The sequence below is a fragment of the Paenibacillus sp. UNC499MF genome, from assembly GCF_900107975.1.
Taxonomy (GTDB): Bacteria; Bacillota; Bacilli; order Paenibacillales; family NBRC-103111; genus Paenibacillus_F.
Genome location: NZ_FNVF01000020.1, coordinates 1 through 57,479 on the forward strand (window position 1 = coordinate 1; position 57,479 = coordinate 57,479).

Genomic DNA, 57,479 nt, shown 5'->3' on the forward strand with positions numbered 1-57,479 from the left:
AGCGCCGATGGTACTTGGACCGAAGGGTCCTGGGAGAGTAGGACGTTGCCAAGCACGAATAAAACCTTTTCGAACTCCAATTCGAAAAGGTTTTTTGCTGTTTAAAGATAAATTCAAGATGGTATGAAAAAAGACCGGTCAAGGATAGAACCTCGGATCCGATCTTTATGTGCCGCGCAGTCCCCCAAACGGGTGGGGCGTCGCATGACGTTAGCCGCCCATCACGATATATTTTCCATTTCTGAAATTGATAATTTCCATTTTTGAGATGCATTTTTACCAATTTTGTTTCCAGAGAGATACTAGGCAGTCAGGTACGAAACTTACTGCTTGTAGCATGATGTTTCATTAGCACGGAGACGCAGCCAGCCGACCTGGTATTGTTTCCGGAACATCAGAAACATATAAAACCGTCCTCCTAAAATCCACAGGTGCACAAACAAGATATTGGACAAGGCCGGAGCGGTGAGCCAAGGATACAGAAGCAGTATACCGGCGAAGCCCGAGATCAGAAGATGCAGGTGAAGACGGACGAAAGACCGCAGCATCACGTACTGATCAGGAATATAGCCCGTCCAAAAATGAGCAAACCGGAAAGACCAGCCTTGAGGCTCCGCTTTTCTCACAAAATGCAGATACCCGCGTATTGCCAGCATATGAAGAAGTTGAACGAAAATATAGCCGAGACATAAAGAAAGCAAGCTGTTTGTCAGCAGGGCTTTAACCGTCCATACCGCGGCAAACGCGTAATAAACGCCGAGCAGCAGGAGATGATGCGGTATTCGCCGAAGAAGGGTGTAGGTGTAGATAATCGCATCGCTGGAAGTGTTGTTTTTCAAATTGGAAAGCCTCCGTATAAACCGTCTGTTGTCCTAGTCAGTATCTCATAAGTAGGGTACTCTATCTATATCGGATTTAAAGCTGCGGTTTTTAAAGATTAAAGGGGAGAAAGCTTGCTGTAATGGAAGCTTTGCGCGCAGGCAAAACCGCCGAACCCCGCATTTCGTGGAGCGAAGGCACCGTAGCGTGCTTGCAACCTTTCTTTTGCGTCTAAAAGAATCGTAAACCGGACATACTGCTAATAGGAAAAAAAGTAGAGGTGATCCGTATGGAAGACCCGGTTCTGGTGAAATGTATCGTGTGCGGAGAAGAAAAGCAGGAAGGCATTCAGATCGCTTCGGAATTTATCTGTGATGCTTGCGAGGCTGAAATTGTGCGCACCGATGTGATGGATGTTAAATATTCTTTTTTTATCCGCCAGTTAAAGCAGATTTTTTATAAGCAAAACGCCTGAGTTCGGGCGCAGTAAGAATGATGCGTTAAATATGCCTTGATTTTCTGGACGGCTGACAGGTATGCTTAATTTACTTCATGAATATAGGATTTCAAAGGATGCTTGGATATGCCAAATCGCGAAAACGCGCCCCTTTTTGAAAAAATGAGGGAGCATTATGAACGAAGACCGGCCAGTTTCCACGTACCCGGTCATAAATCAGGCAGGGGAGCGGACCGAGAGGCCGCTCCTTTTTTTGGGCCGCTGATGGCGCTCGACTATACCGAGATCAGCGGCCTGGACGATCTCCACCAACCCGAAGAGGCGATCCGCGAGGCACAGGCGCTCGCGGCGGATTGTTTCGGGGCGGAGGAGACGTTTTTTCTCGTTGGCGGCAGTACGGCCGGCAACCTGGCCATGATCATGTCGCTGTGCGGGCCCGGCGACATTCTTCTCGTGCAGCGCAACGCCCACAAATCCGTGCTTCACGGATTAATGCTGGCCGGCGCGCACGCGGTTTTTATTTCCCCGCGGACCGACGGGGAAAGCGGTATACCCGCCTCCGTCAGGCTGAGCGACGTCGAAGACGCGCTCTCCCGGTATCCGGAGGCGAAGGGGCTGCTGCTGACCAATCCGAACTATTTCGGAATGGGAGTGAATTTGCGCCCCTATGCCGATCTGATGCACCGGCACGGCCTGCCGCTGCTGGTGGATGAGGCGCATGGGGCGCATTACGGCTTTCACCCGGCGCTGCCGGAGAACGCGCTTGCCTGCGGCGCCGATGCCGTGGTCCAGTCCACCCACAAAATGCTCACGGCGATGACGATGGGGGCGATGCTTCATCTCCGGCATGACCGGCTGGACCGGGAAAGAATACGCATGCTGCTTTCGATGCTCCAAAGTTCGAGCCCGTCCTACCCGATCATGGCTTCTCTGGATTTGGCGAGGAGACAGATGCATCTCAACGGGAAGAAGCTCGTCGAAAGAGGATTAAAAGCCGTTCAGAGTCTTCGTGAAGGGCTGGAGGATCTGTACGGTTTCCGGCAGTTGAAACATCAGTCAGGACAAGCCGCCTATGAGCACCTGGATCCTTTCAAAGTAACGATCTATGACGGGACAGGAACGCTGAGCGGCTCAGAGCTGCAGGGACTTTTGGAAGAAGCCGGATGTTTTGTGGAGCTCGCCGCGGATAAAGCCGTTCTGCTTCTGCTGACGCCTGTCTCGACAATAGAAGATGCGGAGAGAGCTTTGAAAGCTTGCGCAGTCATTTCCGAGGAATACTTGACAAATAAGCAGGAACTTCCGGGCACCAGCCCGAATAGTATGTATGAGCCTCTTCTTAACTCCGTTTCCAAACCCGTTCCCATGAACATACCCGTTACCCGAGACAGGAAGGACCGTGTACAGGAGTCTGTATGCATCATGCCGATTAAGAATTCCGCCGGTAAAAGATCCGCTGAAATGGTGATCCCCTATCCGCCCGGAATTCCTTTGCTGTATCCTGGAGAGCTTATTCAAGAGGATACGGCGGCCGAGCTTAAGCGGCTGGCCGATTCGGGAGCGAGATTTCATGGAAGCCGTGAGGCGGCGAAGGGCTGTCTGAAGGTACTGACGGATACTCCGGAAGATACCCGTGAAAGCAACATAGAATAACTTCCGGCCTGAAGGTTGGTTTCGTTTTCATTTTTAGGAGGGTAATGTGAAAGAACTATTTCTTACATTCGAGGGTCCTGACGGCTCGGGCAAAACGACGCAGCTGCGTAGATTGGCCGAATCGCTGCAGGCGCTCGGATATGATACAGTCGTAACCCGGGAGCCGGGAGGCACACCGATCAGCGACCACATACGCAGTCTTGTTCTTACGCCGGACTACAAGGAGATGGCGGACCATACGGAAGTTCTGCTCTATGCCGCATCTCGTGCCCAGCACGTCCGGGAATTGATTCTACCGGCGCTGAAGGCGAACCGGATCGTGCTTTGCGACCGTTTTGTCGACGCGAGTCTGGCCTACCAGTCTTACGGACTCGGAATCGGCCTGGAAGAGGTAGCGGCGATTAACCGTTTCGCGACCGGGGGCCTGGAGCCCACGCGTACGTACTTGCTGGATGTTCCGGTTGAAACGAGCCGCCGCAGGCTGTTGGCAAGGACTCAGTCAGCCGGCGGAGAAGGCCTTGACCGGATCGAACAGAAGGGCGAAGCGTATCATACCCGCGTCCGGGAAGGGTTTATGAAGATCCTGGAACAAAATCCGCAGCGGATTTGTCTGATTAATGCGGACCGCACGCAGGACGAAATCGCCCGTGATATTTTGCAGGATTGTAAACAACTGTTAGATCGTGTCTTTTTTCCAAAGCCTGAGGTATAATGAAAGAGGGGGATCTGCGATGAAACTCGTAATCGCCGTTGTTCAAGACAAAGACAGCAATCGTCTTTCCAATGCTTTGATCAAGGAAGGGTTCCGTGCAACCAAGTTGGCCAGTACCGGCGGTTTTCTGCGTGCGGGCAACACGACGTTCATGATCGGTATCGAGGATGAGCGGGTTCCGGAAGTTTTCAAAGTGATCAAGGCTAACTGCAAAGTCCGTGATCAGCTTGTGACGCCGGTATCGCCGATGGGCGGTACGACAGATTCATATATTCCGTTCCCGGTTGAAGTACAGGTCGGCGGTGCCGCCGTATTCCTGCTTCCGGTCGAACGTTTTGAGCACTTCTAAACCGGCAGGAACCGACCGACGGTACCCGCCAATACGCAACAAAAGGGGAGCATGAAGCTTGAAAATCAACCCGGGGTGGCAGCCGATCGGTAAGAACGTAAAAGTCCCTGAAACGGCGCCTACTCTTCAAACGCCTCCCAAAGACTTTTCCGCCTTTATGCTCAAGCATGACGAGAAGGTCACCATGGAGCAGCTTAACCGGATGCTTCAGCAGATCGGGCTCCAGGGTGACCGTCTTTCCAGATCCATGACGCTGCGGGAGCTCCGGCAGTACAAGCTGCTGATCAAGCAGTTTCTGGAGGAAACGGCCCGTCAGGGCGTCGGCTTGCGTGAAACTCGCGGATGGGACCGGAGAGGCCGGACGAAGAGGTATAAGCTGCTGGAGGAAGTAGACGGCGCACTGCTCGGCATGGCGGACGATCTGCTTGAAACGGAGCAGGGACGGCTGGAAATTTTGCAGCGGATAGGCGAAATACGAGGCATGCTGATCCACTTTTTATTTTAAAGGCAGTGGAGAATATACAAATGTCTTTTCAAACGATCCCAGGCCAGGAAACGGCCAAGCGCATATTGCAAAGCGGCTTGCGGCAGGATAGAATATCGCACGCTTATATATTCAGCGGTCCGGTAGGTACGGGGAGGAAGCAGACGGCCCTTATGCTGGCGAAAGCGATCTACTGCACGAACCTGAAGGATGACGCCTGCGGGGAATGTCTGGAGTGCAGGAAGGTCGAGCATGGCAACCATCCGGATCTATACAGAATCGAGCCCGATGGGGCTTCCATCAAGATTGACCAGATTCGCGAGCTGCAGAAGCAGTTTGCCTATCGTTCCGCCGGTTCGGGCACGAAGATTTATATTCTGAACCAGGCGGAGAAAATGACCGTTCAGGCTGCCAACAGCCTGCTTAAGTTTTTGGAAGAACCGAATTCGAAAGTGGTTGCGGTACTCATTACCGAGAATGGACATGCTCTGCTGCCGACCATCCAGTCCCGTTCCCAATGGATTTCATTTACACCTATGCCCCGGGGCGAGATGGCGAGAGTTCTGCTGGAAGAAGGTCACCCTGCTGCCCTGGTGCAGCCTGCCATTCATCTGACGGCCGGCATCCAAGCGGCCAAAGAAATGATTCAGACAAATGGGTTTGCCGAAATCCGCGGCACAATGATACAATTGTTGAGGGAAACGCTGACACGCTATCCGTCTTCCTTTGTTACGCTGCAGCAGAAGTGGATCAAAGCCGGGCTGGCCGATCATACGGCTCTGCTTTTCGATCTCATGATTTTATGGTTGAAAGACATGGTTTCCCTGCGAATCGGTCGCAAGGAAAATTTCGTATATATCGACCAGATGGACTGGATGGGGCCGCTGTCGTTCAAGAGGGAAACCGGGGATTGGGTGCGTTTGCTGGCCCGTGCGGTTGAACTTCAAAAACGGCTCCGGTTCAATGCCAATCCGCAGCTGGTTGTCGAGAAAATGCTAGTGGACATACAGGGGGTGTAACATGTATTCCGTCGTAGGTGTCCGCTTCAAAAAGGCGGGCAAGGTGTATTATTTTGATCCCATTGACCTTCCTGTGGAACAAGAGAACGCCGTAATCGTTGAGACCGCCAGAGGCATCGAATATGGTAGAGTGGTCATCGGAAAGAAAACCGTTCAAGAGAACGACGTTGTCCTTCCGCTCAAGAAAGTCATCCGGATTGCGAATCCGACTGATGCCCAGCTTGTTGAAGAGAACAAGAAGGCGGCCAAAGATGCTTTCGGGATTTGTTTGAATAAAATCAAGGATCATCAGCTAAAAATGAAGCTGGTGGACGTGGAATATACATTTGACCGGAATAAAATTATTTTTTATTTTACGGCTGAGGGAAGGGTGGACTTCCGGGAGCTGGTTAAGGACTTGGCGAGCATTTTCAGAACGCGTATCGAACTCCGTCAAATCGGGGTGCGGGACGAGGCCAAAATGCTGGGCGGAATCGGACCGTGCGGCCGAATCTTGTGCTGTTCTTCTTTCCTGGGAGATTTCGAGCCGGTGTCGATCAAGATGGCCAAGGACCAGAACCTGTCCCTGAATCCGACCAAAATTTCCGGATTGTGCGGCCGGCTTATGTGCTGCCTGAAGTTCGAGCATGACAACTACGAGAGCGCCAAAGACAGCGTGCCTTCCGTAGGAACTTATGTGATTACTTCACTTGGCAACGGCAAGGTGCTTTCACTGAACATGAACGAAAAAACTTGCAAGGTTCAGCTGTACGATATCGGCAAAATAATGGATCTTCCTTTTGACGATGTAGCGGAGCAAGATTAGTTAACGGATGCGGGAAGCGTTACTTGAGGTGAGACAGTGGAGAAACATGAAATGTTTGCGCAAATCGACGGTTTGGAAGAGCAGATCGGAAAAGCATACGCAGAGCTTGGCGATTTGAAGAAAACCATCATTTCTTTGCTTGAGGATAACCAAAGGCTGATGATGGAAAATCAACAGCTTCGCAAATTGCTGAAGCAGGGGGATGCCGAGGAGACGGACTCCGAACCCGAGAAAGGCATTGAGCCTGTAATCGGCGAAGGATACGACAACCTGGCCCGTCTGTATTATGAAGGCTTCCATATCTGCAATGTCTATTACGGACACTTGCGGACGGAAGGAGACTGTTTGTTCTGCCTGTCTTTCTTAAATAAATAACGTAAGCCGTAGGGAATTTTTCTCTACGGTTTTTTCCATATGAGAATTCCGGTTAAAATAAAGGAGGAGTCCGCTTGCAGGTTGCACTGCATGAAACGGAGCGGATCGATGATCTGCTGACACATGATTTGAAAATCATCCAAAGCGAAGAAGTATTTGCTTTTTCTTTGGATGCGGTTTTATTGGCAAGGTTCTGCACGGTACCCCCACGGGGCAAAATTGTGGATCTGTGCTCCGGCAACGGAGTCATCCCCCTTCTGTTATCTACAAGAACAGCCGCGGGCGAGATCTGGGGCGTGGAAATCCAGGAGCGCTTGGCAGGTATGGGGAAGCGCAATATTGAGCTGAACGGTTTACAGGAAAGGCTTCACATGGTACATGCCGATCTCAAGCAGATTCACCGGACGCTGGGAGCTTCGCAGTATGATCTGGTGACGGTCAACCCGCCCTATTTGCCGGTCCCGGCGGGCGAACAAAACCGTAACGAGCACGTAGCTGCCGCAAGGCACGAGCTTTTCTGTACCCTGGAGGACGTGGTGGCCTCTTCGGCTAAACTGCTCAAAGCCGGAGGCAAGATGGCCATGGTACACCGGCCGAACCGGCTGGTCGATATTTGCACATGGATGAGACAGTATCGTGTCGAGCCCAAAAGAGTACGTTTCGTTCATCCGAGGCAGGGAGAAGAAGCGATGATGGTACTGATCGAAGGCATCCGTGACGGCAAAGCGGATATGCGGACTCTTCCGCCGCTCTTCGTTCACGAGGAAGGCGGACGATACTGCGGCGAACTCCATGCCGTATTTTACGGGGAGAAGAGTGAGCTGGAACCAGGCGGGCAAAAAGCCCCGGAAAACGACGAAAGAAACAGAGGATAACCGGCATGAATTTTAACATACAGCGAAGCTATATAATGAAGAAAGACGATCAGCGCCAAATCGGGAAGGAGGGAGATGCGGCCGCTGCGGTCGCGGTTGGTACAGAGTACGGGGCAGATAAAATAAAGGAACAAGCACCGTCGGAACCGAAAGATTCACTGAACCTGGAAAAGCAGGCCGATGCCGAAGCAACCGGCAAAGATAAGGACCGAGATGCCAGCTTATCTCCGCCGGAACAGGTTAAGGGAAGGGGCCGCAGCCGGGAACCGGAGAAGACGGCCGGGGCCGGGATGCTCTATCTGGTCGGTACTCCGATCGGCAATCTCGAAGACATGACCTTCCGGGCCGTCCGCATCCTCAAGGAAGCGGACCTAATCGCCGCGGAGGATACGCGCCAGACCCGCAAGCTGCTGACTCACTTCGACATTTCCGGGAGGCTCGTCAGCTATCACGAGCACAACAAGCAGGCGAGCGGCCCGGAGCTGGTCCGGCTCATGAGCGAGGGGCAGACCGTCGCGCTCGTCAGCGATGCGGGGCTGCCGGCGATCTCCGATCCGGGGCACGATTTGGTCCGGCTCGCAATTGAAGCCGGAGTCAGGGTCGTGCCGGTCCCCGGAGCGAACGCGGCCTTGTCGGCCCTTATCGCTTCAGGGCTCCCTACCGATGAATTTACTTTCATCGGATTCCTGCCGCGCGATAAGAAAGATCAGCAGCGGGAGCTGGCGCGGCTGGCGCCTGCGCAGGGCACGCTGCTGTTCTACGAATCCCCCCATCGGGTTGTCCGTACGCTCGAGCAAATGCTCGAATCATGGGGGGATCGGGAGATCTGCCTGGCGCGCGAATTGACGAAGCGCTACGAGGAGTTCGGACGCGGCCGGATCAGCGGCGCGCTGGCCCATCTCGGCGAGCATCCGCCTCAAGGCGAGTACGTCGTCCTCGTGGAGGGACGCAGCGCGGCCGAAACGGCGGAAGCGGAAGCCGCATGGTGGAAGGAGCTTTCGCTGGAGGCGCATGCCGCCCATTACATGGAGCAGGGGCTTAACAAGAAGGAAGCGATCAAAAAGACCGCTTCCGACAGGGGGCTTCCGAAGCGGGACGTCTACAACGAACTGCTTCAGAATTGAGTCTCACGCGGCGAGGGAAATCATGCTGAGATCGGGGTAAAGATGATTAGCCATCGTTCTGTGATTTTGCACGGGGGTGCGGGAAGCACGCGGTGCGTAATCTGGGCTATTGTCGCCTAAGCTATCAGAAACGCGGATAGGCTTATGCCGATCAAAGATTTTTCGCTTCCACCACCGCCTCAAATAAAGCATAGGTATTAAGTGGCAGCTGCTCCGTCCGGGGCACTTCGTCCGTATCAGGGACACCTGACATCCGGCGGGGTTTTATACGAGGAAGCTCTTCAAGGCTTCTTGCTGCTGCTCAATATCCGGGCGTTCGTGCAGCTCGTATCTGAAAAGCTTTTTCATTCCTCCAGACAAAAAAATGTCCCTAATCCGTGACGGTGGTCCGCCGGGATCAGAGACGTAGAGGAGATATGAAAAAGGTTAGAATTACCAATGGGAACTTTGCTAGTTCTTATTATATACTATTTTTCTTATTTTGTCACAGGTATTGGCATTTCATTTAAACATTCGTGACAAACAATTTTTCCTTTGAAATAAGTCACATTTTCAGCGTTGCCGCAGAAAATACAAGCAGGCTCATACTTCTTGAGCATGATGCGCTCGCCGTCTACATAAATCTCAAGCGCGTCTTTTTCACCGATACCAAGTGTGCGGCGAAGTTCGATTGGAATAACGACACGCCCCAATTCGTCGACTTTTCTTACAATACCTGTGGATTTCATCATATATAAAAGCTCCTTCCAATCTACTGAAATAATTAATCGTCATTATTCGACATAGTTTTCGATATTCATGATACCAAGCATTCCCAAAATAGTCAACCCAAAATTGGTCTCTAATTGCAGTTTTTATATTTAATGAATTCTTTGTGAAGTGCCGAATTCCTCCTAACCCTTAAAAATAAGTGGATCTTATGCGGTTAAACGCTTTCTTCTAAAGTGACAATTGTTTTATTTATGTGACAAGTAACGCTTAGTTTGGAAAATAACCTGTAACATTATTCGACAAAATACTTGCTTAAATGAGCAAATAGTCGGCTTTTATGTCGAAAAGGAGGCGGAAAAATGATAGAAGAAAAAGTTTTTAAAGACCCTGTCCATAAATATATTTATGTGCAGGACCGTACGGTTTGGGACCTCATCAACACCAAGGAATTTCAGCGGTTGCGGCGTATCCGCCAGCTGGGCACTTCATTCCTGACTTTTCACGGTGCGGAGCACAGCCGTTTTTCCCACTCTCTTGGCGTTTACGAGATTACGAGAAAAATTATTTCCCAGTTTGAAAGAAACTCGTATGCGGACTGGCCGGAAGAGGAAAGGCTGCTTTGCTTATGCGCCGCCCTGCTGCATGATGTCGGTCACGGACCGTTTTCCCACTCTATAGAAAAAGTATTCGGAACGAATCACGAAAATTGGTCCTGCCGGATCATTTTAGGTGACAGCGAAGTGAATCAGGTGCTTTCGAGGGTCTCGCCGACATTTGCTCATGATGTTGCCGGTGTCATTTGCAAAACGTATCGCAAGGAGATTGTAACGAGTCTTGTTTCGTCCCAGCTCGATGCCGACCGGATGGATTATTTGCTGCGGGACGCGTATTTTACCGGGGTTAATTACGGAACTTTCGATCTGGAGCGTATTTTGAGGGTAGTCCGGCCTTATAAAGGGAAAATTGTCGTAAAAGAGAGCGGGATGCATGCCGTCGAAGATTATTTGATGTCCCGTTACCAGATGTACTGGCAGGTTTATTTTCATCCGGTTACCCGGAGTGCGGAAATTTTGCTTGGGAAAGTTCTGGAGTGCGCCAAAGCGCTGTTCGAAGACGGTTACTCGTTTACATTTATGCCGGAGCCCATCCTTCATCTTTTCCAAGGGAAGCTGTCACTGGGGGATTATTTCCTCCTCGACGAATCTTTGATGCAGACGGTGCTGATGTATTGGAGTATGGAAAAAGACCCGGTGCTGGCTGATTTGTCGGGCCGTTTTCTGCACCGCCGCTTGTTCAAATTCACAGCCGTGGAAGAGTGGGACAAAGAGCTGCTGACGGAATTCCGGGACGCTCTGGAGGAAGCCGGTTTTGATGCCGATTATTACCTGGAACTGGATTTTCCGTCGGACCAGTCATATGACGTGTACCGGCCCGATACCGGCAAGGAAGACAAACAGCCTATTTTACTGCTTGACGCCCAGGATAAACTGACGGAAATTTCGGCACGCTCCGAAATCGTCAAATCGATCTCGGGTATCCATATGGGACAGCACCGCATCTATTATCCCGCCGAGTTGTTTGAAAAAGAGGGCGGCAGGGCCGCGGCCCTCCGCAAGAAGCTGTTCGACGCCTAATTCAAAAAACAGACGAAACAAAAGGAGTTCCCGTTATGCTGACCGATACTCATACTCATATGAACAATGAAGCTTTCAACGAAGACCGTGATGAAGCTATTCAAAGGGCTTGGGACAACGGTGTGACCCGGATCGTTAACGTAGGGTTTAACCGCGAAACCATTCCTTCTTCCATCGAGCTTGCCGAGAAGTACGACTTCATATGGTCGACAGTGGGCTGGCATCCTACCGATGCCGTGGATATGCGGCCGGGAGATCTTGAATGGATCGAAGAGCTGTGCAAGCATGAGAAAGTAGTGGCGATCGGGGAGATCGGGCTGGATTATCACTGGGATACGTCTCCGAAAGATGTGCAGGCGAAAGTATTCCGCGAGCAGATCCGCCTTGCACGCAAGGTCGGGCTTCCCATCGTGATCCATAACCGCGAGGCTCATCAAGATATCGTCCATATCCTGAGAGAAGAAAAAGCCGCCGAAGTCGGCGGCATTATGCACTGCTATTCCGGAAGCTGGGAAACGGCGAAGATGTGCCTGGATATGAATTTTCATATTTCCTTCGGCGGGCCCATTACGTTCAAAAATGCCAAGCAGCCCAAGGAAGTTCTGAAGCAGGTACCGCTTGACCGCCTGCTCATCGAAACGGACGCGCCTTATTTGACGCCGCATCCGTTCCGGGGCAAGCGCAACGAGACGTCCTACGTGCGTCTCGTTGCCGAGGCGGCCGCCGAGCTGCGCGGCATGAGCCTCGAGGAACTCGCCAAGGTGACGACGGACAATGCCGTGCGCCTACTCGGCCTCAAATGAAGCGGTAAATTTCCGCTTCATGACCGTGGCGCAAAGCACGAGGCCGAGCGCGAGGCCCGCGAGCGGAGCGGCTGCATAGACGCCCGATCCGCTTAACAGCATCAGCAGGGTAAAGATGATTCCCTGCAGAGCGAAGGCGGCGCTGATGATCCGCACCACGGCGTCCACTTTCCGGCGCGGATCTACCGGATAGGTCTGCAGCCAGAACGTGTAGCGGTGCGACTGCTCCAGCGAGGTAAGCTGAATCAGCGAAATGAACATGGCCACGAGGCAGACGGCGGCGGCCACCGGCACGGATCGAACGGCCGCGGCCGCCAGACCTGCCACAAGCGTGATCCGAACGATGATGCCGAGCAGCTCCGAGCGGACGAACGTCTTCGTGAAGAGATACAGATAAAGCGAGGAAGACCGGAACGAATACCGGTTCGTAATGCCCGCCAGCCATCGTCTTTGCTTCACCCGTACCGGGAGCTGCGGCACATCGGCGAAGCCGCTGAAAAACAAGTACAATCGGTACTGCTGCTTGCGGTCGTTGTCGATGAGATAATCCCAGGCGACGCCCATTACCCGTTGTCCGGGCCCGAGCCTGTACACGACCGCCCAGACGGCAAGTCCTGCCAGGAGAACGATCCCGCCCGGAAGCGGACCCGTACCGAACAAGGCGAATACGACGGCCGCGGTTACGACCCAACGGTACCCCGCCGAGACCTGACGCCAGACTGGTGATGAAAAACGGCCTTCCTGCCACGATCCGAGCAGGTTGGCTGTTTTTATTAGAAGAACAAAAACAGCCATCAGCCATAAAGGCTGTCCTTCCGTACCCGTGCAGTGTTTGTACAGAGGCCATGCAATCAGCATCAGAATGATGGATCGTGCGGCCTGGATACCCAAACTGTAGCGGAAAGCCGACCGGAAGAACACGTTCATAACGGGTTCCAGCGGAAGCAGAAACACCCGGTCCGCATTCTTTAGAAGGGTTCGCACCGAGCCGGCCGCAAGAGCCGGAACGAGGAGGAGCAGAACGATCCAAATGTAGGGAAAAGATGTCGGAAGCTGCTGAAGGATTTTTGCATAATAATAGGAAGAAACGATAAAAATCAGGAAAAGAAAACCGAAAAACTGGCTTCTTGCGACATAAGCCCAGTAGCGGGACGTTTCCTGCCGGTAATGGTCGAATCTGCGCTTCCAGAGCTGCCGGACAGCCCCGGCCGTGCCCTCTTTGTGAACGGCTGCTTGCTGGTTCATGCCGGATTCCTCCGCACCAGCTCATAGAACAGCTCGTCCAGCGTCGCGTCGGACAGCCCAGTCTGTTGTCTCAATTCTTCCAGCGTGCCTTGGGCAAGAATTTTCCCCTGATGGAGAACGACGAACCGGTCGCAGTATCTTTCGATCGTGGCCAGGATGTGGGAACAGATCAGGAAGCTTGCGCCTTTTTTCTTGAAATCCGCCATAATGTCGAGAAGAGAGCGCATCGCCAGCGGATCAAGGCCGAGGAACGGTTCGTCAATGACATAAAGCGCGGGCTCGACAAGAAACGCATTCATGATCATGACCTTCTGTTTCATCCCTTTGGAAAGCTGGCCGGGGAAGCTTTTGCGCTTGGGCTCCATCTGGAACTCGCTCATCAGGCGGCCGGCGCGTTCCTTGAACGCTTCCTTCGGAATATCGTAAGCCATCGCCGTCAGTTCCAAATGCTCTTCAATCGTCAGATCATCGTACAATTCGGGAGACTCCGGGACGAAAGAATACGAGGACCGGTAGCCGAGCGGATCTTCCTCCAAGGTCCGGTTACGGATGCGGACGCTGCCTTCCTGCGGCTTCAGAAGTCCCAGGATGTGTTTGATGGTCGTGCTTTTTCCCGCTCCGTTGAGTCCGATCAGACCGACCATTTCACCTTGTCCGACTGTAATATCGAGATCGCGTAGAATCGGTTTTCCGGGCAGATAGCCTCCGCTGAGACGGGAAATGTGAAGAATTGGATTCATGCCTTCACCTGCTTTTCTTCAATCGGTTATTGCGGCTTTGGGCCTTTTCGGGCGGTTTGCCGTATCTTTTATTATAGTCAAAAAATGCCTGGAAGCCCAATCCCCAAGCGGAACGGCGGAAATGGGGAAAACTAGGAGCGAGATAACGGGAGAAAAAAGGAGAACGACTGCAAGATAATTAGATAAATGCCGTTGGTTTGGTTAAATTTGCTTATTTTTAAGGAATATGACCCCTTTACAGGTTGGATATTTGAGCGTAATATACTTTCATGATAACTTAATAAACGCCAAGTTTTAACGCTGAGTTTCCGTAAAAGGAAAACGGGGGAACCGCTGTCAAGGTCGGCACAGCTTTTGAGCCGATACAACAGGAAACAATTTGGGGTGAATCTCAATGGCAGGTGCAGGCAGCACCGCCGGCGAGTAGGGCAGCTCTCACGGCCCGAATCCGTCAGCTAACCTCGTAAGCGTACCGGGAGAGATAACCAACTGTCGTGTCATTCTGTTTAGTCGCGCTCACACACAGGCCACCGGGAAGCTTTCTATTTCCGATGGCCTTTTTTGTTCCATATCGGACGGGTATTCGACCCGCATACAGGTAAACATCAAGCGGAGGTGATGCCGACCCCGTAGAGACTGAGAGCAACCAGTCAGCCGGCGGGAAAGAAGCCAATTGCAAGGGTTCCGTTAGGAACCGCCAAATAAACCTAAGTCGCGTCCAATCATCATGCGTATCACAGAGGCGAGGCTTTGAAGGAGGACCGAAGAAGTGGGCAATATCTCGCAACCAGAGACCCATGTTAAGCGATCATCCAGCATGTCCTTCGCATTGCGATGGAAGCATGAAAACTTGCGTATGATCATCCTTGCAGCTATCATTTCATTCGCTTTGACTTTCATGTTTTTGGTGTTGTTATACGGTACGGCTGGTAAAAGCGTATCATTGGTGGTAAACGGACGAGAAACCGTTGTGGAAACAAGACAATGGGTCCTGCAGCGCCTACTGGATGAACAAGCCATTACAATCGGTGAGCACGATCAGATATCTATGCCGCTGGACGGCAAGATTCAAGACGGTCAGAAGATTGTCATCGATCATGCATCACCCGTGCAGCTAACTGCCGACGGGCAGACACAAACGGTGCACACCACTGCGAAAACGGTAGATAAAGTTCTGCAAGATTTAAATATTTCGCTGGGTGAGCACGACAAAGTGACTCCGGCCAAAGACACGGAGCTTTCAGCCAATGCGGCTATCGAAGTTGTCCGGGTGAAGAAAGAAACGGAAGAAATTTCGGAGCCGATCGCTTTCAGTGTGGTCCAGAAATCCGATGAAGATCTGCTGAAAGGCAAGGAGCAGGTCGTACGGGAAGGCCAGGAAGGCGTATTGGTCAAAAAGAAAGAGAAGATTTTCGAAAACGGAAAACTCGTATCCGAGCAGGTTATCGATCAAGCAGTCAAAAACGCCAGTGTGGATAAGATTGTGGCTGTAGGCACAAAAAATCCGGTCGTTACGGTGGCAGCCGCATCCGAACCGGTTAAGCCTAAGCAGGTAACTAAAGCAGGTACCAACATAGACGCGAAGAAAATATTAAAGAACGTTACCTTGACCGCTTACTCTTCCCAAGAGCCGGGCGTCGGTAACCGGACGGCCAGCGGAACGAAACCCGTGCAGGGCCAAACGATTGCGGTAGATCCATCCGTTGTGCCGTTAGGCTGGTGGGTATACATTGAAGGAATCGGATACCGCCGCGCAGAAGATACGGGCGGTGCCATTAAAAACCAGAAAATGGACGTTTATTTCGACAGCATGAGTTATGCCAAGACTTTCGGTGTGAAACGGGGATATACCGTTTATGTCATCGGCCCGAATAAACCGACACAAGATTAGGATAACATGTTACCTGTAACGAAGATTTACAAACCGGTAACAAACCGTATGCAAAAAGAAGAGGGATGCCCTCTTCTTTTTGTGCGCTTAAGAGAGGGTAAAGAACATGATCAAAGAAATCATTGTTGTCGAAGGAAAAGACGATACAACCGCCATCAAACGGGCGGTCGAAGCGGATACGATCGAAACCGGGGGATCGGCAATCAACCGGGCGATTCTGGATCGCATCCGGCTTGCCCAGGAACGAAGAGGGGTTATTGTCTTTACGGATCCGGATCATGCGGGTGAACGCATCCGTAAAATCATTTCGGGCAAGGTTCCCGGCTGCAAGCACGCTTTTCTCCCCCAGGAACTTGCGGAGAAGCGCGGCGACATCGGGGTGGAGAACGCGACGCCGGAGGCCATAAGATCGGCTCTCGCCAACGTCAAGACAGAGTATGAAGGCGCCGTATCGTTGTTAACCTGGGAAGATTTGATCGCCGCGGGACTTGTTGTTCATCCCGATGCCGCGGCCAGAAGGCTCGAAGTAGGAAAAAAGCTCGGAATCGGGTATTGTAATGGTAAGCAGTTTTACAAGCGCTGCGCCGCTTTTCAAATTTCCCGGGAAGAGTTCGAGGCTGCCGTTGAGCAGCTGGACCTTCCGGAGCAATAATTACGCACAGGCAGCTTCCGTAAGGAAAGCTTGGAGGATGACTATGAACTCAAATGGACAAGGCGGCGGCCCGTTCTTTGCTTCTGAAGATGTGGCAACGCCCAAACGCACCAAAGATATTCTAAACCGGCACAATCTCGTGCTCAAAAAAAGTCTGGGACAGAACTTTCTCACCGACGGGAATGTTCTGCGCAACATCATCTCCGCGGCTGAACTCTCCCCCGAGAAGGGAGCGCTGGAGATCGGGCCCGGCATCGGCGCGTTAACCCAGCAGCTGGCGAAGGAAGCCGGGCGTGTCGTCGCGGTGGAGATCGATCAGCGTCTGCTCCCCATCCTGCGGGAGACGCTGTCGCCCTACCCGTCGGCCGAGGTCGTTCACGGCGACGTATTGAAGCTCGATCTGAGACAGCTGATCGAGGAGAAATTCTCCGGCTTGTCCGGAATCAGCGTCGTCGCCAACCTTCCTTATTACATCACGACGCCAATCATCATGAAGCTGCTCGAAGAGAAGCTTCCGCTCGAAAACATCGTCGTGATGATCCAGAAGGAAGTGGCGGACCGGATGGCGGCCAAGCCGGGCGGCAAGGAGTACGGCAGCCTCAGCATCGCCGTACAATTCTACTGCGAAGCGGAACTGGTCACCATCGTTCCGCGCACCGTTTTCGTGCCCCAGCCGAACGTGGACTCGGCTGTGATCCGCCTGCGTCTGCGCAAAGGACCTCCCGTTGAAGTAGCGGACGAAGACTTCTTCTTCGAGGTGGTACAAGCCAGCTTTGCGCAGCGGCGCAAAACGATCTATAACAACCTCGGAGCCCGGTTCTTCTCCAAAGAGAACAAACGCGATTTGGAGGCTCTTCTGCTGGAGGCGGGCATTGAGCCCAGCCGCCGCGGCGAAACGCTCAGCATGGAAGAATACGGCCGTGTGACGGAAGCTCTGCGGAACTGCCCGACCTGCAGCAAATAGAGAAGCGGGCTAATCACCAATTGCCCACCCCTGCCATACGATAGGCTTAGGAGGGGATGGCTTCATGAGGCAAGGCGATCTGGCGACCCGCAAATCCTACGGCAACGATATCATTTTTCGAATCCAGGAGATCGATACGACATGGGCGATTCTTCGGGGCGTCGATTTTCGCCTGCTGGCGGACGCTCCCATTACCGATTTAACCCGCGTAACGGCTGTCCGCGATTCGGACTTTCCGAGAGTAAATCTGCCCAGGGTAGGCGAGACAATCCGCAGCATCCGCCAGTTTCGTCAGGAGCTGTATCAGCTCAACGATAATCTGGTGCGTAACAAGCTGCCCGAGAATACGCAATATTTCGAGATGCCGGGTAAAATCCTGCATCTGGACGGCGACCCGAACTATCTGCGCAAAAGCATGAATTTGTACGGAGAGCTCCGCATTCCTGCGGAGGGCTTCTATGTGAGCGAATCTCAGATGGCTGTCACCCTGCAGCGGCTTCTGCCGCAGGTGAAGCCCGATATCGTCGTTGTCACGGGACATGACGGCCTGCTGAAAAACAGAAAGAAGCTGGACGTACACCAGCTCGACAGCTATAAAAACTCGCTTCATTTCGTCAGAGCCGTCCAAGTCGCGCGGCAGTACCAGAGCAACCGGGACGCCCTGACGATCGTGGCGGGTGCCTGCCAGTCACACTTTGAGGCGCTGCTGCAGGCGGGAGCGAATTTCGCCAGCTCCCCCGCCCGTGTGCTCATACATGCGCTGGACCCTCTGTGTATAGCCGCCAAAGCGTCCTACACATCGATTCGCGACACCGTATCCATGGCCGATCTTGCCGGAGTTACGGTGACGGGCCTTGACGGAGTCGGCGGCATTGAAACCAGGGGCAGTTACCGGATGGGTGTGCCCCGGCTCGTGAATCTGACTGCGGAAGCCACTGTTTAAGCTTCTGACGGGTGCCTGGCGAGGCGATAACGGGAAGCATTGCTTGCAAGCTTGGGAATAGAGGGTGCGGCTTCAGCAGCACCTGTCCGGCGTTTAAAATAAGCGTACAGAACCATGTATCTTGGATACAAGGGGCTGTACGCTTTTTTATATAGATGAGTTTCATAGCGGGGGACGCCGGGCTTCTAAGGGCTGACGGAGCTTCGGAAAAGGCAGCGATGCATAATTCTTCAGGTTTTGACAAAAGCTACGCCCAGGTAAAGATTTAAAAATAGGATTTTATACCGTTGACAACGTATTTGTCCGGCTGATATAATATTTGGCTTGTTTGACAAACGCACTGTTTTAAGGTATAATAAACAGAGAAAGAGGTGGTAGATCACAATGGCTAAAAATGCGCTGTTGGAAATCAAACGCAGTCTTGAGCCTCATGTTGGACAGAAAATCATGTTGAAAGCAAATGGCGGCCGTCGGAAAACCATTGAGCGTTTCGGTGTTTTGGAAGAAACCTACCCTTCTGTTTTTATCGTAAAGCTAGACCAGGAACAACAAACATTTAAGCGGGTCTCGTACAGCTACGCGGATATTTTGACCGAATCCGTTGAAGTTACGGTTTGTGACGATGACGCAGCAGAAGAACTCCGCATCACGTATATACAGCATTAAGAACAGCGGCACTCCTTTGGGAGCTGCCGTTTTTGCTTTTTCGGGAGCTTTTGTGCAGCGGAATGGAACAAGCGGCGCTTTCCGGTCCGTACTCAGGACCGCATGTATGACATTCCGTTCCCGACGCATACTACTGGGGAGCCCTACGGCAACCGCACCTTATTGGTGCACCCCTACCGCAACCCTACTCTAAAGGAGGAACTAAGATGAGCAGAAGAAGAAGAGGCGTCATGTCGGATGAGTTTAAATATGAGCTCGCAAAGGACCTTGGTTTCTATGAGACCGTTGAGCGTGAAGGCTGGGGCGGGATACGTAGTAAAGATGCGGGGAATATGGTGAAAAGAGCTCTCCAGATCGCTGAGCAGGCTGTAAAACGCCGTCCATAAGACTGGATGTCAGCAGCAGCACGGAGCTTAAAACCCGGAAGAAGCGAAAATAGGGCTTTCATCAAATAGGCGACTGTTTTGTTAACGTTCTGTCCGGTCACCCGAGGCTATACGAAAAGGACCAGTGAGAAATAGTGCTGCCTTGAATTCGGACGGTAATCGGCTGGATGTTTAATAAGGAATACAATTGTTAATAAATAAGTAAACAAATGGGAAATGCCCGGCCCGCCTGTATTTAAGCTGTGTCGGAAGCTTTAGCTTTTCTTAGAGGCATTTGCTATAATATGTGAAGCTATTATCGGCAAAGCGCCCAAAAGAAGGTGACCGTTGTGAAAATATACGAAAGAGCTTCGGCCAAAATCAACCTGTCCCTGGACGTATTACGGAAACGGGAAGACGGCTACCACGAAGTGGAAATGGTTATGACGATGGTCGACCTGGCCGACCGGATCGAAATGCAGGAACTTCCGCGGGATACGATCATCATTTCGAGTCAGGCCGGCTATATCCCGCTTGATGAGAAGAACCTCGCCTTCCAGGCCGCGAGGCTCATAAAAGATCGGTACGACGTCCGCAAGGGCGTCTATATACATTTGGACAAAAAAATTCCGGTGGCCGCAGGACTCGCCGGAGGAAGCAGTGACGCCGCGGCTACGCTGCGGGGGCTGAACCGTCTGTGGGGACTCGGTATCCCCACGGAGGAGCTGCAGAAGCTGGGCGGCGAGCTGGGCTCGGACGTACCCTTCTGCGTGACGGGCGGAACCGCGCTCGCTACAGGACGCGGTGAGATTCTGCACCCGGTGGACAACCCTCTCCAGTGCTGGGTCGTTCTCGCCAAACCGCCTATCAATGTGTCCACTTCGGAGGTTTACGGCAAATTGAATGCCGCGGGAATCAACCATCATCCGGACACCAAACAGGTTCTTGAGGCCATCCGGCACAAGCGTTTCGACGAGTTGTGCGGAAGCCTCGGCAACGTGCTCGAAGAGGTGACGCTCCAGCTCTATCCTCAAGTCCGGCAGATGAAAGAAGTGATGGAGAGGCTGGGCGCCGACGGCGTGCTCATGTCGGGCAGCGGTCCAACCGTATTCGGGCTCGTGTCGAAGGAAGCGAAGGTGGCCCGGATCTATAACGGGCTGAGAGGATTCTGCAAGGACGTATACGCTGTGCGGATGCTTCCGTAAGGCATCGGACATTTCGAGATCCGCTGCGATAGCTCCCCGTGAGGAGCTTTTTTTCTGTCCCGGTGGGGGCTGTCATGTCCCGAATGTGACGTTTTCCTTGTATAGGTTGTACAAAGACGGACAAAAATGGTATATTCTCTTTATAATATTCGGTTTTTATTAGGGGTGCGTCATGAAAAAATTGAAGCGAAGCGCTCGGTTGGTTGAGATGACGCAGTATTTGTTGTTTCGGCCGCACACGCTCATACCGCTGACTACATTCGCGGAACGTTACAGTTCGGCCAAATCTTCGATCAGTGAGGATCTGGCGATTATTAAAGAGGTATTCGAGGACGAAGGACTCGGAGAACTCCATACACTTGCCGGTGCTGCCGGAGGCGTGAAATTCATTCCGAAGGTCGCCAAGGAAGCGTCGCTTTCATTCGTGCAGGATTTGTGCAATCAGCTTGAGCAGCCGGAACGCGTGCTGCCGGGCGGATTTTTGTATATGGCCGATATTATGGGACGGCCTCAAGTATTGAACGAAATCGGCAAAACGTTCGCTACCGCTTTCGCGGGCAGAGAGCTGGACGTCGTAATGACGGTGGAGACCAAAGGCATCCCGCTTGCTTACGCGACGGCTTCCTTTATGAACCTGCCCGTCGTGACGGTGCGCCGAGACAGCAACGCTACGGAAGGGTCCGCCGTAAGCATTAATTATGTTTCGGGATCCAGCAAACGCATACAAACGATGTCACTGGCCAGACGGACGCTCCAGGAAGGAGCGCGGGTCTTGATCATTGACGATTTTAAAAGAGCGGGCGGCACCATTCAGGGAATGGTGGACCTGCTGGGCGAATTCAAAGCGACGGTAGGCGGTGTCGGCGTGTTCATCGAATCGAACGAGGTCGAGGAAGAGCTGGTGAAGGATTATATCTCTCTGGCCAAGCTGACCGGCGTCGATTCCAAAACGAAACAGGTAACCGTCATTCCTGGAAATTATTTTGATTCCGAATAAAGGAGAGATCCAAGTTATGCGTATCCTTTCAACGAATGAAGCACCGGCCGCCATCGGGCCGTATTCCCAAGCGGTACAGGTGGGCAATCTCGTTTTCACATCGGGACAAATTCCATTAAATGCCGAAGGCCAGCTCGTAGAGGGCGGCGTGACGGAGCAGACGCATCAGGTGTTCAGAAATCTCCAGGCGGTACTTAAAGAAGCGGGAGCGACTCTTCAGAACGTGGTCAAAGCGACCGTCTTTATTAAAGATATGAACCAGTTCGGAGCCATTAACGAAGTGTACGCTTCTTACTTCGGCGAACATAAGCCGGCGCGCTCTACCGTAGAAGTGGCAAGGCTTCCGAAAGATGTGCTTGTCGAAATCGAACTGATTGCGGCGATAGCTGTCGAAAACGTTTAAGAGCACATTTAATTTCAGGAAAATCTAAATTTTTCCTCTTTATCCAGAAGGAATTTGCACGAAAATGTGGAAGTATACACCAAGTCCTGCGAATGGAAAAAGGTGGTGAACACAGTGCAAATTACAGATGTCAGACTTCGCCGGGTGAATTCCGAAGGAAGAATGAAGGCGATTGCTTCCATTACGATCGATAACGAATTCGTCGTACACGATATTCGCGTCATTGACGGCAATAATGGAATGTTTGTTGCAATGCCTAGCAAACGGACTCCGGACGGGGAGTTCCGTGATATTGCCCATCCGATTTCATCCACAACCCGCGAGAAGATTCAAGCGGCGGTTTTGTCTGAGTACGACCGTGCGGCTGCGGAAGAGGAAGTTATTGAAGAAGGCGCATAATCAACGCCGGTTTTGGCAGAAGGAGTCCTGTACCTGCAGGGCTCTCTTTTCTTTTTCCGGCAGATAAGATATAGTCATGGGTGAAACCCAGAGGAGAAGAAGGAGTGGATTGAAGTTGAAGCTGATGGCGATTGTACTGGCCGCAGGACAAGGAAAACGAATGAAATCCAAGCTGTACAAAGTGCTGCATTCCGTCTGCGGAAAACCGATGGTGGGACACGTACTGGATACACTTGAACATATACAAACGGAGAAAACGATCGTAATTGTAGGCCACGGGGCCGAAGCCGTTAAAGGCTATTTGGGAGACCGGGCGGAGTATGCTTTACAGGCTCAGCAGCTCGGTACGGGACATGCCGTCCTTATGGCGAAGGACGTTATCGGAGCGGAAGACGGCGTGACCTTCGTCGTATGCGGAGATACGCCGCTTGTCCGTCCGGAGACGCTGGAGAAAATGCTCGAGCTGCATAAGGAAAAAGGCGCCGCGGGTACTATTCTGACGGCGGAAATGACGGATGCCACGGGCTACGGACGCATTATCCGCGGCGAAGGCGGCCGGGTTGACCGGATCGTCGAGCAGAAGGACTGCAGCCCGGAAGAGGCGGCTGTGCGCGAGATCAACACGGGCACCTACTGCTTCGATAACCGCAAGCTGTTTGAAGCGCTGGAGAACGTGAAGAACGAGAACGCCCAGGGCGAGTATTACTTGACGGACGTAGTCGGAATTCTGAAGAATGCCGGCGAGATCGTCGAAGCGTACTGCACGCCGGACGAGGCAGAAGCGATTGGAGTTAACGACCGGATCGCCCTTTCGGAAGCGGAGATGCTGATGCGTCAGCGCATCAATCGCGGCCACATGGTGGGCGGGGTAACGTTCATCGACCCTTCTCAAACGTATATCGAGAAAGACGTCGTGATCGGGCCGGATACGGTCCTGTATCCGGGAACTACGCTGCGGGGCAAAACCGTCATCGGATCGGAATGCGTGATCGGGCCGAACACCGAGATTTGCGACAGCACGCTGGGCGACGAAGTAACCGTCAAGCAATCGGTGCTTCAGGAAGCCAAAGTCGGCAGCCACGCGAATGTGGGGCCGTTCGCTTATCTGCGTCCGGGAGCGGATCTGGGCGATCATGTCAAAATCGGCGATTTCGTTGAAATCAAAAACGCCAAGCTCGGCGAGGGATCGAAAGTGTCTCACCTTAGTTACGTGGGAGACGCCGTTATCGGCAAGAACGTTAATTTCGGCTGCGGCGCCATCACGGTCAATTACGACGGCTTCAACAAAAGCCTGACGGAAGTCGGCGACGATGCCTTTATCGGAAGCAACGTAAACCTGATCGCTCCCGTTAAAATCGGCGACGGAGCTTATGTTGTAGCGGGGTCGACGATTACGCACAATGTGGAAGAGAACGACCTGGCGATCGCCCGTGAGCGTCAGACAAATAAAAAAGGTTATGCGGACCGCATTCGCAGCAAGATGAAGGCGAAGAAAGAAAACAAGCACTCCTGAACTTTTTTGTGAATAATTGATTTAAACCTCCCCGAGATGGGTAATTTATCTTTAGCCATCTAAAAGGGAGGTTCTTTTTGTATGGGAGTAGCTCTTAAAGGAAATACCAGAACCAATGCCACCAAGTCGGAGGCGAAGCAGCTGCGCAGACAAGGCAAAGTGCCTGGCGTAGTTTACGGGAAAACCACGGACAGCCTGACGGTTGTTCTGGAGCGGAAGGAACTCGTGCCGCTGCTGAGAAGCCACCCGAATGCGGTGATTGATCTTAATATCGAAGGCGTGGGCAAGCGCCCCGTACTTATCAGTGGAGTTCAGAGAGACAGCCTGAGTCAGGATGTCATCCACATCGATTTCCATCAAATCAACATGAACGAGCCGGTTAAAGCTACGGTTGCCATTGAGGTCGTGGGCGAAGCGGCAGGCGTGAAGGAAGGCGGCATTCTCCAGGTGGAGACGGCGCAGCTGGATGTCCGCTGTCTGCCTGACGATCTGCCCGACTCCGTTCAGGTGGATATCAGCAGCCTCGGGATCGGGGAGAATATTCTCGTATCCGATCTGAAGCTGCCTGAGAACGTCGAAGTGAAGACCGAAGCGCAGGACGTTGTTGTAACCGTGCTTCAGCCGCAGAAGGAAGTTGAAGAAACGACTGCGGACGAGCCGGCTGCCGAAGCCGAGCCTGCGGGTGAAGAAGCTGCGGAACCGAAAGAATAACATGGCCTTCGGGCAAAAAGAAAGGCTGCTGCCGGCTTTCCGGCAGCAGTCTTTTTTATCTTTTACCAATGGAGCAAAGAAAACGGACAAGCTATGTAAGCGCTTGCCAAAAAGCGCCTAATAACCGGGTCTCGATACGAATGTGAACATGCCGCGGTTGTAAAACGTGTTGTTGATCTTGATGAAGTGGGAAGAATAGTGATAGACGAAGCCTATATCTTTGTGGGCGTTAAGATAGTATACTTGGACAGGAACCTCCGCTTCCAAATGATCTTGAAAATGATCGTCCTGGTAAAGCTGCTGGCCGTTGTCGTACATAAGATTCATCACCTGCTACCCGTATTTTTGTGAAGCGTAAATCATGATGATTTGCGCCAATTTATGACTTTATATTTGCGGCTGGGACCGGCAAATGAGCCGAGCGGCCGAAAATCCGCAGACCTATGCCCGGTCCGCGCAAGGTACCACTATATAGTAGACAAGTTTCGGCAGGCAATCGTTACGGCGTCTAGTTAAAAAAAGTAAAAAAATTTTGGGAGTGAATGAAACGTGAAATGTTTTGTCGGTTTAGGCAATCCAGGGAAACAGTACGAACATACACGGCATAATATCGGGTTCATGGCGATCGACCGTTTTGCCGAGAAATGGGGCGTCTCTTCGTTCCAGAATAAGTGCAAAGGCCATCTGGCCGAAGTGCGCGTGAACGGTACAAAGGCCTACTTGCTGAAACCTATGACCTATATGAATTTGTCGGGAGAATCGATCCGGGCCTTCATGGACTTTTATAAAGTCGACGTGTCGGATCTCGTCATTTTGTACGATGACATGGATACGCCGTTCGGGAACATCAGATTGCGTTACCAGGGCAGCGCAGGCGGCCATAACGGGATCAAATCCATCATCGCCCACACGGGCACGTCTACGTTCAACCGCATCCGCATGGGGATCAATCGCCCGAATCCGGGTTATCCGATTGTCGACTATGTCTTGTCGAATTTCAGCAAAACGGAGACGGGGGCGCTTCCGTCCGTTCTGGATAAAACATGCGAAGCGATGGAGCACTGTCTGAGCGAGCCTTTCGAGAAAACGATGGCGGTTTTCAACGGAAACGGAAATTAGCCGGGCGGCCCGGGTGCGATAAAATGAGTATGCCGGGCTGATACAAAATGGGGCGCGTCCTCCCTGTGCCTGGGCTTCAGGGATGCTAATCCGGGACGGGGGCATCGGCTTCTCCAAGACACATTGTATGCCACACACGGGCACGTAAATTACTTCCAATGCCGGCTAGGATTTTAAAGTTCGGGCCATACTAAGGAGTAATCGAAACCTGCGAGGAGGCATACATTGATGTCAGTAAAATATATTTGCCGTCACTGCCAATCGTCTATCGGAGAAATCAGCCGGGATCAAGTAAGTGAATACCAGCTCGGTTTCCATTTCTTGACCCCCGAAGAGCGGAGCGATATAATAGCGTATAACATGGACGGGGGCGTTACGGTCAAGGTGGTTTGCGATTACTGCAAGCAGGCACTGGACGCCAATCCGGAGCTTAACCTGATCGGCAGCCCGCTGCAGTGACCGAATCCGGCCGCTGCCTGCGTGCTGCTTAGGGCGCTTATCCCGTACTCCGGACATGTGCCAAAAATTGTGTCATGACAGCCTAGGCAAGCGCCGAGGCTTCTTTTTGTGAGAGGAGTGTACTTGATTTGCAAGCTTTAATACAAGCTTTTTCAGCGGACCGCGATTTTCAAAGTGTGATTTCGGGTATTCGTTCCGGCATGAAAGAGCAGTTGATCGCCGGATTAACCGGCTCCTCTCGTCAGGTGATGCTTGCCGCACTGATGCAGCAGCTCCAGCGTCCGCTTCTCATCGTTACGCATAATATGTTCTCCGCCCAGAAGATTTTCGAGGATCTAAGCGAATGTCTTCCGGAAGACGGGGTACTCTTATATCCTGCACAAGAGCTGCTTGCCGCCGAAGCGGCTATTGCCAGTCCCGAAATGCTGGCGCAGCGGATCGATGTGCTGACGAAACTGGCCGGCGGATACCGGGGAGCGGTCATTGTGCCGTATGCCGGGTTCCGCCGTCTGCTTCCGACCAAAGAAACTTTCGAGGAAGCCCAGCTCACCGTGCGTTTGGGGGATACAATTGACCTGGAGGAATTTCTGACCCGTTTGACCGAACTCGGTTACGAGCGTGTGGAACGGGTGGAAGCGAAAGGGGAAATGAGCGTCCGCGGGGGAATCGTGGATTTATTTCCGCTGACTTCTTCCACTGCCGTCCGGATCGAACTGTTTGATGTGGATGTGGATTCCATCCGTACGTTCGACGTATCGGACCAGCGTTCCATCGACAAGCTGGATTCGTTCGTAATCCAGCCGTGCCGGGAAGTTCTCTTAAATAGAAAGCGTTTCCAAAGCGCTGCCCAGCATGCTTATGAACTGCTCCAGGCCCAGCTTGCCAAAATGACGGACCGTCAGGCCAAGGACAGGCTGCTGGAGGGAATCGGACATGACATTGAGCTGCTCCGTGAAGGGAACACCTTCCAGGGGCTGTTCAAGTATGTCTCCCTGCTCTATCCGGAACGGCAGACCTTATCCGATTACATGCCGGAAGATACCGTGATGCTCGTAGACGAGCCGGCCCGGCTTGTGGAAACGTCCAAGCAGCTGGAGCGCGAGGAAGTGGAGTGGGTCACCAGCTCTCTTCAGGACGGGAAGGCACTCCCGGCTCTTACGCTTTCGAAGCAGCTGGAGACCCTTATGCAGCGCCGCACCTATCCGACGCTTTATATGTCGCTTTTCCTGCGCCAAGTTCCGCAGACCCAGCCGCAGAATATCGTTAATTTCATGTCACGGGTCATGCAGAATTTCCACGGGCAGATGAATCTTCTGAAAGCGGAAATGGAACGGTGGAAAAAGACGGGAAGCCGCGTAATCATCCTGGCCAACGGCGAAGAGCGGATGGAGCGTGTCCGCCGGGTGCTCGGGGACTATCAAATCGAGGAACCCGAGATTATGAACGGGAACCTGCAGACCGGTTTCGAGCTGCCGTCCATTCATCTCGTCGTGATAACGGAAGGCGAGATGTTTACGCAGAAGCAGCGCAAAGCGCGCAAAGTAGACAAGAAGATCGAGAATGCCGAGCGCATCAAAAGCTACCAGGAGCTTAAAGTCGGCGACTACGTCGTCCATGTTAATCATGGGATCGGGAAGTATGTCGGGATCGGCACTCTTGAGGTTGGCGGCATTCATAAAGATTATTTGCATATTGTTTATGCGGGCGGCGATAAGCTGTCCGTCCCGATCGACCAGATCGATCTCATTCAGAAATATGTCGGCTCCGAAGAGAAAGAGCCGAAAATATATAAGCTTGGCGGGGCCGACTGGAACCGGGTAAAGAACAAAGTGCGGACTTCCGTCAAGGATATCGCCGACGATCTCATCAAGCTTTACGCGGACCGTCAAGCGACAACGGGATACGGCTTCAGCTCCGATTCCGCCTATCAGCAGGAATTCGAAAGCATGTTTCCGTATGACGAAACGACGGATCAACTCCGGGCAATTGGGGAAATTAAGAAAGATATGGAAAAACCGCGTCCGATGGACCGGCTGCTTTGCGGAGACGTCGGCTACGGCAAGACGGAAGTGGCTATCCGCGCCGCCTTCAAAGCGGCTATCGACGGCAAGCAGGTAGCCGTCCTGGTGCCGACGACCATTTTGGCGCAGCAGCATTACGAGACGTTCCGCGAGCGGTTCTCGGGGTATCCGTTCAACATTCAGGTGCTGAGCCGCTTCCGTTCGAAGAAAGAGCAGAATGAAACGACCAAGGGCGTTAAGGCCGGCACCGTCGATATCGTAATCGGAACGCACCGTCTGCTGTCCCAGGATCTGAAGTTCAAAGATTTGGGGCTGCTCATCGTCGATGAGGAGCAGCGTTTCGGCGTCTCGCACAAAGAGAAGCTGAAGCGGCTGAAAACGAATGTCGACGTACTGACGCTGACCGCAACGCCGATCCCGCGCACGCTTCACATGTCGATGCTGGGCGTCCGCGATCTGTCCGTTATCGAGACGCCGCCGGAGAACCGCTTCCCTGTACAGACCTACGTGCTGGAATACAGCACGACGCTCGTCCGGGAAGCGATTGAACGCGAGCTGGCGCGCGAAGGACAGGTGTATTTCCTGTTCAACCGCGTCCAGGGGATCAACCAGATGGCCGAGCAGATTTCCATGCTCGTGCCGGAAGCCCGCGTGACCGTGGCGCACGGGCAAATGTCGGAGCAGGAGCTTGAGAAGACCATTCTCGATTTCCTGGACGGCGAGTTCGACGTGCTCGTAAGCACAAGCATTATCGAGACCGGCGTCGACATCCCGAACGTGAATACGCTGATCGTCCATGACGCCGACAAGATGGGCTTATCCCAGCTGTACCAGCTGCGGGGCCGGGTCGGCCGTTCCAACCGGATCGCCTACGCGTATTTTACGTATCAGCGCGACAAAGTACTGAACGAAGTGGCGGAGAAGCGCCTCCAGGCAATTAAAGAATTTACAGAACTTGGATCCGGGTTTAAAATTGCCATGAGGGACTTGTCCATCCGCGGAGCCGGCAATCTGCTCGGAGCCGAGCAGCACGGGTTTATCGCTTCCGTCGGATTCGACCTGTATTCTCAGATGCTAAGCGAAGAAATCGCCAAGCGTAAGCTGGAGCTGGACGGAGAGCAGGCGGAGCCGGAGAAGGAATGGATCACGCAGCTTGACCTTCATCTGGATGCTTACCTCCCTTCGGATTACATTTACGACAGCATGCAGAAGATCGAGATTTACAAGAAAGTGGCGAATATCCGCTCCTTCGCGGAAGCGGAAGACCTTGACGAGGAATTGGTGGACCGGTTCGGCGATCTTCCGCCTGCCGTTTCCAATCTTTTGGCCGTAGCCAGATTAAAGGTGTATGGAGCCGAATATAAAATCGAATCCATCTCCCAGAAGGGCGACGATTATCAGATTAAGATTTCTCCCGATGAGACGGAAAGACTGGACGGACAGAAGCTGTTTACGATTTCGAACGGCTTCGACGGGCGGGTCAAGCTGATTGCCGGACCTCAGATTCATGTTCATATCCGCGGCAAAGGGCTGTCCCCCGAGGACACAATCGCATTGGTGGAGCGTTTTCTGTTACAATACAGGGAAGCCTTGAAAACGAAGGGAGAATTGCAGAATGCAACACAATAAATCAGGTTGGGCCAAAAGCAAGTGGCTGCTGCTTGCCGTATTAGTCCTTGTTTTGGCCGTGGCCAGCGGATGCGGCAAGAAGGACGAAGGAAAAGCCGGCACGCCGGAAGAAGTTATCGCCACTTACAAAGACGGGGGCAAAGTGACCCGCGGAGAGTTTGACAAGCTGCTTTCCTTCAACCGTCTTCTGTATCCGGAATACGCCCAGTTCGAAACCGATCCGGCTTATCAGCAAAGCATGCTGGAGCAGTATATCATGCTGAAGGTCCTTTCCGGACGTGCAAGCGATGATGTGAAGAAAGAAGCGGACAAGCAGGTAACCGAACAGGTGACGCAGCTGAAAACTTACCTGGGCGCGCAGGAAGGCGGCCTGGAGAAGAAGCTAAAGGATGCTAAGCTCGAAGAGAAGGACGTTGAGGACCTCATGAGACTCAGCGTGTATTCCACGAGTCACTTGGAGAAGCAAGTTACAGACGACGAAATCAAAGCCGAGTACGAAAAGGCCAAAAAAGCGGACCCGAACGCCTACGATGTAGCGACTGTCCGTCACATTCTGATCGGTCTTAACGATCCGGCTACGAATAAAGAACTCCGCACGAAAGAAGAAGCTCTGAAGCGTGCGAAAGAAGTGCAGCAGAAGCTGAAAAACGGCGGAGACTTCGATGCTCTTGCCAAAGAATACTCGGATGATCCGGGTTCGAAAGATAAAGGCGGCAAGTATGAGAACGCCAAAGTCAGCCAGTGGGTGGCCGGCTTCAAAAAGGCTGCTATCGAACTGCCTCTGAACACGATCAGCGATCCGGTTGAGACCGACTACGGATACCACGTCATGAAAGTGGAATCCCGTAAAACCGAAACCGTCGAAGACGCCAAGAAAGAGCTGGCCTCCGACCTGGCGCAAGTGAAAATGAAGGAGTTCGTGGAGAAAGAGCTTCCCGGCTTGATCGAAACGAACAAGCTTCCTAAGCCGACCCCGACTCCGGCCGCATCGACCAATCCGAGCCCGGCACCTGGCGGCAGCACGGCACCGTCTGGCAGCACGGCGCCGGAAAGCACACCGGCTCCGACAGGAAGCCCGGCTCCGCAGACGACGCCGAGCGCGGCGCCGACTGACGTGCCAGGAGCGACGCCTCCGGCCGCTAGTCCTTCGCCGGCGGCGAAGTAAGCTCATCCGCGAAGCCGCGCGGAACATTCTTTATACCACGAAAGCCATCTCGTCCACCGGACGGGATGGCTTTTTATTTTGCGTGGATGGAAAGAGGGAAATGTATAAGAATATGGGGGCGGATGAATACTATGGTCAGAATCGAATCGCTACACCCTTCTCTTTTAAATACACGCAGATCGGCGTCCAGTCGTATCCAAAACTTCAAGTGAAAGTGGGGCAACAAGAGTCATGAAAGCAACTGGAATCGTTCGTCGCATTGATGACCTGGGCAGGGTTGTCATTCCGAAGGAAATACGGCGCACACTGCGCATCCGGGAAGGCGACCCGCTCGAGATATTCGTCGACCGCGACGGTGAAGTTATCTTGAAGAAATATTCCCCGATCGGCGAATTAGGGGATTTTGCCAAAGAATATGCCGAGTCTCTCTATGAGAGCACCAATCATATCACACTGATTACGGACCGGGATACGGTTATCGCCGTAGCGGGCGGTTCGAAGAAAGAGTATATGGACAAGCAGATCGGGCAGATCGTGGAGACTACCATGGAAAACCGTAAACCGACGATCGAGAGCGGTTCGGGTACATACGAAATCTCCAAGGACAATCCCGAAACTTACAGCTCTTTCGTCATCGCTCCAATTGTTGCGGGCGGAGATCCGATCGGTTCGGTTATTCTGATGAGCAAGGACGAAGAAGTCACGATGGGCAACATGGAATCGAAAATGGTGGAGACTGCAGCCGGTTTTTTGGCGAAACAAATGGAGCAGTAACCGAAAGCTTCCCTTACTTGGAAACCAATTCCGGATGTAAGGGGGCTTTTTTTGTTTTATGAGGAAATTTATATATAATGGGAAGAGTCCTCTTTAATCCGTATTTTTCAAACATCCTAGTGTAAACCCCCAGAAGGAAAGCGAGGCTTTAAGCAGTATGAAAGCGACAGGTATAGTTAGACGCATAGACGATTTAGGACGGGTAGTCATTCCGAAAGAGATCCGGCGCACCATGCGCATCCGGGAAGGCGATCCCATGGAAATATTCGTGAATCCCGACGGTGAAGTCATTTTGCAGAAGTATTCACCGATCGGAGAGCTTGGAGATTTTGCGCTGGAATACGCGGAATCGTTAAATGAGAGCACGGGGTACCAGGCCGTCATAGCGGACCGGGAAACCTTCATCGCAGCCGCGGGCCGCGGACGTAAAGACTATGACGGCAAACGGGTGGGCGAGCTTGTAGAGCGCGTCTTGAACGGAAGACAAACCTTGGTTGAAGAAGCGGCCGGAAGCTACGAGCTGGTTAAGGATGCGGCAGACGCTTACGGCTCGTTCGTGATCGCACCGATCCTTCACGACGGGGATACGATCGGCGCCGTTCTGCTGGTCAGCAAGGAAAACGATGTGGTCATGGGCAAAACCGAGCGGATCATGGCCGAAACGGCAGCTTCCTTCTTGTCCAAGCAAATGGAAGTGTAGCTACAAAGGCAGACTTATTTAATCAATTATCGCAGGAGAGACGTCCATGTCCATGGAAAAGAGAATGCGGAAACAGCCCGTGACGGTGAAAAGCTCCCTGTTCCTTAAAGGCGCAGCGGTATTGGCCGCCGCGGCGGTATTCTCCAAACTGCTCGGCACCCTTCAAAAAATTCCGCTGCAGAATATAGCCGGAGACGGGGCTTTCGGCATCTACAACGCCGTTTATCCGCTGTACCTTCTGATTCTTTTCCTGGCGACGGCAGGTTTTCCGATTGCGGTCGCAAAATTCGTCGGGGACCGGGCGGCCGTAGGCGATCATGAAGGGGCGAGACGGGTGGCCGCCGCCGCAGCACTGCTTCTGACAGGGACCGGACTGATTTGCTTTCTCCTGCTGTATTTCGGAGCGGATTCCCTTGCTGGCTGGATAGGCACCGCGGATGCGGCTGCTGCCATCCGGAGCATTTCGTACGCGCTTCTGCTGGTTCCTGTCCTGTCGGTTCTCCGGGGCTATTTTCAGGGCTATCAGAATATGGTTCCCACCGCAGTATCGCAGGTAGTCGAGCAGACGGTTCGTGTACTTACGATGGTTCTACTTCTGCTGTACTTGACGAAGCAAGGCGCGGGAGACGGCGATATCTCCGCCGGAGCCACATTCGGTTCCGTAACCGGGGGCGCGGGGGCCATGCTGCTGCTTCTGTTTTATTGGCAGAGAAGCAAAGAGAGGAGAGCCGGAAGCCGGGCCGCTTCAAAGGCGGCGGAAATCCCGGATCGTCCAGACTCCGGTGATGCCCCGCATAGTGCTGTGAACAGTCTTGGACGATCGACCGCCGATAAACCGGCCGCTCCGGGAGAGGCTGTCCAGGCTGAAGCCGCCGTCTCCGCGGGGGCCAAAGAGCCGTTCGGGCGGCTCATGCTCTCTATCGGCGCTTACGCTCTGCCGATCTGCCTCGGCTCCATCATGACGCCGATTCTCAATCTCATCGACGCCTTCACCATCCCCCGCCTGCTCCTCGGCGGGGGAGCGGACCCGGCCGAGGCGATGCGCCAGTTCGGCCTGTATAACCACGGCCTGCCCTTGGTTCAGGCCGTGACGATGGTCGCGTCCTCGCTGACGGCCGTGCTGGTGCCGGCAATCGCCGCGGCTAAGGCGGCGGACCCGGCGCAGCTGCAAATCCGCACGGAGCGGACCGTGCGGATGACGGGCCTGCTCGGTCTGGCCGCGGCCGCCGGCCTGGCCTCTCTCACCGTGCCGGTGAACGTGATGCTCTATCAGAGCGAAGAAGCGTCCGGCACGATGGCCCTGCTCGCGCTCACGGCGCTGTTCGGCACACTCAACATCGTGCTTGCCGGAGTGCTGCAGGGCCTTGGCGCCGTGAACGCCCCCGCGCTGCACCTGCTTGCTGCGGCTGCCGTCAAGATCGGCGGCAGCCTGCTGCTCGTGCCGCGCTGGGGGATCGCCGGCGCAGCCGTGTCGGCGGTGCTCGCGTTCGCTGCCGCGTCTGCCCTGGGCCTCGCCGAGGTGCGGCGGCTGACCGGCGCACCGGAGCGGAGGCGCGCCTCCGCCCTGGCGCCTCTTGCCGCCGCGGCGCTCATGTGCGCCGCCCTGGGCGCGCTCCAGTTCGCGGGAGGGCCGCTGCTTGGCGCAGCCACCCCGGGCCTCGGCCCGCGCGGACAGGCCAGCGTGTTGGCGCTGGCCGGGGTAGCGCTCGGCGCAGCCGTATACGCGCTCGCGCTGCTGCGCCTCGGCGCCGTGAACCGCGCGGAGCTGGAGCAGCTCCCCGCCGGCGGCAAGCTGGCTTCGGCGCTGACGAAGCTGCGCCTGCTTCCGCAGGGGGAGCGGCCCTAGAAGCGAGCCGCGAGCGGCGCCCCGCCCCGCCCGCTTCGTGATAGACCGCGCCGTTTCGGCGTAAAATAGCAGCGAAAATACCCGGCTCCGCTGACGCGGGAACCGGTAAACGCATGGGAGGCAAGGACTATGACGCAAGGAATTACGGTTCTCGGACTCGGTTCCGGGGACGAAAACCAGCTCACGCTCGGCGTGCTGCGCCGGCTGCGGCAGGCTCCGAAGCTGATTCTCCGCACCGATCATCATCCGGTTGCCGCTTATCTCCGGGCGGAGGGAATCCGGTATGAAACTTTTGACGCGATATATGAAGCGAAGGACCGCTTTGACGACACGTATGAGGCGATAGCGGCTTCGCTGCTGGAGTCGGCCCGAACGCAGGCGGTCGTGTACGCCGTTCCCGGACATCCTATGGTGGCCGAATACACGGTACAGCTGCTGAGGGCCAAATGCCCGGACGCGGGCATTCCGCTGGAAATTGTGGGGGGAGAGAGCTTCCTCGATCAGGCGTTTCTTCGGTTCGGCTTCGATCCCATCGAAGGGATGCAGCTTCTGGATGCGACGGACCTGCGGCCCGGCATGCTGAACCCCCGCTTGCATACGGTGATCGGACAAGTGTACGATACATTTACGGCATCGGATGTGAAGCTTACGCTGATGGAGCTTTACCCGGACGATTATACCGTCTATGCGGGCCACTCCCTTGGCGTGGCGGGAGAGGAGACGGTCGTCCGGATTCCTCTCTACGAGCTTGACCGGATCGAGGGCTACGGCAACCTTTCTCTTGTATGGGTGCCGCGCAGCGACCGGGACGAGCTCCGCAACCGTACGCTGGATCGGCTGCATGAAATTGTGGCGATTTTACGAAGCCCTGAGGGCTGCCCCTGGGATCGCGAACAGACGCATGCCAGCCTCCGCAAAAATCTCATCGAAGAAGCGTACGAGGTTCTGGAGACGATCGATGAAGACGATCCCGACCATATGTGCGAGGAGCTCGGCGACCTGCTGCTGCAGGTGATGCTCCATTCCCAGATGGAAGAGGAGACCGGCGCTTTTACCGTCTATGACGTAATCGCGGGGCTCAACGAGAAGCTGATCCGGCGTCATCCCCACGTGTTCGGCACGGAAGGTGCGGAGAATGCAGAGGAGGCTCTGGCCAACTGGCAGCAGATGAAGGACGAGGAGAAGCGCCGCAAAGGGATTGATCCGTCGAAGCAGTCGGCTCTGGCGGGCGTGCCCAAGGATTTGCCTGCTTTGATGAAAGCCCTGAAGCTGCAGAAAAAAGCCGCAGGCGTCGGTTTCGACTGGTCCGAAGTCGGGGAAGTGATCGGTAAAATCACCGAGGAACTTGGCGAAGTGCAGGAAGCGATGGAAAACGGAGCGGCAGCGGAACGCCTGGACGAACTTGGAGATCTTCTTTTTGCCGTCGTCAATCTGTCACGTTTCCTCAAAGTCGATCCGGAAGAGGCGCTGGCTTCGACCAACCGCAAATTCGTACGCCGGTTCCAGTATATTGAAGAGCGTCTGGAAGCCCGGGGCAAGTCCCTGACAGAGGCGGATTTGGCAGAGATGGAAGAATTGTGGCAGGAAGCAAAAAAACTTCAATCCACGCAGGGTTTTCAGCAGGATTTTCCAAGCTGAGCAAGAATACTTAGTTTCGGAAGCGGCTTTCCTGTGAGATTCAAAACCAGCTACATATTGTCATTCACTTTAGGAGGTATTCGAATCATGAACAAAACAGATCTGATCAACAACATTTCCACAAAGAGCGGACTCACCAAGAAAGACGTGGAAACCGTCCTTAACTCTTTCCTCGGTGAAATTACGGACGCCCTGTCCACAGGAGATAAAGTTCAGCTGATCGGCTTCGGTACATTCGAAACCCGCAAACGTTCCGGACGTACGGGCCGCAACCCGCAAACCGGTCAAGAAATTTCTATTCCGGAATCGAATGTTCCTGCTTTCAAAGCGGGCAACAAGCTTAAAGAAGCCGTAAAATAATGAGACTCGACAAGTTTTTAAAAGTATCCCGGCTGATCAAACGCCGTACGGTGGCCAAAGACGTCTCCGATCAGGGACGTGTCTGGATCAACGGGCGGGATGCGAAACCGAGCTCGACGGTGAAGGCGGGCGATGAGCTTACCATTCAATTCGGGCAGAAGAAAGTGACCGTTCGCGTGGAACAGCTGACGGAGTCGACTCGTAAAGAGGACGCGGCTCACATGTACACGCTTCTGCGGGAAGAAGCGAATAACGGATAACCAAGAGGCTGAAAGGCGGCTTACGCCGACTAGGCCTCTTTTTTACATGCTTCCGGATGATTCCGGGTGTTCTAAAAACGGACATCCCCCCATATCGTAGTGGTAGGAAAAGCTGTAGGGGGGACTCGCCATGATGGAGGCCGGAAAGACCAAACGGCAGGAAGTGAAAATGCTCAACCGCAAGCTGCTCGAGATCTCCGGTGTGAAGAATGTGGAGAGCTTTGACAGCGAGGAATTTTTGCTGGAGACGGACTGCGGGTTTCTGCTTATTAAGGGACAGAATCTGCATATCAAGAATTTGAGTCTGGAGCAAGGGCTGGTGGCGATAGAAGGATACGTCAATGCCTTGTCTTACGTGGACGCGAATTCCCCGGAGAAAAACAAGGGATTTCTGGGTAAGCTGTTCAAGTGACACTGAACGTCCAGTTTTTAACCTTGTGGTTAATGTTCGTCAGCGGGATGGGGCTGGGGATGCTCTACGACGCCTTCCGGGTGGTGTTCGTGCAGCTGCGGCTGCCGCGCTGGACTTTCCCGCTTGCGGATGTGGTTTACTGGATTACGGCGACCGTCTGCGTGTTCGGGACGCTCGTACGCAGCAATCAGGGACAAGTCCGGTTCTTCGTCTTTGTCGGCTTGATTATCGGCCTGCTTGTTTACATGATGACGATGAGCCGCACTGTCCGTAAGCTTATCGGGGTCCTGATCCGGGCCGTTAAATGGCTCCTCGGGTTCATGAGGCGAATGTTTACGCTGCTCTTTATCAAGCCTGCGGTCGGGTTATACAAGCTGGCCTGGGTACTGCTGGGCTTTTTGGCGGCGCTGGCTATGTTCCTGTTCCGAGTTGTGGTACAATTGTTTTACCCTGTGTGGAAACTGCTGCTTTGGCTAACGCGTCCCCTGTACAAGCATTTACGGGTACCTGCCCGCGTGCTCCGGTGGATACAATTTCTGAAGCACCTGTTTCAGAAGTGGTTTCGCAAGGGTAAGTAACCGGGTATGGGTCGGTTTTTCTATGACCCTGCACGATCAGGAGGCTCAGAGATTAATGCCTGTTTCACCCAAATCAACGCAGACGCAACCTAAATCGAATAGCAAAGGCACGCGCCGCAGATTCCGTATTGCCGCCGTCATTCTGCTCGGTTTCTTGACGTGGGCGGGAGTCACATTCTGGGGACAGCATGGCAAGATCAGCGAGAAGCGTGCAGAAATGCAGCAGATCAAACAGCAGTTAACCGGTGAACAGAAGCGTAAAGCGGACCTTCAGCAGGAAATTGCCCGTTTGCACGACCCTGAGTATTTGGAGCAAGTAATCCGCAGCGAGTTGAATTATGCCCGCGCCGGAGAAACGCGTTTTTTTATTCCGACGTCCAAATCACAAAATCCGTAAAACCGGATTATTTGGGCTTTTCTCCATGTTGACCGTCTATTCAGCAATGGGGTATAATCGGCATAGCCATTCTTTTGAACAATCTAAGGGAGGAACATTGTATTTTATGGCAATAGAAGTGGGCAGCAAATTAGAAGGAAGAGTGACCGGGATCACTCACTTTGGGGCATTTGTCGAGCTTGAACAAGGTGTCACCGGACTGGTGCATATCTCGGAGATTGCCGACAACTACGTAAAGGATGTCAACGACCATCTCAAGCTGGAAGACAAGGTTCTGGTCAAGGTCATCAACGTGGACAAGGACGGGAAAATCGGCTTATCCATCAAGCAAACGATTGAAAAGCCCGCTGAACCTGCTCGCCCTGAAAGACAAGGCAATGGCAAGTTCGACTCCCCTCGTTCCGGAGATCGTGGCGGATTCGGTAACCGCGGAGATCGCGGCGGTCGCGGTGGCGGCTTCCGTAACGCCCCCGGCAAATTGTCTTTCGAAGACAAGATGAACCGTTTCCTCAAGGACAGTGAAGAGCGTATTTCTTCGCTGAAGAAGCAAGACTCCAAGCGTGGTGGACGTGGCGGACGCCGCGACTAATTGTTCCTCGCTCTACTATTTACACAAATCTACAACCACATTCCGTTTCGGCGGATGTGGTTTTTTTGCGTCGATTAACATGCGGTTATTCGGGGAATCGACACGAGCTTACCGCATACGCATCCCTTTTACGGGCGATAGGCCGGCTCCGCTTCGGAACGGCTGTTCGGAAGGGGGGGAGAAGCGCCCATGGAGTAGGCGTTAGCGCGACCTGACAGGCCCCCCTTTTTTGTCGGAAATTTCTTAAACCCTAGTAACTCATTGTGACAAAATTTATGATAGAAGCCCCCTATAATAAACACCACTAAGAGAAATGGTGGTGTCTGAACATGGAAAAACGAAATGGTGCACTTTCCATCGGTCTGCAGTGGGCAGGCGCGGTGCAGCGGACGAAATCGGCAGCTCAGGGCAGAGTGGCGGAAAACAGACTGATTCAATCGTTTGTAGCCAAGAAATGGTCTATCCTGCTCTTGCTGATGGCCTTTCTGCTGGGGAGAGCCATGATCCTTGAGGAGCTTGCTCCGTTTTCGATAGCTTTCTTTGCCGTGATGTATTTCCAGCGTCGTGATTTGCTCTTATGGACAGGCGTCTTTCTATTCGCGGGAAGCTTGCTTGCCGTACAGCCCCAGAGCGGGTTTATCCTGACGGAAATGATCGTGTTCCTTCTCATCCAGAAAGGACTGGAGAAATACGAGCGCTCGGATATCTCACTGGCGCCGGTACTGGTCTTCATCACGACGCTGCTCGTGCAGATGTTCGCCCATCTGGTCAGCTCGGACCTATCCTGGTACTCCTTGACGATGACGGGTGTGGAATCGGTACTGAGTCTGGTGCTTACGCTTATTTTTGTACAAGCCGTTCCCGTCTTCACCCTGACCCGCAAAAATTATCAGCTCAAGCATGAGGAGATCATCTGTCTCATCATTCTGCTGGCGTCCATGATGACCGGCACGGTGGGCTGGACGCTCGGACCGGTTACGGTTGAGCACGTTGTGTCCCGTTACCTGATTCTATTATTCGCACTGGTGGGCGGAGCGCCGTTCGGAGCCTCGGTCGGTGTGGTGACGGGACTTATTTTAAGCCTCGCCAATACAAATGCGATTTATCAGATGAGTCTGCTGGCCTTTTCGGGCATGCTGGCCGGCCTGCTCAAGGAAGGCAAAAGGATGGCGGTAGCGTTCGGTATGCTGCTCGGCTCTTCGATCCTCTCCATTTATATCGGAACGCAGGGGGAAGTCATGAACTCCACCTGGGAATCGGTTGCGGCGGTCGCGCTTTTCCTGCTCACACCCAAAAGCGTTCTGCAGACGCTGGCCAAATACGTGCCGGGCACCCAGGAAAACCTCAAATCCCAGCAGGATTACGCCAAACGCGTCAGAGATATTACGGCCGGCCGGGTCGAGCAGTTTTCGCAGGTGTTTATGCAGCTGGCCCGGAGCTTCAAGCAGCTTACGGTCGAGAGTCAGCCGGTTCCGAAAGAAGAGGAGATCAGCCATTTCATGGAGGCTGTGTCCTGCCAGACCTGCCAAATGTGCCCGAAGCGGGTCCGGTGCTGGGATCAGCGCTTTTATCAGACGTATGAGTTTATGACAAGCATGATGACGGAAATCGAGCTTAATCCGAATTTCTCACGGAAGCAGATTCCGATAGACTGGAAGCAGGCCTGTACAAAGCCGGATCAGGTGCTGGATGTTATGAAAAACCAGTATGCGAAATATCAGAATGATATGCACTGGAAAAAGCAGATTTCGGACAGCCGCCAGATTGTGGCGGATCAATTGAGCGGTGTGTCCCAGGTTATGGAGGATTTGGCGAAGGAGATCAAGCGGGAGGGCCAAGAGCTGTTTCTGCAGGAAGAGCAGATTCGTCAGGCTCTGGAGGATCTCGGACTGTCCATACACAGCATTGACGTTATTTCGCTGGACGAAGGCAACGTGGAGATCGAAATCATCCACCAGTATACAAAAGGCTTCGATGAATGCCGCAAAATCATAGCGCCTCTGTTAAGCGAAATTCTCGGAGAACATATTGCGGTGAAAAACGAGGAAATGCTCCCGCGGGGAGAAGGCTACAGCACGGTATCGTTCGGCTCGGCCAAAGAATTCGAAGTGGAGACGGGAATCGCGGGAGCAGCCAAAGGCGGAGAGCTGCTTTCCGGGGACAGCTTCTCTGTGGCGGAACTCGGCAACGGTAAATTCGTCGTGGCGCTGAGCGACGGGATGGGTAACGGCGAGAGGGCCAGGGCGGAAAGCTCGGCTGCGCTGACTATCCTGCAGCAGCTTCTTCAATCGGGCATGGACGAGAAAATTGCGATCAAATCGGTCAACTCCGTTCTGCTGCTTCGTTCTTCCGACGAAGTGTACGCCACCGTGGATATGGCCCTGATCGATTTGTACAGTGCGGAGACGACGTTTATGAAAATCGGCTCTACGCCGAGCTTCATTAAAAGAGGCAGCGAAGTTATTCCGGTGATGGCCAACAACCTGCCGGTCGGAATCCTGCAGGACATTGAAGTGGACCTGCTCTCGCGTTCCCTTCAGCACGGCGATCTGCTGATCATGATGACCGACGGCATTTATGACGCACCCGGACACGCGGTCAACAAGGAGATGTGGATGAAGCGGGTGATCCAGGAAATCGACACGGATATTCCCCAGGATTTTGCCGATAGTCTGCTTGAACGTGTTCTGCGCTGTCATCACGGAGAGATTATCGATGATATGACCGTAGTCGCGGCACGTGTCGAAAAGCATCAGCCGGAATGGGCGACATTCCGCTGGCCCGGCGTTAACCGGATCGAGCGGCCAAAGGTGGTGAGCTGAAAAGGGGAGTGAAAACGTTTGACCTGCCAGTTTATGAGCAGAAAGGAGGCCGAATGCTGAATTTTCGGATGTGTTGACGTGCAGCGGAGTATCCTAGCGGGTGCCTCGCTGCTTTTTCTTGAAAAAGTTCCGCGCTAAGCCCGTCAGCGTCAGGCGGTCCTAGGGCCCGGCGGGCTTGTGGTTGACTACCGTCATGTGACGCCGAGCACCACGCGCTGGGAGTTTCGCGCTGACCGGCGCCCGATTTCTTCCGCCCCTGTGATTAGAATCTCGCAGACTTGGCGAAACTAGTAAGAACATTCATAGGTTGGAGGCGGAAGAGATGAAACAGATCCTACTAATCACCGACGGCTGTTCGAACGTCGGAATCAGCCCGGCGGCCGCTGCCGCGGAAGCACGCTCGGAAGGCATTACCGTCAACGTAATCGGTGTCGTTGACCAGGGAGAGCTCGGTCTGCTCGGCGCCGAGGAAATCCGCGAGATTGCGAAGGCCGGAGGCGGCATGAGCCGGATCGCAACCCCGCAGCAGTTGTCGCAGACCGTGCAGATGATGACGCGCAAGACCGTGACGCAGACGGTGCAGCAGGCGGTCAGCCGGGAGCTGCAGAGCATACTCGGCAGCGGGGACATGACCGAGCTTCCTCCTGCGCAGCGCTCCGAGGTCGTGCGCGTCATAGACGAGCTCGCGGAGAGCGGCTCCCTCCGCGTCGCGCTGCTGGTGGATGCCAGCGCCAGCATGAAGCCGAAGATGGCGGCGGTGCGCGAGGCCATCTCCGATCTGCTGCTGAGTCTCAAGGCGCGAAGCGGAACAAGCGAGCTGGCGGTTTTTCATTTTCCGGGCCGGCATGACGGCGATCCCGATGTGGTAATGGATTCGGGCTGGACGTCAAATCTTGCAAATCTGGATAAGATGTTCTATAAATTAAACATGAAGGGCACCACCCCTACCGGACCCGCCATGCTCAAAGTGGCGCAGTACGTATCGGGTAAACCTATCTATTCAGACGATGAGGACGGGATGCTGCGTGACTACGTCGTATGAGCCCGCCCTGCCGCTCGGTACGACCCTCAAAGGGATCTGGAACGGCAGAACTTATACGGTTGTGCGCGGGCTGGGTTCGGGAGCGAACGGTCAAGTCCTGCTTGTACGCAGAGGCGAGCGCCGGTATGCGATGAAGATCGGATACGACCCTCTCGACCATCAGTTCGAAGTAAACGCCCTGCAGTCCCTTTCCAAAACGGATACGTCGTTCAGCCGGTTTCTGCTGGATGCCGACGATGCGGAATTCGAGGGACGCCGCTTGTCGTTTTTTATCATGCCTTACATACAAGGCCTTTCTTTATCGAAATACATACGCACCTACGGCAAAGACTGGATTTACGTGATCGGATCGAATTTGCTCAAAAAGCTTACGGAGCTGCACCGGAGCGGCTTTATCTACGGAGATTTGAAATCCGATAATCTCGTTCTTACGGAGCACGGAAGCGTGGAGCTGATAGATTTTGGCGGGATGACGGTCAAGGGACGTGCGGTTAAGCAGTTTACGGAGATTTTTGACCGCGGCTACTGGTGTGCGGGAGAACGGGTTGCGGAGGAGAGCTACGATTTGTTCTCGTTCGCCGTTCTGATCATCAAAACGCTGGATGACAGTGACTCCTTCCGCCCTGCCCTGCAGGCGCTTCCCCAGAACCGGAGTATCTCCATGCTGGAGGATATCGTCAAAAGCAGCGAACGGATGAGAGGTTTGGCTCCCTTTTTGCTGAAGGCTCTGAATAACCGGTTCGCTTCTTCGGAAGAAGCGCTTGCCGTATGGAGGGAACAGGCGAAGAAGGCGCGGGGCATCAAGGTCCCGTCCGGACGAAAAGAGGCTCCCGGCATCGTCCTGTTTTTGACGATATCCTTGATTATCTTACTCGGGACGATCGTTTATTTTTATCTGGAATGAAAAAAGGATCGGTTCCTGCCCTTTTGAAAACAAGGGCCGAATAACAGGTGCTGCAGCGCTGGCGGAAAGCGGGGAAGGAATCATGGAAGGAAAGCGGCAGCCCGGGGAGGCTAACCACATAGAGCCCGGCAGCAGGGGGCTGGATCCGGCATTCCGGGTGCGTGCGGCCGTCGAGAAACGGATTGCCGAGGAGGGGCTGCTGGAGGCCGGCGATATTATCGTTGTCGCCGTTTCGGGAGGGCCGGATTCGGTGGCGCTTCTTCATCTGCTGTACGGCCTGTCGGGTCCGAGAAATTGGCGCCTCGTCGTAGCGCATGTGAATCACCGGTTCCGGGGTGAGGAATCCGACAGAGAAGCGGCGTTCGTCGCTTCCTATGCGGAGCGTCTCGGATTGCCCTGCGAGTCGGCTTTTATCGATGTGCCTGCTTATATAGAAGAAACGGCTTTGAACTCGCAGGTCGCCGCACGGCGGAAGCGGTACGAGTTCCTCTATGAAACGGCTCGTAAGTACGATGCGAATAAAATCGCGCTGGCTCATCACGCCGACGATCAGGCCGAAACGATTCTGATGCGGATTTTACGTGGTACCGGGCCCGGCGGGTTGACGGGAATACCCGAGCGGAGAAGCGAAAAAAAAGTGGAACTCGTCCGGCCTATGCTTCGTATATACAAGAAAGAGGTAATTAGTTATTGTGAATTCCTGGGGCTTGCCTTCTGCCGGGACAGCAGCAACGATTCGCGGAAGTATTTCCGGAACCGGATACGGCTGGACGCGATGCCCTATTTGCGCCAATATAACGATCAGCTTCCGGAGTCCTTGAACCGGCTGGGTGAAATCATGACGGCCGAGAACGACTATATGGAACGCGAAGCTGAACGCGTATATGCTTCCGCCGTCAGGGCCGAAGCGGGTGCGGCGAGCTTGGATCGGGGTGATTTTGTTCACTTGCACGTCGCTTTACAAAGGCGTGTGATTAAACTAATATTAAATTATCTCGCTTTTCAAGAGGAAAACGTCGATTATGCAAGATTAGAGGCGATTCGTACGGCAATCGTGCAGGACAATCCCTCCAATCTCACATGGCCAATCGACGGACAAATTGCCTTGATTCGTGAGTACGAACGTATCTGCTTTCGATCCGAGACATCAGCCAGGTCGGGGGATGCGGCTTTTTTGCATCAAGTGGACTTGCAGCAGCCGTTTCTGCCTATTCCGGAAGCCGGAATGACCTTTGTTTTCACGGCCGCGGAGCGGGATGAAGTCGGCGGTGCCGATATTCACGGAACCTGCCCCGACGAGGCTTGGTTTGACCTTGATGCCCTTCGGATGCCGTTGTCGGCGAGAAACCGGCAAGCCGGGGACCGTTTGGACGTGTTTGGTTTAAACGGCACCAAAAAAGTAAAAGATATTCTCATGGATGCCAAAATACCGCCCAGCCGCAGAGACCGGCTTCCGCTGCTTATGGATGCAGAAGGAAGGGTTCTGTGGATACCGGGCGTTCGTCGTTCCCGCCACGCGCTGGTCGGACCGGGAACCGTACGTTGTTTGCACATCCGGATTGAGCCCCCGGTGACTGAGGGAAACGGCCTTGGAGAATGATTTGTCACAGTTTTCATATTATTAAGTAGGGGGAGCATCCTTGTTTAACGACATTCAAGAAGTTTTTTACTCGGAGGAACAAATTCAAGCTAAGGTACAGGAGCTTGGAGCGCAAATATCCAAAGACTTCGAAGGCCGCAATCCGCTTGTGATTTGTGTGCTTAAAGGAGCTTTTATTTTCATGGCGGACCTCGTGAAACAAGTTACGATTCCGCTTGAGCTTGACTTTATGGCGGTATCCAGCTACGGACAATCGACCAAATCGTCGGGTGTCGTCAAAATCATTAAAGATTTGGACGTATCCGTAGAAGGACGTCACGTACTGATCGTCGAAGATATTATCGACAGCGGTTTGACCCTGAGCTACCTCATTGACGTGCTTGAGAGAAGAAATGCCCAGTCCGTGTCTGTGGTTACTCTGTTCAACAAACCTGCCAGACGGTCCGTCGATCTGCAGCCTGATTATGCCGGATTCGAAATTCCGGATGCGTTCATCGTCGGTTACGGACTCGATTACGCCGAGAAATACCGCAATCTTCCTTACATCGGTGTTCTGAAACCCGAGATTTACTCTTCTTAAGAACACCCGGGTATGTCCCACGGCCGGCTTTGTTGTGATGCTAAGACATGCTGTGGTAAAATATAAAAAGTGTGTCGTTTGAGAGGAGGTAGCGGATGAATCGCTTTATCCGGAATACCGGTTTTTATTTATTGATTTTCCTGGTAACAGTCGGTATTGTGCATTTCATTAGTACGCAGAACGATCAAAAAGAAGCGATTACCTACAACCAGTTCCGGCAGGAGTTAACGTCCAAGAACGTCGAGAAGCTTCAAATTAAAGTCGACGGGGGCACGTACCTGATCAACGGGCAATACAAGAATCCTAAGGCGGCGGATAAATCCACATTCGTTACCCGTGGTCCATTTGATTCACGTGTAGTAGAGCTGATCGAAACAGCGGGGGTTCAAGAAGAGTATCTGAAAATGGAAGGCGACAGCGTTTGGATTTCGTTCCTGACGTCCATCATTCCGTTTGTGATCATCTTCGTCCTGTTCTTCTTCTTGATGAACCAGGCTCAGGGCGGCGGCGGCAAAGTCATGAATTTCGGCAAGAGCCGTGCACGCTTATATAATGAAGAGAAAAAGCGCGTCACGTTCGAAGACGTGGCCGGCGCGGATGAAGAGAAACAGGAATTGGTCGAAGTCGTCGAGTTCCTTAAAGATCCGCGTAAATTCTCTGCAGTAGGAGCCCGCATTCCGAAAGGCGTGCTTCTCAACGGTCCTCCGGGTACCGGTAAAACCCTGCTTGCCCGTGCAGTTGCGGGTGAAGCCGGAGTTCCGTTCTTCTCCATCTCCGGTTCCGACTTCGTGGAAATGTTCGTCGGTGTCGGTGCCTCCCGTGTACGGGATCTCTTCGAGAATGCGAAGAAGAACGCGCCTTGTATTATCTTTATCGACGAGATCGACGCCGTCGGTCGTCAGCGGGGCGCAGGCCTCGGAGGCGGACATGACGAGCGTGAGCAGACGCTCAACCAATTGCTCGTCGAGATGGACGGCTTCGGTGCGAATGAGGGAATCATCATCATCGCGGCAACCAACCGTCCGGACATTCTGGACCCGGCGCTTCTTCGTCCGGGACGTTTCGACCGTCAGATTACGGTTGACCGTCCGGATGTGAAAGGCCGCGAAGCGGTTCTCAAGGTTCATGCGCGCAACAAGCCGCTGGCCAAAGACGTAAGATTGGACTCCATTGCACGTTACACCACCGGCTTTACGGGTGCCGACTTGGAGAACCTTCTTAACGAAGCGGCGCTTATTGCAGCGCGCCGCAACCGCAAAGATATCTCGATGGCCGAGATCGAAGAAGCTTTCGACCGTGTTATCGTCGGTACGCAGAAGAAGAGCCGCGTAATCAGCGAGCGCGAGAAGCGTACGGTAGCTTACCATGAATCCGGTCACGCCATCATCGGTTACTATGCCGAGAACGCGGATATGGTTCATAAAGTGACGATCGTTCCACGCGGCCGCGCAGGCGGTTACGTTATGATGCTTCCTAAAGAAGGCGAAGACCGGATGATGCAGACCAAGACCGAGCTGCTTGATAAAGTCACCGGACTTCTTGGCGGTCGTGTTGCCGAAGAAATCTTTATCGGCGAGATCGCAACGGGAGCGTACAGCGACTTCCAGAAAGCGACCGGAATCGTTCGCAAGATGGTTATGGAATTCGGTATGAGCGATAAGCTCGGACCGATGCAGTTCGGCAGCAGCCAAGGTCAAGTATTCCTGGGCCGCGATATCGGTCATGAGCAGAATTATAGCGATGCGATCGCTTATGAAATCGATCAGGAAATGCAGCTGATCATCCGGGAGTGCTACGACCGGGCGAAGCAGATCCTGAACACTCATAAGGACAAAGTTCACCTTGTCGCCCAAACGCTTCTCGAAAGAGAAACGCTCGATAAGGAACAGATCGTGGAGCTTCTTGAGAAAGGTCAAATTTCGGGCAATGAGGATATTAAAGTGACGATTCAGGGACAGGATGACAGCGTTAAGCCGGAACCTACACCTGAAATCGAACTGAAAACCGAAACGCCTGAACGGACCAAACTGAATCCGGATAAACCGGATGATGAAGGCAACAACCAGGCATAGCCGAAAGAACTGAGTATACAACCGGATGTCCCCGCGGACGTCCGGTTTTTTCATTTTAGCGGCCGGATTTGCGGATTGACACGTCTAAACATGTTGTGTAAATTTAGTTGTGATACTTGAATTGCTTTTTACAAAGAGTTCATAAGGGTGAGAAGGCGATCGCCATGGCATATGAACATAGGGCGTGCCGCTTTATATAAGGAGGATGCATTCATGGAGGCATTGGCTCTCGAAAGAAAAGCCGAGCAGAACAGACTGCTGAAAGAGCGAATTTTAGAGCTTAAGAAAGAACGCAATGCCATTATTCTCGCTCATTACTACCAGCGTGACGAGATTCAGGAAGTCGCCGATTTCCGCGGGGATTCATTTCTTTTGGCTCAGAAAGCCGCCGAAACCGACGCAGATGTTATCGTTTTTTGCGGAGTACACTTTATGGGGGAAAGCGCTAAAATTCTCGCTCCAACCAAGACGGTGATTATTCCCGACGAACGGGCCGGCTGTCCAATGGCCGACATGGTGAACGTGGAAGGGTTGCGGGCTTTGAAGAAGGAGCATCCCAATGCGAAGGTTGTCGCCTACATTAACACGTCAGCGGAAGTTAAGTCCGAAACGGATATCTGCTGTACCTCCGCGAATGCAAGGAAAGTCATTGAATCCATTGATGCAGAAGAAATTATCTGGGTACCGGATAAAAATTTAGGCGACTATGTATCAAAATTCACAAACAAAAAAATGATCATCTGGGAAGGCTACTGCAATACGCATGATATGCTGACTGTGAAAGATGTCGAAGAGATGAAGGCAGCTCATCCCCATGCTCAATTTGTGGTTCACCCGGAATGCCGGCCTGAGGTCGTCAAGCTCGGGGATTTTGTAGGCAGCACGACGGCTATTATCAAATACTGCCGTGAATCCGATTGCCAGGAGTTTATCGTCGGAACGGAGGACGGCACCGGATATCAGCTGCGTTTGGACAGCCCTAATAAAACTTTTCATTTTGCCACGAAATATCTGGTATGCCCGAATATGAAAGTGAACAACTTGAAAAAAGTCGTCCGGTGTCTGGAAACCATGCAGCCTGAAATTTATGTAGCACCGGAAGTGGCTGAAAAAGCAAAGCTTTCCTTAGAGCGCATGTTACAAGTTAAGTAGCATGCGCTACTCTCTTTGTTGAAGGCACGGGTGAACCGCCATGATACCTAGATACTTAACGGATACGGATTTGTCCGCCATACCGCGCTATACAACCGACGTAATCATTATTGGGGCGGGAATTGCCGGTTTATTCACGGCTCTTCAGGCCAGCGCTTCACAGCGTGTGCTGTTAATTACAAAGAAATCGCTTCTGGACAGCAACACCCGGTATGCCCAAGGGGGGATTGCCGCGGTAATTTCCGATGAAGATTCACCGGAGTATCATCTGCAGGATACACTTGTCGCCGGAGCCGGGTTGTGTTCGCGGGAAGCTGTGGACGTACTGGTTCATGAAGGACCGCAGGGCGTACAGGACCTGATCCGGATGGGAACGCAGTTTGATTTGGAAAACGGGGAAATCGCTTTGACGAAAGAAGGCGCTCACAGCCAGCGGAGAATTCTTCATGCGAATGGGGATGCGACCGGCGCGGAAATTGTGAGGGCGCTTTCCGAAAATACCAAGAATAACGCGTCTATTGAAATTTGGGACGATCATATGGTGATTGATCTGATTACGGTTGATGGAGAGTGCCACGGCGCTCTGGTTCAGAAGCCCGATGGTCAGCGTCTGTATGTCCAAGGCAACGCGACCGTGCTGTGTACGGGCGGTGCGGGCCAATTATTCCGTTATACGACCAATCCTGACGTTGCGACCGGAGACGGGGTGGCGATTGCCTTTCGTGCCGGGGCGGATATACGTGATATGGAATTTATCCAGTTTCACCCGACCGTGCTTGTTTACCCGGGAGCGCCGCGTTTTCTTATCTCGGAGGCTGTCCGCGGTGAAGGCGCCTATTTGCGTAACATCAAAGGGGAACGCTTTATGGAAAAATACCATCCCCAGCTTGAGCTCGCCCCCCGCGATATAGTAGCCCGCGCGATCGTCAGCGAAATTGAGGAGACGGGTTCTAGTTTTATCTACCTGGATATTACCCACGAGTCGGAACAGATGATCCGGCACCGGTTCCCTACCATCTATGAAACTTGCCTGTCATTCGGCTTGGATTTAACAAGCGACTGGATTCCCGTTGCCCCGGCCGCCCACTATATGATGGGAGGGGTAAAGACCGATTTGCATGGGGAAACCAACATCAAGAGGCTGTTCGCCTGCGGTGAAGTGTCTTCAACCGGTGTGCACGGAGCCAACCGGCTGGCGAGCAATTCGTTATCCGAAGCGATTGTTTTCGGACGCCGGATTATAGAACGCATCCGCACGCTGGCCCCTCTTCTGCATCAGGTGCCGCAAACGGGTGACGAGACGGCTGTCCGTACGGAGCTGCCGAAGCAGGCAATAGTAGAGAAGAAATTGAAGCTGCAAAAGATCATGGTCCGTTATGCGGGTGTGCGCAGGGACGCGTCCGGACTTCAGCGGGGACTCGAGGAGCTCAAACGGCATCTGCCGTCCTTTGATTCCTGCCTTACCCGCAGGGAAGATTATGAATTCGCCAATTTACTGACCTGCGCGTTGCTGACAGCCGAAGCCGCGCTGCGCCGTGAGGAAAGCCGGGGCGGGCATTACCGGGAGGATTATCCGCAGCGCAATGACGAGCACTGGCTTAAACATACCGTATTCAACCGTGAATGTGGTCTGACGGAGGAGTGGATACTTAATGATGGAATTAAACTTTAAACAAATACGCCAAAACATCAAGCTGTGGCTCGACGAAGATATCGGAACCGGTGACGTGACCACGATGTACACCATCCCTGCGGACCAGCAGAGCAAAGGGATCATTCATATGAAAGAATCCGGAATTGTGGCCGGTCTGCGCGTAGCGGAGGAAGTATTCGCGGAAGTGGACGGGAATCTGGTGTTTTTGCCTCAAGTGAAAGAAGGGGAGTTTGTCTCCAAGGGAACGATTATTGCCGTGGTTACCGGAAGCACCCGGAGCATCCTGAAGGGAGAGCGTTTGGCTCTCAATCTTCTCCAGCGGATGTCCGGTATCGCCACGCGTACGCGTCAATATGTGAACGCGCTGGAGGGACTTCCCACAAGGCTCGTCGATACGCGGAAAACGACACCGGGGCACCGGATGCTGGAGAAATACGCCGTTCGAGTCGGCGGCGGATTCAATCACCGCTACGGCCTGTACGATGCCGTCATGATCAAGGACAACCATATCAAAGGCGCTGGCAGCATTACGGCGGCGGTCCGTGCGGCACGTTCGAGAATTCCCCATACGATGAAAATCGAAGTGGAGGTGGAGAACTTCGAACAACTGGACGAAGCTATCGCGGTTGGCGCGGATATCATCATGCTGGACAATATGAAAGCGGCCGATATGGCCAAGGCCGTTTCCATCGTTAAAAGCCAGGCTCCGCATGTGCTGGTCGAGGGTTCGGGTTCCGTTACGCTGGAAACGATCAAGTCGCTGGCGGAAACAGGGGTACATGTTATTTCCGTCGGAAGACTGACCTACTCCGTATCTGCGCTTGATATCAGTCTGGATCTTAACGAGCAGAAAGGAGTTTCCTTGTGATTTTAGTCGTAGACGTTGGCAACACGAACATAGTCCTGGGCATTTACCAGGGCACCGAACTGCTTCACCACTGGCGGCTCAGTACGAATCGCTCTGCGACCGTGGATGAATACGGGATGATGTTTCATAATCTTTTCCAGTATGCGGGTATTGAAACCCACCAGATTGAAGGGGTCATTATTTCATCTGTCGTACCGCCTCTGATGTTTGCGCTGGAACACCTTTGTTTAAAATATTTGAAGAGAACGCCGCTTATTGTCGGTCCCGGCATCAAAACGGGACTTAACATCCGGGTCGATAATCCGAAGGAAGTGGGGGCGGACCGGATCGTCAATGCCGTGGCTGCGCTTGAGCTCTATGGCTCTCCGTGCATCATTGTTGATTTCGGCACGGCGACCACGTACGATTATATAGACAAGGCCGGGCAGCTTATCGGATGTGCGATTGCGCCCGGCATTGGAATTTCAACCGAGGCTCTGTATCAGCGGGCGGCCAAATTGCCGCGTATCGAACTGATCAAGCCCAAGAGCGTTATCGGACGCAACACGATATCGTCCATGCAGGCCGGAATCATTTTCGGCTACGTCGGCCAGGTAGACGGAATCGTGGACAGAGTCAAGCAGGAATTCGGCATTGCTCCTAAGGTTATCGCGACCGGAGGACATGCCGAGCTGATCGCAAGCGAATCCCGTACGATCGATGTCGTCGATCCGATGCTGACCCTGGAGGGCCTGCGCTTCATTTATGTTAAAAATACGAAGCAGGAATAGCTTACAAGAAACGGGGTAACGTGATGAGTGATTATTTAATCCGGGGAACCGCGCTGGAAGGAAGAGTCCGGGCGTTTGCCGTCCTGACGACTTCCATTACGGAAGAACTCCGCCGACGGCACAATACGACACCGACAGCCACGGCTGCCCTGGGAAGAACGGCCGCTGCAGGGCTGATGATGGGAGCCATGCTGAAGGGCGAAGAAAAGCTGACCCTGCAGGTTAAAGGAGGAGGCCCTATCGGTTCTATCGTCGTTGACGCCAATTCCAAGGGCGAGGTGCGGGGGTATGTGGACGATCCGGGCGTAGACCTGCCGTTAAATGCCAAAGGTAAGCTGGATGTGGCGGGCGCTGTCGGGACGGAAGGCTTTTTATATGTAACGAAGGATCTTGGGCTTAAAGAAAATTATGTCGGCAGCATTCCGATCGTTTCCGGCGAACTGGCCGAGGACTTTACGTACTACTTCGCCAAATCCGAACAGACGCCTTCGGCTGTAGCCCTTGGTGTGCTTGTGGACGTCGACCGGACGGTTAAAGTCTCCGGAGGATTTATTATTCAGCTGCTGCCGGGCTTAACGGACGACGAAATTACCGAAATCGAGAAGACGCTGGCGCAGATACCGCCGATTACAACTTTGCTGGACCGCGGCGCATCGCTTGAAGAGGTGCTGAAAGAGGTTCTGCCGTCCGTGGAAATTATGGAACGCTCGGCCGTATCTTTTCAATGCAAATGTTCGCGCGAGAGAGTGGAGCAGACTATTATCAGCCTCGGCCGGGATGAGCTGCAATCCTTAATCGATGAGGACGGACGCGCGGAAGTTGTCTGCCATTTTTGCAACGAGGCTTATCAGTTTGAACGGGAAGATCTGCAGACTATGTTGGATTCCATCAACAAGTAACAAATCGAGGGAGAGAGCATGCACAATGTAAAAGTGTTGTGGGGAGCTATCCTCGCTTTGTCGATAGGAGTCATTGTTCTCTTGTCGCTCTATTTGTCGGACACGGGATTAGGGAAGAAGTCGGCGGCAGGCGGACGTTCTGGGGATACTCCTGCCGATAGTCACGTTGTGGCCCGGATAACGGGCCGTGAATTTACACAAGGCGAATTGACGGAGAAGTTGACCAAACACTACGGTGCCGAAATGCTCAATCAGATGCTGGACCGCGAAACACTCCGCCTCGAAGCGAAAGAGCAGGGAGTGGATGTCGGCGAAGCGGAAATCAGCCGCGAGCTGAAGCGGATGCAGCAGGGCTACGAAAACGAACAAAACTTTTACGACTCGATGAAAGAACAGCTCGGAATGAGCAAAGAGGACGTGCGGGAAGACATTCTTTATAAACTTTTGCTCGAAAAGCTTGCGACGCATAACGTCGAGATAGCAGACGACCGGATTACGAAATACATACAGGGCCATCCTGAAGAATTTAAGCAGACCGCTCAAATTCACCTCCACAAAATGATCTTGTCCACGCTGGATCAGGCAAAAAAGGCCACGGCCGCCTATAAGGGCGGAGAGAGCTTCGAGACTTTGGCGAGGGACCGCTCTTTGGACGATTCCGGAAGCCAGGGGGGAGATCTGGGCTGGATGGAGGAGGACGATCCGTTCCAGCCGGCGGAAATCATGAAGGCGGCCCGTAAATTAGGGGTAGGCCAATTGAGTACGCCAATCAAGACCGCTGGAGGATATGCCCTTATTTTAATCACGGAGAAAAGAATGAATACCGGTCCCGACGAGGCGGCTATCCGGGAGAGCGTACGGAAACAGCTCGCCCTGCAGGAAGCGCCTCCTCTTAACGAGTATTTGCTGTCCCTCCGCCAAAAGTGGAAAGCAACCATGGCCGACCCGGGATAAAACCCGAATTCTTAGAGAATTGTAAGGTGTTGACAAGGGTCTTAGGCACTGATAATATAGGATTATAATACCAACCTAATAACTCGGATATAAATCCTTTTTTCCAAACCTGGGAGGGTGACACGAATGGCTAAATTGGTGGAAAGCATTACACAGTTAATCGGGAATACGCCGCTTGTAAAATTAAACCGGGTCGTTCCGGAAGATAGCGCGGAAATTTACGTAAAACTCGAGTTCCAGAACCCGGGAGCAAGTGTAAAAGACCGGATTGCCATCAGCATGATCGAAACCGCTGAACAGGAAGGCAAGCTGAAGCCCGGCGACACGATCGTAGAGCCGACAAGCGGCAACACGGGGATCGGTCTGGCTATGGTGGCGGCGGCGAAAGGATACCGTGCCATTCTGGTTATGCCGGAAACGATGAGTATGGAGCGCCGCAATCTGCTGCGCGCTTACGGTGCCGAGCTTGTTCTGACACCGGGAGCCGAAGGCATGAAGGGTGCTATCCGCAAAGCGGAAGAGCTTCAAGCGGAGAACCCCGGCTATTTTATTCCTCAACAGTTTAAAAACCAGGCGAACGTTAAAATTCACCGTGAAACGACAGGTCCGGAAATTGTCGAAGCCATCAAAGGCCACGACGGCAAGCTGGACGCTTTTATCGCCGGTATCGGAACGGGCGGAACGATCACCGGTGCGGGTGAAGTGCTTCGCGAGAACTTCCCTGGCATCCAAATCGTAGCGGTAGAGCCAAGCGCTTCGCCGGTTCTGTCGGGCGGCAAGCCGGGCCCGCATAAGATCCAAGGTATCGGTGCGGGCTTTGTGCCGGACATTTTGAACACGGAAATTTACGATCAGATCATTCCGGTGGACAACGAGGATGCTTTCGAAACATCGCGCCGCGTCGCCCGTCAAGAAGGAATTCTGGGCGGTATTTCCTCCGGTGCGGCAATCTTCGCCGCCCTCAAAGTTGCCAAAGAACTCGGACCCGGCAAACGTGTCATTGCCGTGATCCCAAGCAACGGCGAGCGTTACTTGAGCACCCCGCTTTACCAATTCGACGAATAGAACCGGATCAAGCCGGGAACGCTCCAAAAGTCTTCAGCAGATCTTGCTGGAGGCTTTTTATTTTGGGCCAATTCAAGTATACTAAGGGACAAATCCGGCGCAAATTCAATCTCCGGGTCCGTTTTTACATCATGCTTTAAAGCTTAAAGCTTTCAAGTTTTCCGGTGTTTCAGATCGAAGATAAGGGTGGAACAGACGGAATTTGTCGAAATAACACAATTCGTACTTTTTTGAATGAACGCGAAACTATCTTACCTTACCGCATGAATATAGAGCAGAATGAGGGAGCTGGCTGCATGTCTGCGACATCAATAACGTTAACTACCTTGGCTGACTGGATGGAATGGGCCGAAGCGGGCGTCTACACTTCCGTTCCTTATATAACCAGTATCCCGTGGACGGAGGAAATCAGCACGTGGGAACATGCTTGGAGAGCGGCGGGCACCCACGCATTCGTGCTGGAGAGCGGCAGAGGAGGCCGGTATACCTTCCTTGGGCTGCATCCGGTTGCGACGATAAGCGGCCGTGGGGCATCGGCACAGGCTGCCGAAAGAGACGGAACCGTTCCGCACGGCTGGCGGACCGTTCCCATGCAGGGCGCCCCGCTGGATGCCGTCAAGCGGTGGATGGCTCCCTGGCGCTCTCCGAATGTGGCGACTGCCCCCAAATTCACGGGCGGCTGCGTAGGCTTTTGGAGCTACGATGTCGTGCGGAGCATGGAGAAGCTTCCGGAACTGGCGGAAGATGACCTTCCGCTGCCGGATTACAGCTTCGCCCGCTACGACGAAGTCTGGGTCTTCGACCGCGAGGGAGGCAGGCTTTACGCGGCCGTGCATACCCCTCTGCCGGCGGAGCCTTCCGCCTCCGACCTTTCGCGGCTTTATCAGGCCGCCGTGCAGCGCTCGGAAAGCATGCTCCGGCTCTGGCGCGGGCTGGCCGGGGACGCCGAAGCCGGCGCCAGCCGTCTCCGCCGTGAAGCGGAGTGGCAGGCGCTTGTGAGCGCCGGCGAAGACTCCACGCTGGAGGCGGAAGCGGCGGAAGGCGCAAGCCGCGCCTTTCCGCGGGAATCGTTCATCCGCGCCGTCGAGCGGATTCAGGCTTACATCGGGCAGGGGGATGTTTTCCAGGTGAATTTGTCGGTCCGCCAAAGCAGACCGCTCCGAACATCGCCCGAACAGATCTACGAAGCGCTGCGCATCGTGAACCCTTCGCCCTATATGGGGCTGCTGAGGTTCCCCGGCTTCGCGCTGGTGTCGGGATCGCCCGAGCTGCTGGTCCAGCTCGAGGGCAGGCACCTGCGCACCCGGCCCATCGCGGGTACGCGCCCCAGAGGCCGCACGCCGGAAGAGGACGCCCGGCTTGCGGAAGAGCTTCTTTCCAACGAGAAGGAACGTGCGGAGCACGTGATGCTCGTGGACCTGGAGCGCAACGACCTTGGACGGATCGCCCGGTACGGCTCCGTCAAGGTCGATGAGTTTTTCGTGATCGAGCGGTACTCTCACGTGATGCACCTCGTCTCGGAGGTTACCGGCGAGCTGCGGGAAGGTCTGGACGCTTTCGACGTTATTGCGGCCGCATTCCCGGGGGGAACGATTACGGGAGCGCCGAAAATCCGGACGATGGAGATCATTGAAGAACTGGAGCCGGTCCGGCGCGGCCCTTATACGGGATCGATGGGATGGATTGACTACAACGGCAATATGGAATTTAATATACTTATACGAACGCTTGTCGCGGCCGAAGGCAGCGGGTATATTCAGGCGGGAGCGGGCATTGTGATCGATTCCGTGCCGGACCGTGAATACGAAGAGGCCCTGAACAAAGCGCGGGCGTTATGGAAAGCGATCCAATTCAGCGAGCACAGCATGAGCCGAGCAGGGACAGAAGTCCTGTAGAAGAGTAGAGGAGGAAGACAAGCATGATTCTTGTCATTGATAATTACGATTCGTTTACGTACAATCTGGTTCAATATCTGGGTGAATTAGGGCAGGAAATCGTCGTGAAGCGCAACGATGTCATCGATCTGGCCGGAATTGAGGAGCTTTCTCCGGATCATATTCTGATTTCTCCGGGGCCGTGTACCCCGAACGAAGCGGGCATCAGCCTTGGCGTGATCCGGCATTTCAAAGGCCGCATTCCCATTCTGGGCGTCTGCCTGGGCCATCAGGCCATCGGTCAGGCTTTCGGCGGAGACGTGGTCCGGGCAGGCAAGCTTATGCACGGCAAGACATCCCCGATTCACCATGACGGCAAAACGATTTTCAAAGACATTCCTTCTCCCTACACGGCAACACGCTACCACTCCCTGATCGTCCGCAAAGAAACGCTGCCGGATTGTCTGGAAATTAGCGCCACTTCGGATGAAGGAGAAATTATGGCGCTGCGTCATAAAGAATATCCGATCGAGGGTGTGCAGTTTCATCCGGAGTCGATCATTACGGACCACGGCCTGACGCTGCTCCGTAATTTCCTGGGTCAACCCGTATCGGCGGGAACCGGGGCTTAAATGAAGATTTGGATGAACGGAAATTTGGTAGAAGAAAAAGAAGCGGTCGTTTCCGTTTACGACCACGGATTTTTATATGGCATGGGGCTGTTCGAGACGTTTCGCACGTACAACGGACACCCTTTTTTACTTG

At 53.5% G+C, this 57,479-nt stretch carries 59 protein-coding genes and 1 riboswitch (1 of these 60 running past the window's edge); of the genes, 54 read left to right on the forward strand and 5 right to left on the reverse strand.

The annotated features are described in order from the left end of the window. Window positions 1-323: 323 nt before the first annotated feature. Entirely contained in the window at window positions 324-839 is a 516-nt protein-coding gene (locus tag C4S74_RS24200; protein ID WP_103997892.1) for a hypothetical protein, read from the reverse strand. Window positions 840-1,108: 269 nt separating this feature from the next. Between C4S74_RS24200 and C4S74_RS24205 the strand changes: the two genes are divergently transcribed. From C4S74_RS24205 to rsmI, 10 genes are all read left to right on the forward strand, one after another. Next, entirely contained in the window at window positions 1,109-1,294 is a 186-nt protein-coding gene (locus tag C4S74_RS24205) for a sigma factor G inhibitor Gin (protein WP_009671897.1), read from the forward strand. Window positions 1,295-1,402: 108 nt separating this feature from the next. Beyond that, window positions 1,403-2,926, forward strand: a complete 1,524-nt coding sequence (locus C4S74_RS24210; RefSeq protein WP_103997893.1) for an aminotransferase class I/II-fold pyridoxal phosphate-dependent enzyme — start codon at window positions 1,403-1,405, stop codon at window positions 2,924-2,926. Window positions 2,927-2,972: 46 nt separating this feature from the next. Further along, on the forward strand, window positions 2,973-3,638 hold the full coding sequence (gene tmk / locus C4S74_RS24215; protein ID WP_103997894.1) for a dTMP kinase: 666 nt from the start codon (window positions 2,973-2,975) through the stop codon (window positions 3,636-3,638). A gap of 19 nt (window positions 3,639-3,657) precedes the next feature. Further along, window positions 3,658-3,987, forward strand: a complete 330-nt coding sequence (locus tag C4S74_RS24220; protein ID WP_009671881.1) for a cyclic-di-AMP receptor — start codon at window positions 3,658-3,660, stop codon at window positions 3,985-3,987. 58 nt (window positions 3,988-4,045) lie between these two features. Beyond that, a complete protein-coding gene (locus tag C4S74_RS24225; RefSeq protein WP_103997895.1) occupies window positions 4,046-4,492 on the forward strand; it encodes a YaaR family protein in 447 nt (148 codons plus the stop codon). Window positions 4,493-4,512: 20 nt separating this feature from the next. Further along, complete coding sequence (gene holB / locus C4S74_RS24230) at window positions 4,513-5,490, forward strand: DNA polymerase III subunit delta' (protein ID WP_103997896.1); 978 nt, start codon at window positions 4,513-4,515, stop codon at window positions 5,488-5,490. A 1-nt stretch (window position 5,491) separates the two neighbouring features. Further along, a complete protein-coding gene (locus C4S74_RS24235) occupies window positions 5,492-6,295 on the forward strand; it encodes a stage 0 sporulation family protein (RefSeq protein ID WP_016424270.1) in 804 nt (267 codons plus the stop codon). Window positions 6,296-6,331: 36 nt separating this feature from the next. Further along, complete coding sequence (gene yabA / locus C4S74_RS24240) at window positions 6,332-6,670, forward strand: DNA replication initiation control protein YabA (RefSeq protein ID WP_103997897.1); 339 nt, start codon at window positions 6,332-6,334, stop codon at window positions 6,668-6,670. Window positions 6,671-6,744: 74 nt separating this feature from the next. After that, a complete protein-coding gene (locus tag C4S74_RS24245) occupies window positions 6,745-7,545 on the forward strand; it encodes a tRNA1(Val) (adenine(37)-N6)-methyltransferase (RefSeq protein WP_103997898.1) in 801 nt (266 codons plus the stop codon). 5 nt (window positions 7,546-7,550) lie between these two features. Beyond that, window positions 7,551-8,669 (forward strand): 16S rRNA (cytidine(1402)-2'-O)-methyltransferase, encoded by a 1,119-nt coding sequence (gene rsmI / locus C4S74_RS24250; protein WP_103997899.1) that lies wholly within the window; start codon window positions 7,551-7,553, stop codon window positions 8,667-8,669. A gap of 476 nt (window positions 8,670-9,145) precedes the next feature. Here rsmI and C4S74_RS24255 read toward each other — a convergent pair whose 3' ends face one another. Beyond that, complete coding sequence (locus C4S74_RS24255) at window positions 9,146-9,400, reverse strand: AbrB/MazE/SpoVT family DNA-binding domain-containing protein (RefSeq protein WP_009671874.1); 255 nt, start codon at window positions 9,398-9,400, stop codon at window positions 9,146-9,148. 339 nt (window positions 9,401-9,739) lie between these two features. On the opposite strand from C4S74_RS24255, the gene C4S74_RS24260 reads away from it, so the two are divergent. Both C4S74_RS24260 and C4S74_RS24265 read left to right on the forward strand, forming a co-directional pair. Further along, the gene (locus tag C4S74_RS24260; RefSeq protein ID WP_103997900.1) at window positions 9,740-11,014 is read left to right on the forward strand and encodes an HD domain-containing protein; all 1,275 of its coding nucleotides are present in this window, start codon (window positions 9,740-9,742) and stop codon (window positions 11,012-11,014) included. Window positions 11,015-11,049: 35 nt separating this feature from the next. Beyond that, entirely contained in the window at window positions 11,050-11,817 is a 768-nt protein-coding gene (locus tag C4S74_RS24265) for a TatD family hydrolase (protein WP_103997901.1), read from the forward strand. Here C4S74_RS24265 and C4S74_RS24270 read toward each other — a convergent pair. Both C4S74_RS24270 and C4S74_RS24275 read right to left on the reverse strand, forming a co-directional pair. After that, entirely contained in the window at window positions 11,800-13,062 is a 1,263-nt protein-coding gene (locus tag C4S74_RS24270; RefSeq protein ID WP_103997902.1) for an ABC transporter permease, read from the reverse strand. The genes C4S74_RS24265 and C4S74_RS24270 overlap by 18 nt on opposite strands. Continuing rightward, window positions 13,059-13,802, reverse strand: a complete 744-nt coding sequence (locus tag C4S74_RS24275; protein WP_103997903.1) for an ABC transporter ATP-binding protein — start codon at window positions 13,800-13,802, stop codon at window positions 13,059-13,061. The genes C4S74_RS24270 and C4S74_RS24275 overlap by 4 nt, the downstream gene beginning before the upstream one ends. A 288-nt stretch (window positions 13,803-14,090) precedes the next feature. Further along, window positions 14,091-14,287: riboswitch (cyclic di-AMP (ydaO/yuaA leader) on the forward strand. A gap of 284 nt (window positions 14,288-14,571) precedes the next feature. Between C4S74_RS24275 and C4S74_RS24280 the strand changes: the two genes are divergently transcribed. The 12 genes from C4S74_RS24280 to C4S74_RS24335 all read left to right on the forward strand — a co-directional run bounded on the left by C4S74_RS24280 (window position 14,572) and on the right by C4S74_RS24335 (window position 24,511). Then, complete coding sequence (locus C4S74_RS24280; protein WP_103997904.1) at window positions 14,572-15,693, forward strand: 3D domain-containing protein; 1,122 nt, start codon at window positions 14,572-14,574, stop codon at window positions 15,691-15,693. Between the two features lie 106 nt (window positions 15,694-15,799). Next, complete coding sequence (rnmV, locus tag C4S74_RS24285) at window positions 15,800-16,345, forward strand: ribonuclease M5 (RefSeq protein WP_103997905.1); 546 nt, start codon at window positions 15,800-15,802, stop codon at window positions 16,343-16,345. A gap of 43 nt (window positions 16,346-16,388) precedes the next feature. Beyond that, window positions 16,389-17,309 (forward strand): 16S rRNA (adenine(1518)-N(6)/adenine(1519)-N(6))-dimethyltransferase RsmA, encoded by a 921-nt coding sequence (gene rsmA / locus C4S74_RS24290; RefSeq protein WP_103997906.1) that lies wholly within the window; start codon window positions 16,389-16,391, stop codon window positions 17,307-17,309. A gap of 64 nt (window positions 17,310-17,373) precedes the next feature. Further along, complete coding sequence (gene yabG / locus C4S74_RS24295; protein WP_103997907.1) at window positions 17,374-18,252, forward strand: sporulation peptidase YabG; 879 nt, start codon at window positions 17,374-17,376, stop codon at window positions 18,250-18,252. Window positions 18,253-18,636: 384 nt separating this feature from the next. Next, entirely contained in the window at window positions 18,637-18,918 is a 282-nt protein-coding gene (gene veg, locus C4S74_RS24300) for a biofilm formation stimulator Veg (protein ID WP_103997908.1), read from the forward strand. Between the two features lie 206 nt (window positions 18,919-19,124). After that, window positions 19,125-19,304 (forward strand): small, acid-soluble spore protein, alpha/beta type, encoded by a 180-nt coding sequence (locus tag C4S74_RS24305; RefSeq protein WP_103997909.1) that lies wholly within the window; start codon window positions 19,125-19,127, stop codon window positions 19,302-19,304. Between the two features lie 329 nt (window positions 19,305-19,633). Then, window positions 19,634-20,488, forward strand: coding sequence for a 4-(cytidine 5'-diphospho)-2-C-methyl-D-erythritol kinase (gene ispE / locus C4S74_RS24310; protein ID WP_103997910.1), 855 nt, complete (start codon window positions 19,634-19,636; stop codon window positions 20,486-20,488). Between the two features lie 172 nt (window positions 20,489-20,660). After that, the gene (gene purR, locus C4S74_RS24315; protein WP_103997911.1) at window positions 20,661-21,485 is read left to right on the forward strand and encodes a pur operon repressor; all 825 of its coding nucleotides are present in this window, start codon (window positions 20,661-20,663) and stop codon (window positions 21,483-21,485) included. A 16-nt stretch (window positions 21,486-21,501) separates the two neighbouring features. After that, window positions 21,502-21,888 (forward strand): RidA family protein, encoded by a 387-nt coding sequence (locus C4S74_RS24320; RefSeq protein ID WP_009671871.1) that lies wholly within the window; start codon window positions 21,502-21,504, stop codon window positions 21,886-21,888. A 114-nt stretch (window positions 21,889-22,002) separates the two neighbouring features. Continuing rightward, on the forward strand, window positions 22,003-22,287 hold the full coding sequence (gene spoVG / locus C4S74_RS24325; RefSeq protein ID WP_009671859.1) for a septation regulator SpoVG: 285 nt from the start codon (window positions 22,003-22,005) through the stop codon (window positions 22,285-22,287). 115 nt (window positions 22,288-22,402) lie between these two features. Beyond that, window positions 22,403-23,800: a bifunctional UDP-N-acetylglucosamine diphosphorylase/glucosamine-1-phosphate N-acetyltransferase GlmU gene (gene glmU / locus C4S74_RS24330; RefSeq protein WP_103997912.1), complete on the forward strand. Its 1,398-nt coding sequence runs from the start codon at window positions 22,403-22,405 to the stop codon at window positions 23,798-23,800. Between the two features lie 81 nt (window positions 23,801-23,881). Beyond that, a complete protein-coding gene (locus tag C4S74_RS24335; protein WP_103997913.1) occupies window positions 23,882-24,511 on the forward strand; it encodes a 50S ribosomal protein L25/general stress protein Ctc in 630 nt (209 codons plus the stop codon). A gap of 117 nt (window positions 24,512-24,628) precedes the next feature. Here C4S74_RS24335 and C4S74_RS24340 read toward each other — a convergent pair whose 3' ends face one another. Then, a complete protein-coding gene (locus C4S74_RS24340) occupies window positions 24,629-24,829 on the reverse strand; it encodes a hypothetical protein (RefSeq protein ID WP_103997914.1) in 201 nt (66 codons plus the stop codon). Window positions 24,830-25,060: 231 nt separating this feature from the next. Between C4S74_RS24340 and pth the strand changes: the two genes are divergently transcribed. From pth to pabC, 30 genes are all read left to right on the forward strand, one after another. Then, on the forward strand, window positions 25,061-25,630 hold the full coding sequence (pth, locus tag C4S74_RS24345) for an aminoacyl-tRNA hydrolase (RefSeq protein WP_103997915.1): 570 nt from the start codon (window positions 25,061-25,063) through the stop codon (window positions 25,628-25,630). Between the two features lie 228 nt (window positions 25,631-25,858). Beyond that, window positions 25,859-26,089, forward strand: coding sequence for an anti-sigma-F factor Fin family protein (locus C4S74_RS24350; RefSeq protein ID WP_009671878.1), 231 nt, complete (start codon window positions 25,859-25,861; stop codon window positions 26,087-26,089). A gap of 128 nt (window positions 26,090-26,217) precedes the next feature. Then, the gene (gene mfd / locus C4S74_RS24355; RefSeq protein WP_103997916.1) at window positions 26,218-29,739 is read left to right on the forward strand and encodes a transcription-repair coupling factor; all 3,522 of its coding nucleotides are present in this window, start codon (window positions 26,218-26,220) and stop codon (window positions 29,737-29,739) included. Beyond that, the gene (locus C4S74_RS24360) at window positions 29,726-30,904 is read left to right on the forward strand and encodes a peptidylprolyl isomerase (protein WP_103997917.1); all 1,179 of its coding nucleotides are present in this window, start codon (window positions 29,726-29,728) and stop codon (window positions 30,902-30,904) included. The genes mfd and C4S74_RS24360 overlap by 14 nt, the downstream gene beginning before the upstream one ends. A gap of 231 nt (window positions 30,905-31,135) precedes the next feature. Then, complete coding sequence (gene spoVT / locus C4S74_RS24365; RefSeq protein ID WP_103997918.1) at window positions 31,136-31,678, forward strand: stage V sporulation protein T; 543 nt, start codon at window positions 31,136-31,138, stop codon at window positions 31,676-31,678. Between the two features lie 157 nt (window positions 31,679-31,835). Next, on the forward strand, window positions 31,836-32,378 hold the full coding sequence (gene spoVT, locus C4S74_RS24370; protein WP_103997919.1) for a stage V sporulation protein T: 543 nt from the start codon (window positions 31,836-31,838) through the stop codon (window positions 32,376-32,378). 46 nt (window positions 32,379-32,424) lie between these two features. Beyond that, on the forward strand, window positions 32,425-34,224 hold the full coding sequence (locus tag C4S74_RS24375) for a polysaccharide biosynthesis protein (RefSeq protein WP_103997920.1): 1,800 nt from the start codon (window positions 32,425-32,427) through the stop codon (window positions 34,222-34,224). A 129-nt stretch (window positions 34,225-34,353) separates the two neighbouring features. Then, window positions 34,354-35,862, forward strand: a complete 1,509-nt coding sequence (gene mazG / locus C4S74_RS24380; protein ID WP_103997921.1) for a nucleoside triphosphate pyrophosphohydrolase — start codon at window positions 34,354-34,356, stop codon at window positions 35,860-35,862. An 87-nt stretch (window positions 35,863-35,949) separates the two neighbouring features. After that, window positions 35,950-36,222 carry an HU family DNA-binding protein gene (locus C4S74_RS24385; protein ID WP_009671911.1) on the forward strand — a complete coding sequence of 91 codons (273 nt, stop codon included), beginning with the start codon at window positions 35,950-35,952 and terminating at the stop codon, window positions 36,220-36,222. Further along, window positions 36,222-36,482, forward strand: a complete 261-nt coding sequence (locus C4S74_RS24390) for an RNA-binding S4 domain-containing protein (RefSeq protein ID WP_103997922.1) — start codon at window positions 36,222-36,224, stop codon at window positions 36,480-36,482. Before C4S74_RS24385 ends, C4S74_RS24390 begins: the two co-directional genes overlap by 1 nt. Before the next feature lie 130 nt (window positions 36,483-36,612). Next, window positions 36,613-36,894: a sporulation protein YabP gene (gene yabP, locus C4S74_RS24395; RefSeq protein WP_009671862.1), complete on the forward strand. Its 282-nt coding sequence runs from the start codon at window positions 36,613-36,615 to the stop codon at window positions 36,892-36,894. Beyond that, window positions 36,891-37,472, forward strand: coding sequence for a spore cortex biosynthesis protein YabQ (gene yabQ / locus C4S74_RS24400; protein ID WP_103997923.1), 582 nt, complete (start codon window positions 36,891-36,893; stop codon window positions 37,470-37,472). The genes yabP and yabQ overlap by 4 nt, the downstream gene beginning before the upstream one ends. Window positions 37,473-37,527: 55 nt before the next feature. After that, window positions 37,528-37,869, forward strand: a complete 342-nt coding sequence (locus C4S74_RS24405) for a septum formation initiator family protein (protein ID WP_103997924.1) — start codon at window positions 37,528-37,530, stop codon at window positions 37,867-37,869. A gap of 106 nt (window positions 37,870-37,975) precedes the next feature. Further along, window positions 37,976-38,458: a S1 domain-containing RNA-binding protein gene (locus C4S74_RS24410; RefSeq protein ID WP_016424266.1), complete on the forward strand. Its 483-nt coding sequence runs from the start codon at window positions 37,976-37,978 to the stop codon at window positions 38,456-38,458. Between the two features lie 329 nt (window positions 38,459-38,787). Then, window positions 38,788-41,280, forward strand: a complete 2,493-nt coding sequence (gene spoIIE, locus C4S74_RS24415; protein WP_103997925.1) for a stage II sporulation protein E — start codon at window positions 38,788-38,790, stop codon at window positions 41,278-41,280. Window positions 41,281-41,602: 322 nt separating this feature from the next. Then, a complete protein-coding gene (locus tag C4S74_RS24420) occupies window positions 41,603-42,322 on the forward strand; it encodes a VWA domain-containing protein (RefSeq protein ID WP_103997926.1) in 720 nt (239 codons plus the stop codon). Continuing rightward, window positions 42,306-43,226: a protein kinase gene (locus C4S74_RS24425; RefSeq protein WP_103997927.1), complete on the forward strand. Its 921-nt coding sequence runs from the start codon at window positions 42,306-42,308 to the stop codon at window positions 43,224-43,226. Before C4S74_RS24420 ends, C4S74_RS24425 begins: the two co-directional genes overlap by 17 nt. 82 nt (window positions 43,227-43,308) lie before the next feature. After that, window positions 43,309-44,826, forward strand: coding sequence for a tRNA lysidine(34) synthetase TilS (gene tilS, locus C4S74_RS24430; RefSeq protein WP_103997928.1), 1,518 nt, complete (start codon window positions 43,309-43,311; stop codon window positions 44,824-44,826). A gap of 40 nt (window positions 44,827-44,866) precedes the next feature. Next, entirely contained in the window at window positions 44,867-45,406 is a 540-nt protein-coding gene (hpt, locus tag C4S74_RS24435; RefSeq protein ID WP_009671909.1) for a hypoxanthine phosphoribosyltransferase, read from the forward strand. Window positions 45,407-45,501: 95 nt separating this feature from the next. Then, window positions 45,502-47,478, forward strand: a complete 1,977-nt coding sequence (ftsH, locus tag C4S74_RS24440; RefSeq protein WP_103997929.1) for an ATP-dependent zinc metalloprotease FtsH — start codon at window positions 45,502-45,504, stop codon at window positions 47,476-47,478. 213 nt (window positions 47,479-47,691) lie between these two features. Continuing rightward, window positions 47,692-48,630: a quinolinate synthase NadA gene (nadA, locus tag C4S74_RS24445; RefSeq protein WP_103997930.1), complete on the forward strand. Its 939-nt coding sequence runs from the start codon at window positions 47,692-47,694 to the stop codon at window positions 48,628-48,630. A gap of 40 nt (window positions 48,631-48,670) precedes the next feature. Beyond that, window positions 48,671-50,302 (forward strand): L-aspartate oxidase, encoded by a 1,632-nt coding sequence (nadB, locus tag C4S74_RS24450; RefSeq protein WP_103997931.1) that lies wholly within the window; start codon window positions 48,671-48,673, stop codon window positions 50,300-50,302. Then, window positions 50,283-51,152, forward strand: a complete 870-nt coding sequence (gene nadC / locus C4S74_RS24455) for a carboxylating nicotinate-nucleotide diphosphorylase (protein ID WP_103997932.1) — start codon at window positions 50,283-50,285, stop codon at window positions 51,150-51,152. Before nadB ends, nadC begins: the two co-directional genes overlap by 20 nt. Beyond that, window positions 51,149-51,922 carry a type III pantothenate kinase gene (locus tag C4S74_RS24460; protein WP_103997933.1) on the forward strand — a complete coding sequence of 258 codons (774 nt, stop codon included), beginning with the start codon at window positions 51,149-51,151 and terminating at the stop codon, window positions 51,920-51,922. Before nadC ends, C4S74_RS24460 begins: the two co-directional genes overlap by 4 nt. A gap of 23 nt (window positions 51,923-51,945) precedes the next feature. Then, the gene (hslO, locus tag C4S74_RS24465; protein WP_103997934.1) at window positions 51,946-52,821 is read left to right on the forward strand and encodes an Hsp33 family molecular chaperone HslO; all 876 of its coding nucleotides are present in this window, start codon (window positions 51,946-51,948) and stop codon (window positions 52,819-52,821) included. Window positions 52,822-52,839: 18 nt separating this feature from the next. After that, the gene (locus tag C4S74_RS24470) at window positions 52,840-53,775 is read left to right on the forward strand and encodes a peptidylprolyl isomerase (RefSeq protein ID WP_103997935.1); all 936 of its coding nucleotides are present in this window, start codon (window positions 52,840-52,842) and stop codon (window positions 53,773-53,775) included. Window positions 53,776-53,901: 126 nt separating this feature from the next. Then, window positions 53,902-54,840, forward strand: coding sequence for a cysteine synthase A (gene cysK / locus C4S74_RS24475; RefSeq protein WP_103997936.1), 939 nt, complete (start codon window positions 53,902-53,904; stop codon window positions 54,838-54,840). A gap of 296 nt (window positions 54,841-55,136) precedes the next feature. After that, a complete protein-coding gene (locus C4S74_RS24480) occupies window positions 55,137-56,735 on the forward strand; it encodes an anthranilate synthase component I family protein (protein WP_103997937.1) in 1,599 nt (532 codons plus the stop codon). Between the two features lie 23 nt (window positions 56,736-56,758). Then, window positions 56,759-57,346, forward strand: a complete 588-nt coding sequence (pabA, locus tag C4S74_RS24485) for an aminodeoxychorismate/anthranilate synthase component II (RefSeq protein ID WP_103997938.1) — start codon at window positions 56,759-56,761, stop codon at window positions 57,344-57,346. Further along, window positions 57,347-57,479 carry the start of an aminodeoxychorismate lyase gene (gene pabC, locus C4S74_RS24490; protein ID WP_103997939.1) on the forward strand. The gene runs 746 nt beyond the window's last position, so 133 of the gene's 879 nt are visible here — the first part of the coding sequence; its start codon is at window positions 57,347-57,349; the stop codon falls past the right edge of the window. It abuts the gene before it with no gap.

Excerpts from the sequence above, each read along its gene's own strand:
- pabA (WP_103997938.1), top strand. The coding sequence starts at position 56,759 with ATGATTCTTGTCATTGATAATTACGATTCGTTTACGTACAATCTGGTT.
- spoVT (WP_103997919.1), top strand. The coding sequence starts at position 31,836 with ATGAAAGCGACAGGTATAGTTAGACGCATAGACGATTTAGGACGGGTA.
- C4S74_RS24405 (WP_103997924.1), top strand. The coding sequence starts at position 37,528 with ATGCCTGTTTCACCCAAATCAACGCAGACGCAACCTAAATCGAATAGC.
- C4S74_RS24390 (WP_103997922.1), top strand. The coding sequence starts at position 36,222 with ATGAGACTCGACAAGTTTTTAAAAGTATCCCGGCTGATCAAACGCCGT.
- C4S74_RS24235 (WP_016424270.1), top strand. The coding sequence starts at position 5,492 with ATGTATTCCGTCGTAGGTGTCCGCTTCAAAAAGGCGGGCAAGGTGTAT.
- C4S74_RS24260 (WP_103997900.1), top strand. The coding sequence starts at position 9,740 with ATGATAGAAGAAAAAGTTTTTAAAGACCCTGTCCATAAATATATTTAT.
- C4S74_RS24305 (WP_103997909.1), top strand. The coding sequence starts at position 19,125 with ATGAGCAGAAGAAGAAGAGGCGTCATGTCGGATGAGTTTAAATATGAG.
- C4S74_RS24275 (WP_103997903.1), bottom strand. The coding sequence starts at position 13,802 with ATGAATCCAATTCTTCACATTTCCCGTCTCAGCGGAGGCTATCTGCCC.
- C4S74_RS24335 (WP_103997913.1), top strand. The coding sequence starts at position 23,882 with ATGGGAGTAGCTCTTAAAGGAAATACCAGAACCAATGCCACCAAGTCG.
- C4S74_RS24220 (WP_009671881.1), top strand. The coding sequence starts at position 3,658 with ATGAAACTCGTAATCGCCGTTGTTCAAGACAAAGACAGCAATCGTCTT.
- nadB (WP_103997931.1), top strand. The coding sequence starts at position 48,671 with ATGATACCTAGATACTTAACGGATACGGATTTGTCCGCCATACCGCGC.
- ftsH (WP_103997929.1), top strand. The coding sequence starts at position 45,502 with ATGAATCGCTTTATCCGGAATACCGGTTTTTATTTATTGATTTTCCTG.
- veg (WP_103997908.1), top strand. The coding sequence starts at position 18,637 with ATGGCTAAAAATGCGCTGTTGGAAATCAAACGCAGTCTTGAGCCTCAT.
- mazG (WP_103997921.1), top strand. The coding sequence starts at position 34,354 with ATGACGCAAGGAATTACGGTTCTCGGACTCGGTTCCGGGGACGAAAAC.
- spoVT (WP_103997918.1), top strand. The coding sequence starts at position 31,136 with ATGAAAGCAACTGGAATCGTTCGTCGCATTGATGACCTGGGCAGGGTT.
- rsmI (WP_103997899.1), top strand. The coding sequence starts at position 7,551 with ATGAATTTTAACATACAGCGAAGCTATATAATGAAGAAAGACGATCAG.
- C4S74_RS24375 (WP_103997920.1), top strand. The coding sequence starts at position 32,425 with ATGTCCATGGAAAAGAGAATGCGGAAACAGCCCGTGACGGTGAAAAGC.
- C4S74_RS24360 (WP_103997917.1), top strand. The coding sequence starts at position 29,726 with ATGCAACACAATAAATCAGGTTGGGCCAAAAGCAAGTGGCTGCTGCTT.
- nadA (WP_103997930.1), top strand. The coding sequence starts at position 47,692 with ATGGAGGCATTGGCTCTCGAAAGAAAAGCCGAGCAGAACAGACTGCTG.
- purR (WP_103997911.1), top strand. The coding sequence starts at position 20,661 with ATGAAAAAATTGAAGCGAAGCGCTCGGTTGGTTGAGATGACGCAGTAT.
- C4S74_RS24270 (WP_103997902.1), bottom strand. The coding sequence starts at position 13,062 with ATGAACCAGCAAGCAGCCGTTCACAAAGAGGGCACGGCCGGGGCTGTC.
- C4S74_RS24350 (WP_009671878.1), top strand. The coding sequence starts at position 25,859 with ATGTCAGTAAAATATATTTGCCGTCACTGCCAATCGTCTATCGGAGAA.
- C4S74_RS24420 (WP_103997926.1), top strand. The coding sequence starts at position 41,603 with ATGAAACAGATCCTACTAATCACCGACGGCTGTTCGAACGTCGGAATC.
- C4S74_RS24470 (WP_103997935.1), top strand. The coding sequence starts at position 52,840 with ATGCACAATGTAAAAGTGTTGTGGGGAGCTATCCTCGCTTTGTCGATA.
- C4S74_RS24480 (WP_103997937.1), top strand. The coding sequence starts at position 55,137 with ATGTCTGCGACATCAATAACGTTAACTACCTTGGCTGACTGGATGGAA.
- C4S74_RS24205 (WP_009671897.1), top strand. The coding sequence starts at position 1,109 with ATGGAAGACCCGGTTCTGGTGAAATGTATCGTGTGCGGAGAAGAAAAG.
- C4S74_RS24255 (WP_009671874.1), bottom strand. The coding sequence starts at position 9,400 with ATGATGAAATCCACAGGTATTGTAAGAAAAGTCGACGAATTGGGGCGT.
- C4S74_RS24320 (WP_009671871.1), top strand. The coding sequence starts at position 21,502 with ATGCGTATCCTTTCAACGAATGAAGCACCGGCCGCCATCGGGCCGTAT.
- rnmV (WP_103997905.1), top strand. The coding sequence starts at position 15,800 with ATGATCAAAGAAATCATTGTTGTCGAAGGAAAAGACGATACAACCGCC.
- C4S74_RS24340 (WP_103997914.1), bottom strand. The coding sequence starts at position 24,829 with ATGTACGACAACGGCCAGCAGCTTTACCAGGACGATCATTTTCAAGAT.
- cysK (WP_103997936.1), top strand. The coding sequence starts at position 53,902 with ATGGCTAAATTGGTGGAAAGCATTACACAGTTAATCGGGAATACGCCG.
- rsmA (WP_103997906.1), top strand. The coding sequence starts at position 16,389 with ATGAACTCAAATGGACAAGGCGGCGGCCCGTTCTTTGCTTCTGAAGAT.
- hslO (WP_103997934.1), top strand. The coding sequence starts at position 51,946 with ATGAGTGATTATTTAATCCGGGGAACCGCGCTGGAAGGAAGAGTCCGG.
- yabG (WP_103997907.1), top strand. The coding sequence starts at position 17,374 with ATGAGGCAAGGCGATCTGGCGACCCGCAAATCCTACGGCAACGATATC.
- C4S74_RS24210 (WP_103997893.1), top strand. The coding sequence starts at position 1,403 with ATGCCAAATCGCGAAAACGCGCCCCTTTTTGAAAAAATGAGGGAGCAT.
- C4S74_RS24410 (WP_016424266.1), top strand. The coding sequence starts at position 37,976 with ATGGCAATAGAAGTGGGCAGCAAATTAGAAGGAAGAGTGACCGGGATC.
- C4S74_RS24265 (WP_103997901.1), top strand. The coding sequence starts at position 11,050 with ATGCTGACCGATACTCATACTCATATGAACAATGAAGCTTTCAACGAA.
- yabP (WP_009671862.1), top strand. The coding sequence starts at position 36,613 with ATGATGGAGGCCGGAAAGACCAAACGGCAGGAAGTGAAAATGCTCAAC.
- tilS (WP_103997928.1), top strand. The coding sequence starts at position 43,309 with ATGGAAGGAAAGCGGCAGCCCGGGGAGGCTAACCACATAGAGCCCGGC.
- holB (WP_103997896.1), top strand. The coding sequence starts at position 4,513 with ATGTCTTTTCAAACGATCCCAGGCCAGGAAACGGCCAAGCGCATATTG.
- spoIIE (WP_103997925.1), top strand. The coding sequence starts at position 38,788 with ATGGAAAAACGAAATGGTGCACTTTCCATCGGTCTGCAGTGGGCAGGC.
- C4S74_RS24385 (WP_009671911.1), top strand. The coding sequence starts at position 35,950 with ATGAACAAAACAGATCTGATCAACAACATTTCCACAAAGAGCGGACTC.
- nadC (WP_103997932.1), top strand. The coding sequence starts at position 50,283 with ATGATGGAATTAAACTTTAAACAAATACGCCAAAACATCAAGCTGTGG.